The 56,943-nt window shown below is 54.0% G+C and carries 57 protein-coding genes and 1 riboswitch (2 of these 58 cut by a window edge); of the genes, 33 read left to right on the top strand and 24 right to left on the bottom strand.

Going from position 1 to position 56,943, the window contains the following annotated elements; all coding sequences use genetic code 11:
- From ugpE to livK, 8 genes are all read right to left on the bottom strand, one after another.
- On the bottom strand, positions 1-767 hold the 5' portion of the coding sequence (gene ugpE, locus IB196_RS01400) for a sn-glycerol-3-phosphate ABC transporter permease UgpE (protein ID WP_003023450.1). Its footprint begins 79 nt before the window's first position; only the first 767 of its 846 coding nucleotides appear in the window; its start codon is at positions 765-767; its stop codon lies beyond the left edge, outside the window.
- Complete coding sequence (gene ugpA, locus IB196_RS01395) at positions 764-1,651, bottom strand: sn-glycerol-3-phosphate ABC transporter permease UgpA (RefSeq protein WP_188231996.1); 888 nt, start codon at positions 1,649-1,651, stop codon at positions 764-766. The genes ugpE and ugpA overlap by 4 nt, the downstream gene beginning before the upstream one ends.
- A 104-nt stretch (positions 1,652-1,755) precedes the next feature.
- A complete protein-coding gene (ugpB, locus tag IB196_RS01390; protein ID WP_188231995.1) occupies positions 1,756-3,072 on the bottom strand; it encodes a sn-glycerol-3-phosphate ABC transporter substrate-binding protein UgpB in 1,317 nt (438 codons plus the stop codon).
- A gap of 294 nt (positions 3,073-3,366) precedes the next feature.
- Positions 3,367-4,080 carry a high-affinity branched-chain amino acid ABC transporter ATP-binding protein LivF gene (gene livF / locus IB196_RS01385; RefSeq protein WP_137378492.1) on the bottom strand — a complete coding sequence of 238 codons (714 nt, stop codon included), beginning with the start codon at positions 4,078-4,080 and terminating at the stop codon, positions 3,367-3,369.
- A 17-nt stretch (positions 4,081-4,097) separates the two neighbouring features.
- Complete coding sequence (gene livG / locus IB196_RS01380) at positions 4,098-4,865, bottom strand: high-affinity branched-chain amino acid ABC transporter ATP-binding protein LivG (RefSeq protein ID WP_005121592.1); 768 nt, start codon at positions 4,863-4,865, stop codon at positions 4,098-4,100.
- Positions 4,862-6,139, bottom strand: coding sequence for a branched chain amino acid ABC transporter permease LivM (gene livM / locus IB196_RS01375; RefSeq protein ID WP_005121591.1), 1,278 nt, complete (start codon positions 6,137-6,139; stop codon positions 4,862-4,864). Before livM ends, livG begins: the two co-directional genes overlap by 4 nt.
- Positions 6,136-7,062, bottom strand: a complete 927-nt coding sequence (gene livH / locus IB196_RS01370) for a high-affinity branched-chain amino acid ABC transporter permease LivH (RefSeq protein ID WP_003023435.1) — start codon at positions 7,060-7,062, stop codon at positions 6,136-6,138. Before livH ends, livM begins: the two co-directional genes overlap by 4 nt.
- 61 nt (positions 7,063-7,123) lie before the next feature.
- A complete protein-coding gene (gene livK, locus IB196_RS01365; RefSeq protein ID WP_149691838.1) occupies positions 7,124-8,233 on the bottom strand; it encodes a high-affinity branched-chain amino acid ABC transporter substrate-binding protein LivK in 1,110 nt (369 codons plus the stop codon).
- A gap of 546 nt (positions 8,234-8,779) precedes the next feature.
- Here livK and panM point away from each other — a divergent pair.
- Positions 8,780-9,163: an aspartate 1-decarboxylase autocleavage activator PanM gene (gene panM / locus IB196_RS01360; RefSeq protein WP_005121587.1), complete on the top strand. Its 384-nt coding sequence runs from the start codon at positions 8,780-8,782 to the stop codon at positions 9,161-9,163.
- A gap of 83 nt (positions 9,164-9,246) precedes the next feature.
- Here the strand turns inward: panM and IB196_RS01355 are convergent, their stop codons facing one another.
- The 5 genes from IB196_RS01355 to ftsY form a co-directional block, all read right to left on the bottom strand.
- Positions 9,247-10,350 (bottom strand): branched-chain amino acid ABC transporter substrate-binding protein, encoded by a 1,104-nt coding sequence (locus tag IB196_RS01355; RefSeq protein ID WP_005121586.1) that lies wholly within the window; start codon positions 10,348-10,350, stop codon positions 9,247-9,249.
- 325 nt (positions 10,351-10,675) lie between these two features.
- The gene (gene rpoH / locus IB196_RS01350; protein WP_005121585.1) at positions 10,676-11,530 is read right to left on the bottom strand and encodes an RNA polymerase sigma factor RpoH; all 855 of its coding nucleotides are present in this window, start codon (positions 11,528-11,530) and stop codon (positions 10,676-10,678) included.
- Positions 11,531-11,783: 253 nt separating this feature from the next.
- Entirely contained in the window at positions 11,784-12,842 is a 1,059-nt protein-coding gene (gene ftsX, locus IB196_RS01345; protein WP_005121584.1) for a permease-like cell division protein FtsX, read from the bottom strand.
- Complete coding sequence (gene ftsE, locus IB196_RS01340; protein ID WP_005121583.1) at positions 12,835-13,503, bottom strand: cell division ATP-binding protein FtsE; 669 nt, start codon at positions 13,501-13,503, stop codon at positions 12,835-12,837. The genes ftsX and ftsE overlap by 8 nt, the downstream gene beginning before the upstream one ends.
- Before the next feature lie 2 nt (positions 13,504-13,505).
- Complete coding sequence (gene ftsY, locus IB196_RS01335; RefSeq protein ID WP_188231994.1) at positions 13,506-15,026, bottom strand: signal recognition particle-docking protein FtsY; 1,521 nt, start codon at positions 15,024-15,026, stop codon at positions 13,506-13,508.
- A 151-nt stretch (positions 15,027-15,177) separates the two neighbouring features.
- On the opposite strand from ftsY, the gene rsmD reads away from it, so the two are divergent.
- On the top strand, positions 15,178-15,774 hold the full coding sequence (gene rsmD, locus IB196_RS01330; RefSeq protein WP_005121581.1) for a 16S rRNA (guanine(966)-N(2))-methyltransferase: 597 nt from the start codon (positions 15,178-15,180) through the stop codon (positions 15,772-15,774).
- Positions 15,764-16,039 (top strand): DUF1145 family protein, encoded by a 276-nt coding sequence (locus IB196_RS01325; protein WP_005121580.1) that lies wholly within the window; start codon positions 15,764-15,766, stop codon positions 16,037-16,039. Before rsmD ends, IB196_RS01325 begins: the two co-directional genes overlap by 11 nt.
- A gap of 100 nt (positions 16,040-16,139) precedes the next feature.
- On the opposite strand, the gene IB196_RS01320 is transcribed toward IB196_RS01325, so the two are convergent.
- Positions 16,140-16,499 (bottom strand): DUF2500 domain-containing protein, encoded by a 360-nt coding sequence (locus IB196_RS01320; RefSeq protein WP_040231698.1) that lies wholly within the window; start codon positions 16,497-16,499, stop codon positions 16,140-16,142.
- A 141-nt stretch (positions 16,500-16,640) separates the two neighbouring features.
- Between IB196_RS01320 and IB196_RS01315 the strand changes: the two genes are divergently transcribed.
- The gene (locus IB196_RS01315; protein WP_005121578.1) at positions 16,641-17,267 is read left to right on the top strand and encodes a lysoplasmalogenase; all 627 of its coding nucleotides are present in this window, start codon (positions 16,641-16,643) and stop codon (positions 17,265-17,267) included.
- 75 nt (positions 17,268-17,342) lie between these two features.
- Entirely contained in the window at positions 17,343-19,541 is a 2,199-nt protein-coding gene (zntA, locus tag IB196_RS01310) for a Zn(II)/Cd(II)/Pb(II) translocating P-type ATPase ZntA (RefSeq protein WP_188231993.1), read from the top strand.
- 94 nt (positions 19,542-19,635) lie between these two features.
- Here the strand turns inward: zntA and tusA are convergent, their stop codons facing one another.
- The gene (tusA, locus tag IB196_RS01305) at positions 19,636-19,881 is read right to left on the bottom strand and encodes a sulfurtransferase TusA (RefSeq protein ID WP_005121576.1); all 246 of its coding nucleotides are present in this window, start codon (positions 19,879-19,881) and stop codon (positions 19,636-19,638) included.
- A gap of 168 nt (positions 19,882-20,049) precedes the next feature.
- Here tusA and IB196_RS01300 point away from each other — a divergent pair, with 168 nt between their 5' ends.
- Complete coding sequence (locus IB196_RS01300; RefSeq protein WP_005121575.1) at positions 20,050-20,715, top strand: 7-cyano-7-deazaguanine/7-aminomethyl-7-deazaguanine transporter; 666 nt, start codon at positions 20,050-20,052, stop codon at positions 20,713-20,715.
- Positions 20,716-20,787: 72 nt separating this feature from the next.
- Positions 20,788-21,345, top strand: coding sequence for a DcrB family lipoprotein (locus IB196_RS01295; RefSeq protein WP_005121574.1), 558 nt, complete (start codon positions 20,788-20,790; stop codon positions 21,343-21,345).
- A gap of 3 nt (positions 21,346-21,348) precedes the next feature.
- Here IB196_RS01295 and IB196_RS01290 read toward each other — a convergent pair whose 3' ends face one another.
- Positions 21,349-22,566, bottom strand: coding sequence for an MFS transporter (locus IB196_RS01290; protein WP_005121572.1), 1,218 nt, complete (start codon positions 22,564-22,566; stop codon positions 21,349-21,351).
- Between the two features lie 133 nt (positions 22,567-22,699).
- Here IB196_RS01290 and IB196_RS01285 point away from each other — a divergent pair, with 133 nt between their 5' ends.
- The 21 genes from IB196_RS01285 (at position 22,700) to nikR (ending at position 40,322) form a co-directional block, all read left to right on the top strand.
- Entirely contained in the window at positions 22,700-23,746 is a 1,047-nt protein-coding gene (locus tag IB196_RS01285; RefSeq protein WP_005121571.1) for an AI-2E family transporter, read from the top strand.
- Between the two features lie 471 nt (positions 23,747-24,217).
- Positions 24,218-24,595, top strand: coding sequence for a hypothetical protein (locus IB196_RS01280; protein ID WP_188232023.1), 378 nt, complete (start codon positions 24,218-24,220; stop codon positions 24,593-24,595).
- A 68-nt stretch (positions 24,596-24,663) separates the two neighbouring features.
- A complete protein-coding gene (locus tag IB196_RS01275) occupies positions 24,664-25,725 on the top strand; it encodes a class I SAM-dependent methyltransferase (protein WP_040231691.1) in 1,062 nt (353 codons plus the stop codon).
- Positions 25,726-25,765: 40 nt separating this feature from the next.
- Positions 25,766-26,488: a beta-ketoacyl synthase chain length factor gene (locus IB196_RS01270; protein WP_040231689.1), complete on the top strand. Its 723-nt coding sequence runs from the start codon at positions 25,766-25,768 to the stop codon at positions 26,486-26,488.
- Positions 26,485-27,300 carry a lysophospholipid acyltransferase family protein gene (locus IB196_RS01265; protein WP_061068760.1) on the top strand — a complete coding sequence of 272 codons (816 nt, stop codon included), beginning with the start codon at positions 26,485-26,487 and terminating at the stop codon, positions 27,298-27,300. The genes IB196_RS01270 and IB196_RS01265 overlap by 4 nt, the downstream gene beginning before the upstream one ends.
- Positions 27,281-27,538, top strand: coding sequence for a phosphopantetheine-binding protein (locus tag IB196_RS01260; protein WP_040231687.1), 258 nt, complete (start codon positions 27,281-27,283; stop codon positions 27,536-27,538). The genes IB196_RS01265 and IB196_RS01260 overlap by 20 nt, the downstream gene beginning before the upstream one ends.
- A gap of 12 nt (positions 27,539-27,550) precedes the next feature.
- Positions 27,551-27,802: an acyl carrier protein gene (locus IB196_RS01255; protein WP_005121566.1), complete on the top strand. Its 252-nt coding sequence runs from the start codon at positions 27,551-27,553 to the stop codon at positions 27,800-27,802.
- Between the two features lie 6 nt (positions 27,803-27,808).
- A complete protein-coding gene (locus IB196_RS01250; RefSeq protein ID WP_188231992.1) occupies positions 27,809-28,390 on the top strand; it encodes a hypothetical protein in 582 nt (193 codons plus the stop codon).
- Complete coding sequence (locus IB196_RS01245; RefSeq protein ID WP_188231991.1) at positions 28,387-29,748, top strand: AMP-binding protein; 1,362 nt, start codon at positions 28,387-28,389, stop codon at positions 29,746-29,748. Before IB196_RS01250 ends, IB196_RS01245 begins: the two co-directional genes overlap by 4 nt.
- Complete coding sequence (locus IB196_RS01240) at positions 29,735-30,088, top strand: beta-hydroxyacyl-ACP dehydratase (RefSeq protein ID WP_188231990.1); 354 nt, start codon at positions 29,735-29,737, stop codon at positions 30,086-30,088. The genes IB196_RS01245 and IB196_RS01240 overlap by 14 nt, the downstream gene beginning before the upstream one ends.
- Positions 30,079-31,770 carry a glycosyltransferase gene (locus tag IB196_RS01235; protein ID WP_040231685.1) on the top strand — a complete coding sequence of 564 codons (1,692 nt, stop codon included), beginning with the start codon at positions 30,079-30,081 and terminating at the stop codon, positions 31,768-31,770. Before IB196_RS01240 ends, IB196_RS01235 begins: the two co-directional genes overlap by 10 nt.
- Positions 31,771-31,773: 3 nt before the next feature.
- Positions 31,774-32,196 (top strand): thioesterase family protein, encoded by a 423-nt coding sequence (locus tag IB196_RS01230; RefSeq protein ID WP_005121561.1) that lies wholly within the window; start codon positions 31,774-31,776, stop codon positions 32,194-32,196.
- Positions 32,193-32,798, top strand: coding sequence for an outer membrane lipoprotein carrier protein LolA (locus IB196_RS01225; protein WP_005121560.1), 606 nt, complete (start codon positions 32,193-32,195; stop codon positions 32,796-32,798). Before IB196_RS01230 ends, IB196_RS01225 begins: the two co-directional genes overlap by 4 nt.
- Positions 32,767-35,085, top strand: a complete 2,319-nt coding sequence (locus IB196_RS01220) for an MMPL family transporter (protein WP_188231989.1) — start codon at positions 32,767-32,769, stop codon at positions 35,083-35,085. Before IB196_RS01225 ends, IB196_RS01220 begins: the two co-directional genes overlap by 32 nt.
- A 50-nt stretch (positions 35,086-35,135) precedes the next feature.
- Positions 35,136-35,693, top strand: coding sequence for a DUF3261 domain-containing protein (locus tag IB196_RS01215; RefSeq protein ID WP_005121558.1), 558 nt, complete (start codon positions 35,136-35,138; stop codon positions 35,691-35,693).
- Between the two features lies 1 nt (position 35,694).
- Positions 35,695-36,864: a beta-ketoacyl-[acyl-carrier-protein] synthase family protein gene (locus tag IB196_RS01210; RefSeq protein WP_005121557.1), complete on the top strand. Its 1,170-nt coding sequence runs from the start codon at positions 35,695-35,697 to the stop codon at positions 36,862-36,864.
- Positions 36,861-37,337 carry a 3-hydroxy-fatty acyl-ACP dehydratase gene (locus IB196_RS01205; RefSeq protein WP_040231676.1) on the top strand — a complete coding sequence of 159 codons (477 nt, stop codon included), beginning with the start codon at positions 36,861-36,863 and terminating at the stop codon, positions 37,335-37,337. The genes IB196_RS01210 and IB196_RS01205 overlap by 4 nt, the downstream gene beginning before the upstream one ends.
- Entirely contained in the window at positions 37,334-38,065 is a 732-nt protein-coding gene (locus IB196_RS01200) for a 3-ketoacyl-ACP reductase FabG2 (protein ID WP_155021690.1), read from the top strand. The genes IB196_RS01205 and IB196_RS01200 overlap by 4 nt, the downstream gene beginning before the upstream one ends.
- Positions 38,062-39,291 (top strand): beta-ketoacyl-ACP synthase, encoded by a 1,230-nt coding sequence (locus IB196_RS01195; RefSeq protein ID WP_005121552.1) that lies wholly within the window; start codon positions 38,062-38,064, stop codon positions 39,289-39,291. The genes IB196_RS01200 and IB196_RS01195 overlap by 4 nt, the downstream gene beginning before the upstream one ends.
- Before the next feature lies 1 nt (position 39,292).
- Entirely contained in the window at positions 39,293-39,871 is a 579-nt protein-coding gene (gene acpT, locus IB196_RS01190; RefSeq protein WP_040231672.1) for a 4'-phosphopantetheinyl transferase AcpT, read from the top strand.
- 49 nt (positions 39,872-39,920) lie between these two features.
- Positions 39,921-40,322: a nickel-responsive transcriptional regulator NikR gene (gene nikR / locus IB196_RS01185; RefSeq protein WP_005121550.1), complete on the top strand. Its 402-nt coding sequence runs from the start codon at positions 39,921-39,923 to the stop codon at positions 40,320-40,322.
- Between the two features lie 97 nt (positions 40,323-40,419).
- Here nikR and IB196_RS01180 read toward each other — a convergent pair whose 3' ends face one another.
- From IB196_RS01180 to IB196_RS01170, 3 genes are read right to left on the bottom strand one after another with little or no spacing between them, the layout of a single operon-like run.
- The gene (locus IB196_RS01180) at positions 40,420-41,544 is read right to left on the bottom strand and encodes an ABC transporter permease (protein WP_005121549.1); all 1,125 of its coding nucleotides are present in this window, start codon (positions 41,542-41,544) and stop codon (positions 40,420-40,422) included.
- Positions 41,544-44,291: a ribosome-associated ATPase/putative transporter RbbA gene (rbbA, locus tag IB196_RS01175; RefSeq protein WP_005121548.1), complete on the bottom strand. Its 2,748-nt coding sequence runs from the start codon at positions 44,289-44,291 to the stop codon at positions 41,544-41,546. The genes IB196_RS01180 and rbbA overlap by 1 nt, the downstream gene beginning before the upstream one ends.
- Positions 44,288-45,355, bottom strand: a complete 1,068-nt coding sequence (locus tag IB196_RS01170; protein ID WP_005121547.1) for an HlyD family efflux transporter periplasmic adaptor subunit — start codon at positions 45,353-45,355, stop codon at positions 44,288-44,290. The genes rbbA and IB196_RS01170 overlap by 4 nt, the downstream gene beginning before the upstream one ends.
- Before the next feature lie 401 nt (positions 45,356-45,756).
- A riboswitch (M-box (ykoK) riboswitch) is annotated at positions 45,757-45,940 on the top strand.
- A gap of 55 nt (positions 45,941-45,995) precedes the next feature.
- Here IB196_RS01170 and IB196_RS01165 point away from each other — a divergent pair.
- A complete protein-coding gene (locus tag IB196_RS01165; RefSeq protein WP_040231669.1) occupies positions 45,996-47,009 on the top strand; it encodes a magnesium transporter in 1,014 nt (337 codons plus the stop codon).
- 38 nt (positions 47,010-47,047) lie between these two features.
- On the opposite strand, the gene IB196_RS01160 is transcribed toward IB196_RS01165, so the two are convergent.
- Positions 47,048-48,241 carry an NAD(P)/FAD-dependent oxidoreductase gene (locus IB196_RS01160; RefSeq protein WP_182289677.1) on the bottom strand — a complete coding sequence of 398 codons (1,194 nt, stop codon included), beginning with the start codon at positions 48,239-48,241 and terminating at the stop codon, positions 47,048-47,050.
- Positions 48,242-48,470: 229 nt separating this feature from the next.
- Here IB196_RS01160 and pitA point away from each other — a divergent pair, with 229 nt between their 5' ends.
- On the top strand, positions 48,471-49,970 hold the full coding sequence (gene pitA / locus IB196_RS01155; protein WP_005121542.1) for an inorganic phosphate transporter PitA: 1,500 nt from the start codon (positions 48,471-48,473) through the stop codon (positions 49,968-49,970).
- Positions 49,971-50,034: 64 nt separating this feature from the next.
- Here pitA and uspB read toward each other — a convergent pair whose 3' ends face one another.
- Entirely contained in the window at positions 50,035-50,370 is a 336-nt protein-coding gene (gene uspB / locus IB196_RS01150; protein WP_003023371.1) for a universal stress protein UspB, read from the bottom strand.
- 393 nt (positions 50,371-50,763) lie between these two features.
- On the opposite strand from uspB, the gene uspA reads away from it, so the two are divergent.
- Both uspA and dtpB read left to right on the top strand, forming a co-directional pair.
- The gene (uspA, locus tag IB196_RS01145) at positions 50,764-51,201 is read left to right on the top strand and encodes a universal stress protein UspA (protein ID WP_003023368.1); all 438 of its coding nucleotides are present in this window, start codon (positions 50,764-50,766) and stop codon (positions 51,199-51,201) included.
- 281 nt (positions 51,202-51,482) lie between these two features.
- Entirely contained in the window at positions 51,483-52,955 is a 1,473-nt protein-coding gene (dtpB, locus tag IB196_RS01140; protein WP_149691843.1) for a dipeptide/tripeptide permease DtpB, read from the top strand.
- An 86-nt stretch (positions 52,956-53,041) separates the two neighbouring features.
- Here dtpB and IB196_RS01135 read toward each other — a convergent pair whose 3' ends face one another.
- Entirely contained in the window at positions 53,042-53,545 is a 504-nt protein-coding gene (locus IB196_RS01135) for an Rrf2 family transcriptional regulator (protein WP_005122505.1), read from the bottom strand.
- Positions 53,546-53,775: 230 nt separating this feature from the next.
- On the opposite strand from IB196_RS01135, the gene IB196_RS01130 reads away from it, so the two are divergent.
- Entirely contained in the window at positions 53,776-54,975 is a 1,200-nt protein-coding gene (locus IB196_RS01130) for an NAD(P)/FAD-dependent oxidoreductase (RefSeq protein ID WP_005122504.1), read from the top strand.
- 106 nt (positions 54,976-55,081) lie between these two features.
- Here IB196_RS01130 and rsmJ read toward each other — a convergent pair whose 3' ends face one another.
- The gene (gene rsmJ / locus IB196_RS01125) at positions 55,082-55,831 is read right to left on the bottom strand and encodes a 16S rRNA (guanine(1516)-N(2))-methyltransferase RsmJ (RefSeq protein ID WP_005122503.1); all 750 of its coding nucleotides are present in this window, start codon (positions 55,829-55,831) and stop codon (positions 55,082-55,084) included.
- Between the two features lie 8 nt (positions 55,832-55,839).
- Positions 55,840-56,943 carry the 3' portion of an oligopeptidase A gene (gene prlC / locus IB196_RS01120; RefSeq protein WP_149691844.1) on the bottom strand. The gene runs 939 nt beyond the window's last position, so the window shows 1,104 of its 2,043 coding nt (coding positions 940-2,043); its start codon lies beyond the right edge, outside the window; it ends in the stop codon at positions 55,840-55,842.

Raw genomic sequence — 56,943 nt, 5'->3', positions numbered from 1 at the left:
AGCAGCATGGCTGCCATTACCTGGTTCCACTGCGTGGTGCCTTCACCGGTGGCAATCATGCCTTTGATACCCGCCACCGCAGTGCCCAAATTGACGTCGGTAATAATTAACAACGGCCACAGATACTGGTTCCAGCCGTAGATAAAGGTGATCACGAACAACGCCGCCAGATTGGTTTTTGACAGTGGTAGTACGATATCGCGGAAAAAACGCATCGGTGACGCGCCGTCAATACGCGCCGCCTCAACCAGTTCATCCGGCAGGGTCATAAAGAACTGACGGAACAGGAAAGTCGCTGTCGCAGATGCCATCAACGGCAGCGTCAGCCCCGCATAGCTGTCGAGCATCTTCAGGTTGGCGATCACTTCTACCGTCGGGAAAATACGCACCTCAACCGGTAGCATCAGGGTGATAAAAATCATCCAGAAGAACAGGTTGCGCAGCGGAAAGCGAAACCAGACGATGGCGAATGCGGAGAGCATAGAGACGGTAATTTTCCCTACCGTAATGCTGAACGCCATGATGAAACTGTTGAGCATCATCAACCAGAACGGTGCGCTATTCACGCCTACGCCGTTGACCCAGATGTATTTCATGTTTTCCAGCAGCTGTGTGCCGGGAACCAGCGTCATCGGCGTCTCAAACACCGCTTTATTGTCCAGCGTCGCCGCGACAAACGCGACGTACAACGGAAACAGGATCACCATGATTCCCATAATCAACATGGCATGGCTGAATATTGTCAGCCCACGACGGTTCTCAATCATTGGTAACGCACCTTACTTTCCACATAGCGGAACTGCACCACCGTCAAAATAATGACCAGGAACATCAACACCACCGATTGTGCAGCGGAAGAAGCCAGATCCAGTCCGACAAAACCTTCGCGGTAGATCTTATAAATCAGCGTCGTCGTCGCCTGTACCGGCCCGCCCGCAGTGGCAGCATCAATCACCGGGAAGGTGTCAAAGAAGGCATACACCAGGTTCACCACCAGCAGGAAGAAGCTCACCGGGGCAATGAGCGGCAGCGCCAGTTTAAAGAAGCGGCGAACCGGCCCCGCACCATCAATCGCGGCGGCTTCGATCAGCGAGCGAGGAATCGACTGCAGTGCGGCAAAGAAGAACAGGAAGTTGTAACTAATCTGCTTCCAGACCGACGCAAACACCACCAGGAACATCGCCTGACCACTGTTTTGCGCATGGTTCCAGTCATAGCCAAATTCACCGAGAAAATGGGTGATCAGCCCGCGCCCGGGGTTAAACAGGAAGATCCACAATACGGCGGCAACGGCGGGCGCAACGGCGTAAGGCAACAGCATCAGCGTTTGGTAAAAACGGCTGCCGCGCACCACGTAATTCACCAACGCCGCAAAAAATAACGACACCAGCAGACCGCTCACCGTGACTAACGTACTGAACTTAATGGTGGTCCAGAATGAATCCAGGTAGTACGGGTCATGAAACAACGCGACAAAGTTATCCAGCCCCACAAACTGGCTGGAAAGACCAAACGGATCGACGCTTTGTAGCGAATACCACAGCGCTTCACCGGCGGGCCAGATAAAGAAAATAACGGTGATAACCAGCTGCGGGGCCACCAGTAAATAGGGTAGCCAGCGCGAGCGGAACACCGGACGGGATGAGGACATGAAGGTTCTTTTCCTGGAAGGTGCCGGATGGCGGTGCAAGCACCTTATCCGGCCTACAAACGCTGTAGGCCTGATAAGCGCAGCGCCATCAGGCACTTATACACTTAAGACTTGGTCGATTGCTCAAAGCGGCGCAGTAACTGATTGCCGCGCTCAACGGCGGCATCCAGCGCCTGCTGCGGGGTTTTCTTCCCGGTCCAGACGCTTTCCAGCTCTTCATCCACAATGGTACGGATCTGCGGCATATTGCCCAGACGCAGCCCTTTCGTGAACGGCAACGGCGGCTTGTTGAGCATTTGACGCGTAGCGATATCAGCCCCCGGGTTCTTCTCATAGAAACCCTGCTCGCGGGTCAAATCGTAGGCGGCGGTGGTGATCGGCAGATAACCTGTTTTCTGATGCCATTCGGCAGCAATTTCAGGCTTCGCCAGGAAGTTGAGGAACTTCGCCACGCCTTCGTAGGTGGCTTTGTCTTTGCCCTGCATCACCCACAGACTGGCCCCACCGATAATTGCGTTCTGCGGCGCGCCCTTCACATCGGCATCGTACGGCATCATCCCGACGCCATAGTTGAATTTCGCGTAGTGGCGGATGTCAGCCAGAGAACCGGAAGACGCGGTGGTAATGGCGCAATCCCCGTTGTAGAACTTCTCGGTCGACTCATCTTTACGCCCGAAGTAGCTGAAATCGCCCTTTTTATTCAGCTCTTCCAGCAGCGCGATATGCTTCACCTGTTCCGGCTTGTTGAACTCCAGTACTGCATCAGTACCGTCAAAACCGTTATTTTTAGTCGCGACTGGTAATCCGTTCCAGGCGCTGAAGTTTTCAATCTGGATCCAGCCCTGCCAGCCGCTGGCATACCCGCACTTCATACCTGCGGCTTTCAGCTTCGCGGTGTATTCCGCCAGATCCTGCCAGGTTTTCGGCGGTTGCTCAGGGTCTAAACCGGCTTTTTTGAAGGCATCTTTGTTGTAGTACAGCACCGGGGTGGAGCTGTTAAAAGGCTGGGAGAGTAAATGTCCGCTTTTAGAGTCGGTGTAATAACCGGAAACCGTCGGTACAAACTGAGACTCATCGAAGTTAATGCCAGCCTCTTTGAATACTTCATACACCGGTTTAATGGCTTTCGAAGCCATCATCGTTGCCGTACCCACTTCATAAACCTGCAGCAGCGCAGGCGCGTTTCCGGTACGGAAGGCGGCAATACCTGCGCTCAGGCTCTGCTCGTAGTTGCCTTTGTACTGCGGAACAATTTTGTAGTCGGGATTGGCGGCATTAAAACGTTGCGCCAAAGAATCAACCTCTTTACCCAGTTCGCCTTCCATTGAGTGCCAGAATGGGATGGTGGTGACCGCCAGTGCCTGACCTGCAAACGCCAGGCTAAGCGCCAGTCCTAAAGCTGTATGTCGTAACGATATCATCGGTTATCTCTCTTGTTGTGCCGGATGCGCGATATCACGCGTTTTATGCTCGCGGGGGTAACATGACATGCTCGAATGACAGAAAAATAACTTTTTTATTACAAAAAAAAGATAGTAAGGCGACAGAGAGATGGCAAGGCAGTGACGATTGCAAGAAAGGAAAGTGGGAGCTGAGACACGTACAGGCTATTTGGGTGATACGCCGGATAGCGGTGCTCACGCATCGTATCCGGCCTATACATACTGTAGGCCGGATAAGGTGTTTACACCGCCATCCGGCAAGGTGGCTGAGAGTTAACCGCCCAGATACGCACTGCGCACCGCTTCGTTAGCCAGCAATGCATCACCGGTATCTTCCAGCACCACGTGGCCGTTTTCCAGCACGTACCCACGGTCAGCGAGTTTCAGTGCCTGGTTGGCGTTTTGTTCGACGAGGAAAATCGTCATCCCCTGCTCGCGCAATTGCTCAATGGTGTTAAAGATCTGCTGGATAATGATCGGCGCCAGACCCAGCGACGGTTCATCAAGCAGTAGCAGCCTCGGCTGGCTCATCAAAGCCCGGCCAATCGCCAGCATCTGCTGCTCACCACCAGACATGGTTCCCGCACGCTGGATACGACGCTCATGCAGACGTGGAAACAGGTCATACACCCACTTGATGCGTTTCTGAAACTGGTCTTTCTCGGCAAAAAAGCCCCCCATCGCCAGGTTCTCTTCTACCGTCATACGGGAAAACACGCGACGCCCTTCCGGGACAATCGCCACTGCTTCACGCATGATTTTTGCCGTCTGCCAGTCGGTAATATCTTTACCATCAAAGACAATACGCCCACTTGTTGCCCGAGGATCGCCACACAGCGTTCCGAGCAGCGTGGTTTTTCCCGCGCCGTTGGCACCAATAAGCGTCACGATTTCACCCTGGTTGATATACAAGCTGACGTCGTGCAGCGCCTGGATCTTGCCGTAGTGGGCGTTGACGTTGTCAAAAGACAACATGACTTTTTCCATCTTATGCCTCACCACCATTATGCTTCGCCTAAATAGGCGCGGATCACGTCCGGGTTGTTACGAATCTGCTCAGGTGTCCCGTTCGCCAGCGGCGTCCCCTGGTTCACCACGTAAATACGGTCTGAAATGCCCATCACCAGCTTCATGTCGTGCTCAATGAGCAGGATGGTGGTGTCGTGATGGTCGCGCAGCTCAGCAATCAGCTCATCCAGCTCTTTGGTTTCTTTCGGGTTAAGACCCGCAGCAGGTTCATCGAGCATCAGAATTTCCGGCTGAGTGACCATGCAACGGATAATCTCAAGACGGCGCTGGTCACCATAGGCCAGGTTGCTCGCCTGCCGGTTAGCATGCTGCAGCAGGCCGATACGATCAAGCCAGGTGGCGGCGCGGTCCAGCGCGTCATCCTGCGCGCGGCGAAAAGCAGGGGTTTTTAGCAGCCCGGAGAAAACCCCAGCTTTCAGTTGCTGATGCTGCGCCACCAGCAGATTTTCAATCACTGTCATTTCGCGAAACAGACGCACATGCTGGAAGGTACGCACCACGCCCATGCGCGCAATTTGCTGGCCCGGCAGCCCTTCCAGGTGCTGGTCGCGCAGCTTAATCGTCCCGCCGGTCGGCTTATAGAACCCGGTCAGGCAGTTGAAGACCGTGGTTTTCCCCGCGCCGTTCGGGCCAATCAGAGAGACAATCTCTTTTTTATGCAAATCCAGAGACACATTGTTGACTGCCAGCAGGCCGCCAAAACGCATCATCAGGCCGCTAACCGATAATAATGGCTGACTCATGCCTGCTCTCCTTTTGCTTCCCCGTTTTTCAGCTTCAACTGTGGACGGGTCATCGGCAGCAAGCCCTGCGGACGCCAGATCATCATCAGTACCATCAAACCACCCAGCATTAACATGCTGTATTCATTGAAATCACGCATCAGTTCACGTGAGACCACCAGCAGGATGGCCGCCAGGATCACCGCAAACTGCGATCCCATCCCCCCCAGCACGACAATCGCCAGCACAAAGGCCGACTCGGCAAAGGTGAATGATTCCGGACTGACAAAACCCTGGCGCGCGGCAAACAACGTACCGGCAAAACCGGCAAACGCGGCGCTGATGGTAAAGGCGGTCAGCTTGATACGCGTAGGGTTTAAGCCCAGTGAACGGCAGGCAATTTCATCTTCACGCAGCGCTTCCCATGCACGGCCCAGCGGCATACGCAACAGGCGGTTGATGACAAACAGCGAGAACACCACCAGCAGCAGCGCCACCAGATAAAGGAAAATCACACGATCAGAGGGATCGTACTTGACGTTAAAGAAGTTGCTGAAGGTATCCCAGCCGCCTTCACGGGCGCTACGGCTGAATTCCAGACCGAAAAAGGTCGGTTTAGGGATCTGGCTGATACCGTTCGGGCCACCGGTGACTTCTGTATTATTGAGCAACAGGATACGCACGATTTCGCCAAAGCCTAAGGTCACTATTGCCAGGTAGTCGCCGCGCAGACGCAGAACCGGGAAGCCAAGCAGGAAACCTGCCGCCGCCGATACCAGTCCCGCCAACGGCAAACAGGTCCAGAAACCAAGACCGTAATAGTGGTTCAGCAGCGCAAAGGTATACGCACCAATGGCATAGAATCCGCCGTAGCCCAGCACCAGCAAGCCGGAAAGGCCGACCACCACGTTTAAGCCGAGGCCGAGGATGATATAAATCATCGTCAGCGTAGCGATATCCACCGTGCCGCGCGACACCATAAATGGCCATGCGACAGCAATGACCAACAGCGCCACCAGAAACAGCTTCTGTTTGACGGTTGAGCCATCAATCGCCGGCAGAATGAACTTCGGTCCGGAGACGCTCTTCAGGCTCTTCTGGAAAACGGGACGCAGCAGTTGGAAAAGAAAGACCACGCCGGTACCGATAAACACCCACTGCCAGCGGATATCCGCAGCGGTATCCACCACCAGCTTCGTGCCATCCAGTTCCAGTTGAACGCCCATGAAGACGCCCGCCAGGATGAAAAACATAACCGCTGAAAGCAGCGCCATTGCAAAATGCATCGGTTTCATACTTTCTCTACCTCCGGGCGACCCAGAATACCGGTCGGCATTACCAGCAGCACCAGAATCAGCAGTGCGAACGACACCACATCTTTGTATTCCGTACTCAGATAAGCAGAGGAGAGCGCTTCCGCCACGCCCAGAATCAGGCCGCCGATCATCGCCCCTGGAATGCTACCGATACCGCCAAGAACCGCCGCGGTAAAGGCTTTCATCCCGGCCATAAAGCCAATATAGGGGTTAATTACACCGTAGAACTGTCCAAGCAACACACCTGCTACCGCCGCCATTGCTGCGCCAATCACAAAAGTCAGCGCGATCACGCGGTCAGTGTTAATGCCGAGCAGGCTGGCCATTTTCAGGTCTTCCGCGCAGGCACGACAGGCGCGTCCCATACGCGAATAGCGGATAAACAGCGTCAGCGCCAGCATCGCAAGGAAGGTCACAATCCAGATAACCAGCTGCATGGTAGTGATGGACGCAGAGAAGTTTTCACTGCTGCCGACAGTCCACTGACCGTTAAACAGGCTGGGCAGCGCCACGTCGCGCGAGCCTTCCGTCAGGCTGACGTAGTTTTGCAGGAAGATAGACATCCCGATGGCGGAAATCAGCGCGATCAGGCGCTTGGAGCTGCGTACGGGCCGATACGCCACGCGTTCAATGCTCCAGCCGTAGGCGCTGGCAATCACGATAGCACCGACGAAGCCTGCGGCAACCAGCAGCCAGCTGGAATCAATACCCATCATCATTAGCGCAGCGATGATCATAAAGGAGACATAACTGCCGATCATATACACCTCGCCGTGGGCGAAGTTGATCATGCCGATAATGCCGTACACCATCGTGTAGCCAATGGCGATCAGCGCGTAGGTGCTTCCCAGCGTGACGCCGTTAAACATCTGCTGCAAGAAATAGAGGAACTGCTCGGACATAAGGTAACCTTTTTAAACCCGCCCGTTTTGCACGGGCGGTGGGATAACGCGTCTTCAGGTATTACTTCGCGACAGTCGATGAACCATCCGCGTGCCACTGGAAGACACCAAACTCAAATCCCTTCAAATCGCCTTTTTCGTCCCATTTCAGCGGCCCAATCACGGTATCAGCCCCGTGTGCTTTCAGATCTTTCACCAGATCCAACGGCTCTTTGCTGCCGCTACGATCCATCGCTGTCGCCAGTGACTGAACGGCTGCGTAAGTGATCCATACGTAAGGTCCGCTTGGATCTTTCTTGTCAGCGTTGAGCGCATCAACGATAGCTTTGTTAGCCGGATCCTGGTCATAGCGTTTTGGCATGGTAACCAACATCCCTTCAGCGGCATCACCGGCAATGTTAGACAGGGAGGCATTTCCCACGCCCTCTGGTCCCATAAACTGCGTCTTCAGGCCAACTGAACGCGCCTGACGCAGCATTTGCCCCATTTCCGGGTAGTAGCCACCGTAATAAACGAAGTCGATATTTTCTTTTTTCAGGCGGGCGATCAGCGCAGAAAAATCTTTCTCCCCGGCGGTGATCCCATCAAAGAAGACGATGTTGGCTTTACCTGCTTTCAGGCTGTCCTGCACCGAACGCGCCAGGCCTTCACCGTACTGCTGTTTGTCATGAATGATGGCGATACGCTGTGGCTTCACCTTCTCCAGGATGTATTTCGCGGCAGTCGGCCCCTGAGAGGAGTCCAGACCCGCGGTGCGCATGATGTGCGCGTAACCACGCTGCGTCAGTTCCGGGTTGGTCGCGCCCGGGGAAATCATCAGAATGCCTTCATCTTCGTAAATATCTGATGCCGGTTGAGTCGACGATGAGCACAGATGTCCTATCACATACTGAATGCCATCGTTGACGATTTTGTTCGCGACGGCAACGGCCTGTTTCGGATCGCAGGCATCGTCATATTCCACGGCGACCAGCTTGTCGCCTTTGATCCCACCTTTGGCATTGATATCTTTAATCGCCTGACGTGCGCCATTAAATTCCATATCGCCCCACTGCGCGACCGGACCTGACATCGCGCCAACAACAGCGACCTTGATATCTTCCGCCATGACAGCGTGCGACATTGCCAGTGCTATCACCCCTGCGATGATGGTTTTCGCATTCCGTTTCATATTCCTGAATCCCCATTCGTGACGTGTTTACACTTCATCCTTCAAGCTGCCTCTGTGTTGGCTACGTTCGCTCACCCCAGTCACTTACTTATGTAAGCTTCTGGGGATTCACTCTCTTGCCGCCTTAATGCAACTTGAATGATTTTGTGTATATATGTTGTATTTATATGGTCAAAAAGCAGACTGTGCTTTTTTTGAACTGTACTATTTTTACCAGTCTCATTAATGGTTTAGCGCAGTTTTTTATGCAAATTACGGCTAAAAGCTCTATTTTTCAGTCGATTAAGAAAAGATAATATTCTGCTTTTCACTATAGATAAACAAAAAAAAGTGCATTTGTCAGCATAAAATAACGGTACAAAGAGCCGAATAAAATGCTGCATTCCAGGGGATTATCCTGCCTGTTTTTCAATCTCTGATGTTTCAAACTGTCAATATCGTTGTTACAAAACTATTAACCTGGTTAATCGAATAAAAAAGAGAAAGCATCCGGGTGAATTATTTCGGTACACTGATTCCATCTTTTGTGATTTGGACATGCTGTTAATGAAGCTGACCATCGTTCGTTTAGAAAACTTCAGTGCTCAGGATCTCATCGATCTTGGCAAAATCTGGCCGGAATATTCCGCCTCATCATTAAGCGTAGATGAAACGCACCGGATCTATGCCGCACGCTTTAACGAGCGCCTGCTTGGCGCAGTACGCGTCACACTGAGCGGTACGCAAGGTGCACTGGATTCCTTACGTGTACGCGATATCACCCGCCGTCGTGGCGTTGGGCAGTATTTGGTTGAAGAAACTCTCCGCGAAAACCCGGACGTGAGTTCATGGTGGATGGCCGACGTCGGCGTGGAAGACCGCAGCGTGATGGCCGCGTTTATGCAGGCATTAGGTTTTACGGCCCAGGAGAATGGCTGGGAAAAAAGATAAAAAAGCCGGATGGCGCTGACGCTTATCCGGCCTACGAAGTACTCGTTGTAGGCCCGGTAAGCAAAGCGCCACCGGGCAGTTACTCATTTAGCGTCTGTCGCCGTACCATTTGCATGCCAGTCAAACACACCGAATTCGAAGCCTTTCAGGTCGCCTTTCGCATCCCATGACAGTGGCCCCATGACGGTTTCCACCGAGTTTGCTTTCAGGTATTTGGCAATTTCAGCCGGATCGTCAGACTGGTTCAGACCGGCCTGCAAAGATTGCAGCGCGGCGTAGGTCGTCCACACAAATGCACCGCTTGGGTCCTGTTTTTTGGCTTTGATCGCATCCACAATCGGTTTGTTCGCTGGTACCTGGTCGTAGTTCTTCGGTTTCGTTACCAGTAAACCTTCTGCTGATTCACCGGCAATGTTAGACAGCGACACGTTCGCGACCCCTTCAGGTCCCATAAACTGAGTTTTCAGACCCGCGGCGCGAGACTGGCGCAGGATCTGCCCCATTTCCGGGTGGTAACCGCCGTAGTAAACGAAATCGATGTTCTCTTTCTTCAGACGTGCCACCAGCGTAGAGAAATCTTTCTCACCGGCGGTGATCCCGTCGAAGAACACCACGTCAGCGTTGGCTTTCTTGAGGTTGTCCTGCACGGAGCGCGCCAGGCCTTCGCCGTACTGTTGTTTGTCATGCACGATAGCAATGCGCTTCGGCTTCACTTTATCGACAATGTATTTCGCCGCAGTTGGGCCCTGATCGGAATCCAGACCGGTGGTACGTAACACCAGGTTATAGCCGCGTGCGGTCAGTTCCGGTGCCGTTGCCGCTGGAGTGATCATCAGAATACCTTCGTCTTCATAGATATCTGACGCAGGTTGAGTGGAAGAAGAACACAGGTGGCCGATAACGTATTTAATCCCGTCGTTGACCACTTTGTTAGCAACCGCTACCGCTTGTTTCGGGTCACAGGCATCGTCATATTTTACCATGACCAGTTTGTCGCCTTTCACGCCGCCCTTGGCGTTGATATCAGCAATGGCCTGTTCTGCGCCGGTAAACTCCTGATCGCCATACTGCGCCACCGGGCCGGACATCGCGCCGACGACGGCAACTTTAATATCCTTAGCAAAGGCCATATTGCTCAAAGACAGGGCGATACATCCTGCCAATAACGCTTTACCCTTCATATTCATCCTGACAATCCCCATTATTGTGGTTATTACGTGTGTTGTGATGTTGTTATTCAGCACTTTATATCGATTATTGGATAGCCACCCGTGCTTTAGCAGCATACTCTGCTAAAACATACCCGATTTTTATTATTTTGGAATAGCTAAATTTACATCCAGATAACAAATTCGTGTCGGTGGAGGGGAGGAAAGGAAAGGTCGTAGGCCCGATAAGCGAAGCGCCATCGGGCCTACGTGTTCCCGGATGGCAGCGTAAACGCCTTATCCGGCCTACAAAAAACAAAACCCCCGAATTCACATTCGAGGGTTCATTGGCAATGCGCGAAGATTACGCTTCGATCGCCGCACGCAGTTTTTTCATCGCGTTCTTTTCAAGCTGACGAACACGTTCAGCGGAAACGCCGTAGCGATCGGCCAGTTCCTGCAACGTCGACTTGTTGTCTTCGTCCAGCCAGCGGGCACGAATGATGTCCTGGCTACGCTCGTCCAGACCTTCCATTGCGTGAGTCAGCTTGTTTGCGGCCTGATCTTCCCAGTTATCCTCTTCAATGCCATCGGCAAAGTTGGAGGATTTATCCTGCAGATACAGAACCGGAGCCATCGGCTGGCTGTCGGACTCATCGTCCGAAGACATGTCAAACGTCATGTCCTGCGCCGCCATACGGGATTCCATTTCGCGCACGTCTTTGCTGGAAACCCCCAGCTCGCGGGCAACCATTTCCACTTCATCCTGGTTAAACCAGCCCAGACGCTGCTTGGTTTTGCGCAGGTTAAAGAACAGCTTACGCTGTGCTTTGGTGGTCGCGACTTTCACGATACGCCAGTTACGCAGAACGTATTCGTGGATCTCGGCTTTGATCCAATGCACGGCGAAGGAAACCAGGCGCACACCCACTTCCGGGTTGAAACGGCGCACGGCTTTCATCAGGCCGATATTACCTTCCTGAATCAGATCCGCCTGCGGCAGGCCATAGCCCGCATAGTTACGAGCAACATGAACAACAAAGCGCAGGTGAGACAGGATCAGCGTTTTAGCTGCTTCCAGATCGCCCTGGTAATGCAGCTTTTCAGCAAGTAGCCGCTCCTCGTCAGCCGACAACATCGGCCACGCGTTCGCAGCCCGGATGTAAGACTCCAGGTTACCAACAGGGGCTAAAGCTAAATTTTGCATTTCTTTGGTCATTCAAATCCTCTCAATCTTTGTCATCTGGCGTTGGTAAAAACCAATAGCAACAACCATGCCAGAGCTTATGAGCAACGAGAATATCATTCAATCTTTTATCAGACAGTGATTTTATCCACAAGTTCCATGTCGTGATGTGTATAAATTACGCACAAAATGTGACATCACGATGAATGCGCCGGGAAGAGAAAACAGAGCTCTTTCCCTGCAGAGCGAACTACTCAGTGCAGGGAAAGATTATACCAGAGATTTTTTAATCGGGGGTAAAGTGGCGTAAATGTTGAACCGTGGCAAGCCAGGCTGCCACCCAGCCAATCATTGAGCATACCAGCAGTAACAGCAAGCACTCATCGAATGATAAGCCGTTGATATCAAACTTCGTTCCGAAAACTTGCGCCACTTCCGTGACCGCTGACGACAGTCGCATCACCAAAATTTCTGACAAAATCAGTGAAAGAAATGCGCCAGAAAAACCGAGCAGCGCGCCGCCGTAAAGGAACGGACGCAGGATAAATCCATCCGTCGCACCAATCAGTTTCTGTACGTTAATAGTATCGCGACGCGCAAAAATGCTCAGACGCACGCTGTTACCGATGACGAGGAAGACCGCCGCCACCATCAACACGCCAATCATCGCGGAAACGCGTCCGACAAGGCCCGTCAGCGCAGCCAGTCGCGCAAACCAGCTGTCATCCATGCGTACTTCATCGATACCGTTGATTTGTGCAATACGATCACGCAGCGTGTTCAGTGATTCCGTGCCCTGGAAATCCAGTTTCGGGATCACCACCGCCACGGCCGGAAGTGGGTTTTCTTCCAGCATATCCAGCGCACCGCCAAAGCCAGACCAGTTACGGAATTCGCCCAGCGCATCGTCACGGGAGAGGTAATTCACTTTCTCCACGCCCTGCTCGGCCTGTAACTGCCCCACCACACGTGCTGCCGCATCATCATCCAGCGTTTTTTGCAGATATACGGTGATCTGCGGGGACGGGTAATACTGGCTTGCCGCCTGATTCACGTTCTTGTAGACCATGTAACAAACACTTGGCAACGTCAGTGAGATAGCGATAACCATCACCGTCAGGAACGTCGCCAACGGTTTACTTTTCAGGTCCTGCAACGCCCCCTGGAACGCATAGCGCACTTGCTCGTTAAAGACGTTGGTTTTACGCGAGTTCGGTTTTGGCGACGCTTTCGCACGTTTTGGCGCGTTGCGACCGCCCTCTCCTGGCGCACCGCCCGATTTACGGAAACGATCCAGTCGTCCACCGAACTGTTTGATTTGATTAATAGCGTCGCGTCTATTCATTCGCCAGGCCTCCATGCAGGTGTCCATCACTCAGGACAAGCTGGCGATAAGAACGACGGGAGATTAGCCCAATATCGTGCGTCGCCATTAATACCGTTACCCCGACGCGATTAAACTCTTCGAACAGACGTAGGATCCCTTCTGACAGCGCGTCGTCAAGGTTCCCCGTCGGTTCATCCGCCAGCAGTACCGCAGGCTTGTTCACCACCGCACGGGCGATGCCCACACGCTGCTGTTCACCGCCGGAGAGTTGAATCGGGAAGTTCTTCGCTTTGTCCAACAGCCCGACTTTATCCAGCGCCGCTGACACGCGACGACGAATATCGTCCCCGCTGGCACCCGCAATGATCAGTGGGATTGCCACGTTGTCGAAGACGGTTCTGTCCATCAACAGGTGGTGATCCTGAAAGATCATGCCGATCTGGCGACGCAGAAACGGCACTTCACGGTTTTTCAAACGACTGATGTCGTGCCCGCTGAAGTAGATCTTCCCGGCACTGGGCCGTTCAATTCCACAGATCAGCTTCAGCAGGGTACTTTTACCCGCGCCGGAGTGGCCGGTCAGAAACGCCATCTCGCCAGGCTGCATATGGAATGTGACTCCCTGCAGCGCTTGTCTCCCACCGAGATAGGCCTTGCTGACATGTTCAAAGCGAATCATTGTTAATCCTCTCGGGCAAAAAGTGCCTCTATAAAATCGCCCGCTTTAAACGGACGTAAATCCTCGATACGTTCGCCCACACCGATATAACGGATAGGGATGCCAAACTGATCGGCAACCGAGAAGATAACCCCGCCCTTCGCCGTACCATCCAGCTTGGTCAGAGTGATACCGGTTAAACCCACCGCTTCATGGAACAGTTTGGCCTGGCTTATCGCATTCTGCCCGGTGCTGGCGTCGATAGTCAGCATAACTTCATGCGGCGCATCTTCGTCCAGCTTCTTCATGACGCGAACGATTTTTTTCAATTCTTCCATCAGGTGCGATTTATTCTGCAAACGTCCTGCGGTATCAGCGATCAGCACGTCTACGTTACGCGCCTTCGCCGCCTGAATGGCGTCAAAGATAACGGACGCGGAATCCGCGCCGGTATGCTGAGCAATCACCGGGATGTTGTTTCGCTGACCCCAGACCTGCAGTTGCTCCACCGCCGCCGCACGGAAGGTATCGCCCGCCGCCAGCATCACCGATTTACCCTGCTGCTCAAACTGACGCGCCAGCTTACCGATGGTGGTGGTTTTACCCACACCGTTAACGCCAACCATTAAGATAACAAATGGCGTTTTACCCTCAACATTCAGCGGCTCGTCAACCTTTGCCAGAATCTCGCCCATCTCATCTTTCAGCAGGCCGTACAACGCTTCTGCATCTTTGAGCTGCTTGCGGCTGGCGCCTTCTGTCAGATTTGTAATGATCTTGCGGGTTGTTTCTACGCCCACATCGGCAATCAGCAGTTGCTCTTCCAGCTCTTCAAACAGATCATCGTCGATCTTTTTACCACGGAACAGACTGATAAATCCGGAACCGAGGTTTTCTTTGGTTTTCAGCAGACTACGCTTCAGGCGTGCAAAGAAACCTTCTTTCGTCGGTTTTTCCTGCTCCTGCACAGCGTCTTCTACCACAGCCTCTTCTGCTGCAGGCGTGTCTTCAACAGGCTCAACAGTCGCGGCATCTTCAGCAATTTCTGCCACCGCTTCAGCGGCCAACGCCTGTGCTTCCAGCTCTTCATCAGTTAGCTGTGGCTCGTTTTCGGCTTCTTCTTCAACCGCCTCAACGATTTCAACGGTTTCCACTTCAGCCTGCCACTCTTCGGCAGAAACGTCTTCGGCTTTAACCTCTTCCGGCAGCGGTAATTCTTCGCGTTCGGTCACTGCCGCGGGTGCCGGTGTTTCCACTATTGATTCAACGACCGGTTGCTGTTGTTGAGCTACAGGCTCTTCTTCCGGCTGCAGTTTTTCAATTTCCGCAACCTGTTCAGTGACTTCAACAACTTCAGCCGCAAAGGCTTCTGTTTCCGCCTCGCTATGCGTTTCCTGCGCGCGTGACGGCTCATCAACGACGGTAGCTTCTTCAGTAACCGGTTGTTGTTCTTCGTTTTTTAGTTCTGTCTCGTTTTCCGGTGCCTGCTCTTTTTGACCAAAGCCCAGCCAGGAAAAAAAGCCACGTTTTTTCTCTTTCGCCATTTGCGACTACACTCCCCCGCTGTTGCTTCATGGCACAGCGTCAACGCTATGTACATAGCAGCTAAAAAAATGATGAAATAGTCTATCACTTAACTTAACTCACATCACCGCCTGGAATGACACGTCAGCAGCGGATTGAGCAATAATTGAAATGAAAAAACCGAATCACTCTGGTAGCGGCCAGATCCGCATTATTGGCGGGCAATGGCGTGGCCGTAAACTCCCGGTTCCGGACAGCCCCGGCCTGCGTCCGACCACCGACCGTGTGCGCGAAACATTGTTTAACTGGCTGGCCCCGGTAATGGTCGATGCTCACTGTCTGGACTGCTTCGCCGGCAGCGGCGCGCTGGGGCTGGAAGCCCTCTCTCGCTATGCGGCAAATGCGACGCTTCTGGAGATGGATCGCGCGGTGTCTCAGCAGTTGCAAAAGAATCTCGCCACGCTGAAAGCCTCCCATGCCCGCGTCGTCAATACCAATACGCTGACATTTTTGGCCCAAACGGGTACGCCGCATAACGTGGTGTTTGTGGATCCGCCGTTTCGCAAAGGGTTACTGGAAGAAACATTAACGCTTCTGGAAACTCATGGCTGGCTGGCGAACGAAGCGTATATTTACGTGGAAAGCGAAGTAGAAAACGGTTTGCCGCCGGTTCCGGTGAACTGGTCGCTATACCGTGAGAAAGTCGCCGGACAGGTCGCCTATCGCCTTTATCAACGTGAAGCACAAGGAGAGCAACATGCTGATTAATCTGGGACGTCTGTTAATGCTGTGTGTCTGGGCATTCCTGCTACTGAATATTTTTCAACCGTTCCCACGTCCGCTCAATATCTTCGTGAATGTGGCACTGGTGTTTATGGTGCTGATGCACGGCATGCAGTTGGCGCTGCTGAAATCAACCATGCCGAAAGATGGCCCGCAAATGACCAGCGGCGAGAAAATCCGCATTTTCCTGTTTGGCGTATTTGAACTGCTGGTCTGGCAGAAGAAGATTAAAGACCAGTTGAAGAAGTAATGGTGCTCACTTTGCCCGGTATCACGTAGCGAGCCGGGACGGCAAAACCTGTAGGCCGGATAAGGCGTAAGCCGCCATCCGGCATCAGCCAAATGAAACCTTAGCGTTCAGCCGTAAAATCAACAAAACGCGAACCCTTGTAGCTCAGTGTCCCTTTGTCGCCAACCGTTAACGTATGATACTGCTGGGCGTCCAGACGAAACGTCTGCTCCAGGCCGCCGCTTTGCGGTTTGAAGCTGGCTTCATAGCGCATGCTGGTGCCCGCTGGCGTAACATCCTGTTGACGTGAACGCCGGTCATTTAGCGGCTTTTCCCGCTTATTACTCACCACCACCCTTTTTTGTACCAACGGTGCAGCATCATTTTCCGCTTTTTCCCGCCGCTGCTGGACAAAGCGAAACGACGCGGCAATAACGATTAAGGCAATGATCACAATAAAAAAAAGGGGTGGCTTACTCATAGTATTAACCCATCAGAAAATGCGGAAATAAGCATACCTTGCCTGTTATGGTGTTGTCATCCTGCGGTATCGGACTCTACACTGGTCAATAGAGCCGTAAGCACCCCGCTTACGAAAAAATAACGAATTCAAGGAACTAAGATGCTTTGGTCGTTTATCGCTGTTTGTCTTTCCGCATGGTTGTTCGTGGATGCTTCTTATCGTGGGCCCGTCTGGCAACGCTGGGTCTTTAAACCCCTGACGTTATTGCTCCTGCTGCTGCTGGCCTGGCAGGCACCAATGTTTAACGCCATCAGCTACCTGGTACTGGCCGGCTTGCTGGCTTCGCTGCTGGGCGACGCGCTGACGCTATTGCCGCGCCAACGCCTGCTGTACGCAATTGGGGCATTCTTCCTGTCGCATCTGCTGTATACCATTTACTTCGCCAGCCAAATGACGCTGTCGTTCTTCTGGCCTTTGCCGCTGGTACTGGTGGTGCTGGGGGCGTTGCTGATTGCCGTGATCTGGACACGTCTGGAAGAGCTGCGCATCGCTATTTGTACCTTTATCGGCATCACGCTGATGATGGTCTGGATGGCTGGCGAACTGTGGTTCTTCCGCCCGACCGCTCCGGCGCTGTCAGCATTTATGGGCGCATCGCTCCTGTTCATCGGCAATATTGTCTGGCTGGGGAGCCATTACCGTTACCGCTTCCGCGCGGATAATGCGATTGCTGCCGCCTGCTACTTCGCCGGACATTTCCTGATTGTTCGTTCGTTGTATCTTTAAAAACCCTTGACTCTGGAGTCGACTCCAGAGTGTATCCTCCGGTTAATACGAAATGATTATCAATCGGAGGATGCCATGTCGACACCAGAGACCAATGGCAAAAAAGCCCCACAATTCTCTTCTTTCAAGCCAGCGCCTGCGCCACAAAAGGCGGATGACTGCTGCTGCGACGGAACTTGCTCCACTACACCACCCGTATCCGATACCGTTGACGGGACTCGCTATTCCTGGAAAGTGACGGGCATGGACTGCGCGGCCTGTGCGCGTAAAGTCGAGAATGCAGTCCGCCAGGTCAGCGGCGTTAACCAGGTTCAGGTTCTGTTCGCCACCGAAAAGCTGGTGGTAGATGCCGGTTCCGATATCCGCGAGCAAATTGAAAGCGCAGTGCAGAAAGCCGGCTACACCCTGCGTGATGAGCAGGCGCCAGAAGAAGCCCCCGAATCACGGTTTAAAGAAAATCTGCCACTGATTTCATTGATTATAATGATGGCCATCAGTTGGGGACTGGAGCAGTTCAATCACCCCTTCGGCCAGATAGCATTTATCGCCACCACCCTGGTGGGTCTGTATCCCATTGCACGTCAGGCGCTGCGCCTGATGAAAACCGGTAGCTACTTTGCCATTGAAACGCTGATGAGCGTCGCCGCCATCGGCGCACTGTTTATCGGCGCGACAGCGGAAGCCGCTATGGTGCTGCTGCTGTTTTTAATTGGCGAGCGCCTGGAAGGATGGGCTGCCAGCCGAGCCCGTAAAGGGGTCAGTGCGCTAATGGCGCTGAAGCCGGAAACCGCCACGCGTCTGCGTAACGGCGAGCGCGAAGAGGTTGCCATTAACACCCTTCAGCCAGGCGACATCATTGAAGTTGCTGCCGGGGGACGTTTACCCGCCGACGCTAAACTGGTTTCTGGTTTTGCCAGCTTTGATGAAAGTGCATTGACGGGTGAATCTATTCCGGTTGAGCGGACATTGGGCGAGAAAGTCCCGGCAGGCGCCACCAGCGTGGATCGTCTGGTCACGCTGGAAGTGCTCTCCGAACCGGGCGCCAGCGCCATTGACCGTATTTTGAAGTTGATTGAAGAAGCGGATGAACGTCGCGCCCCCATTGAGCGCTTTATTGACCGTTTCAGCCGGATTTACACCCCAGCCATTATGGCGGTTGCGCTGCTGGTCACCCTTGTACCACCGCTGCTGTTTGCCGCATCCTGGCAGGAGTGGATTTATAAAGGGCTGACGCTGCTGCTGATTGGCTGCCCATGTGCACTGGTGATTTCAACCCCCGCAGCTATTACCTCTGGTCTTGCCGCCGCGGCGCGGCGCGGGGCGTTAATCAAAGGCGGTGCCGCACTGGAACAGTTGGGCAGAGTCACACAGGTAGCGTTTGATAAAACCGGCACCCTGACCGTGGGTAAACCGCGCGTCACTGCGATTCACCCGGCGAGCGGTATTGGCGAAGCTGAACTGCTGGCGCTGGCGGCAGCGGTAGAGCAAGGCGCAACGCATCCGCTGGCCCAGGCCATTGTCCGTGAAGCACAGACGCGTGAACTGAGTATTCCGCTGGCGACAGAACAGCGTGCGCTGGTTGGCTCAGGGATTGAAGCACAGGTAAACGGTGAGCGCGTACTGATTTGCGCGGCGGGCAAACATCCTGCTGATGCCTTTGCCGGGCAGATAAGCGAACTGGAAAGCGCAGGCCAAACGGTGGTGCTGGTGCTGCGTAACGATACTGTACTCGGCGTACTGGCCCTACAGGACACGCTGCGCGACGACGCTCACAGCGCTATCGCCGAGCTTGATCAGATTGGCGTGAAAGGGGTGATCCTGACCGGCGACAATCCTCGTGCGGCAGCTGCTATTGCCGCTGAACTGGGGCTTGAATTCAAAGCGGGGCTATTACCGGAAGACAAGGTACAGGCCGTTACCCAGCTCAACCAACGGTCACCGCTGGCGATGGTCGGCGATGGGATCAACGATGCACCAGCGATGAAAGCCGCCACCATCGGCATTGCCATGGGTAGCGGAACCGATGTTGCACTGGAAACCGCCGATGCGGCTCTGACGCATAACCGTCTTCGTGGCCTGGTGCAAATGATTCAGCTGGCGCGCGCCACCCACGCCAATATTCGACAAAATATTGCGATTGCGTTAGGTCTGAAAGGGATTTTCCTTGTTACCACGCTGCTGGGGATAACCGGATTGTGGCTGGCAGTGCTGGCAGATACCGGGGCGACAGTACTGGTGACCGCTAACGCGCTGCGGTTGTTACGTAAAGGATAGTTTTTTGCCGGATGGCGGCCTTGCCTTATCCGGCCTACGGGTTACACGTTCTTTGTAGGCCGGATAAGCGTTAGCGCCATCCGGCATAACATGATTACTGGCCTTTGCGCAGCAGATAGCGGTATGGCAAAGAGTCGGTCTCTTTTGCCACCAGCTCATGTTCCATAAAAGTACAGAAGCCGGGAATATCGCGGGTTGTCGCCGGATCGTCTGCAACAATCAGCAGCGTCTCACCGGCCTGCATGCCGCGCACGGTTTTACGCACCATCATGACGGGTTCCGGACAGCGTAACCCCTGCGCATCAAGGGTATGGTCAGGAGAAGTAAACAGATCGCTCATCGTAGTCTCATTCATACAAAAACGGCGTTATTTTACGCTCTGTTGTGGCGTAAGCCAATCAGGTTAACGATTGCGTGAAAAACAGCCATTGCAATGTGTTTTTAAAGCAGTATCATGCGACGGTTTTTTATTGGGTTCCCTCACCCCATCCAACAAAAAGGTCACAATATGACTCCGTTTACACAAAATCAGCGCGTAAAAGCGTTGTTCTGGCTATCGTTATTTCATCTGCTGGTGATCACCTCCAGCAACTATCTGGTGCAACTTCCGATCTCCATCTTTGGTTTTCATACCACCTGGGGCGCGTTTAGCTTTCCGTTTATTTTCCTCGCCACCGATCTGACAGTGCGTATCTTTGGCGCACCGCTGGCAAGACGCATCATCTTTGCCGTGATGGTTCCGGCGTTGCTGATCTCGTATGGTGTGTCGTCACTGTTCTATATGGGCTCCTGGCAAGGTTTTGATGCGCTGCTGCACTTTAACCTGTTTGTCGCCCGTATCGCCGCCGCCAGCTTTATGGCTTACGCGCTGGGACAAATTCTGGATGTGCATGTCTTCAACCGCCTGCGTCAGAACCGTCGCTGGTGGCTCGCGCCTACGGCTTCCACGCTGTTTGGCAACATCAGCGATACGCTGGCGTTCTTCTTTATCGCCTTCTGGCGCAGCCCGGATGCCTTTATGGCCGAGCACTGGATGGAAATCGCGCTTGTCGATTACTGCTTCAAAGTGCTGATCAGTATTATTTTCTTCCTGCCGATGTACGGCGTGTTGCTGAATATGTTACTGAAAAGGCTGGCAGATAAATCTGAAATCTCTGCATTGCAGACGAGTTAAAGGTTCATTTTCCGAGTTGTGATAAGATGGACGAATGAGCCGTTATGGCCGTTTATCGAAAGGAAGAAGTCAATGCGCAATCTGGTTAAATATGTCGGTATTGGCCTGCTGGTTATGGGGCTTGCGGCCTGTGATAATAGCGATACAAAAGCGCCAGCAGAGGGTGCTGCCGCACAAAGCAGCGCCGCCGGACAACCGGTTAACCTGCTCGATGGCAAACTCAGTTTTTCCCTACCGGCGGATATGACCGATCAGAGCGGTAAGCTGGGTACTCAGGCGAACAATATGCACGTTTATTCTGACGCAACCGGCCAGAAAGCGGTAATTGTGATTGTCGGTGACGATACCAGCGAAGCACTGCCTGTACTGGCAAAACGTCTGGAAGATCAGCAGCGTAGCCGTGACCCGCAGCTGCAGGTGGTCACTAACAAGTCAATTGAGCTGAAAGGCCACACGCTGCAGCAGTTAGATAGCATCATTTCAGCGAAAGGCCAGACTGCTTACTCCTCCGTGGTGTTGGGCAAAGTGGACAACCAACTGCTGACCCTGCAAATCACGCTGCCTGCTGACGATCAACAGAAAGCACAGACCACGGCAGAAAACATCATTAACACGCTGGTTATCCAGTAATCGTTATGACGATGATGCGGCCTCCGGTGACACCACCTGAGGCCGTTTTTTTAGCCGCCATGTCAGCAATAACGCCACCGCCACCAGCCCAGCTGCCGCCAGATAGATAACCGGCACGCCCGCCCATGTCATTACCAGTCCCGCCAAAGGCCCGGTGACACCCAGCGACAAATCCATAAATACCGTATAGGTCGCCAGTGCCGCGCCCTGATTCTGCTGCGGGACCGCTTTTACCGCTACCACACCCAGCGCCGGGAAGACCAACGAGAACCCTGCGCCGGCCAGTAGCACGCCAATTTTCGCCATCCACGGCATGGAAGCCATCCCGACCAACAATAGCCCAACAATTTCGACGCTAAAGCAGATCATCGCGACATTCAGCCCGCCTAACCGGTTGATGCCATTTGGGAATAGCAGACGAGTACCAACAAACGTGCAGCTAAATAGCGTCAGCGCGAAAGCCGCGCCGTCCCAGCCTTTGGCATCATAAAACAGGGTAATAAACGTGGCGATCACCCCAAAGCCGGCAGAGGCCAACGCCAGTGCCATACCGTACGGCCAAACTCGCCCAAGCACCGCGCGAAACGGCAACGGTTTGCCTTTGCTGGCCTTTACCGCCGGACGAGGGAGCGCCAGCAATATTGCCAACAGCGCCACGGCCATCACGGTCAGCGCCAGCCCCTGTAAGCCACCCCAGGCGTAACATAGCACTCCCAACGGCGCACCGATCGCCATCGCCCCATAGGTGACAATACCGTTCCATGAAATCACCCGTCCAATGTGCATTGAGCCAACCACTCCAACGCCCCACAATGTAGAGCCGGTCCCGGCAAAACTTTGCCCGATACCCAGAATCACGCGCCCCAGGCACAGCAGCAATAAACTGGCCAGCGGCCAACCATGAGAGCTCCCTGCCAGCAAATAGCCCAGACCACTTAAAAAACAGCCACACAGCCCAAATACCACAATCTTTTTCGGCCCCAGCAAATCGGCATAGCGACCGGCATGAGGACGGCTCAACAACGTCGCGAAATATTGCAGACTGATAACCAGCCCGGCCCAGAAGGCACTAAACCCCATAACATCATGGACATAACCAGGTAAAACCGCGAGCGGCAGGCCGATGGTCAGATAGCTGGCGAAGTTAAACATCACCACGGAGACAATGCGCAGATTAAGGCGTAAACCGCTCAGCGTCGGTTCAGCGACGGGTTCGGGCATGGAGGGTCACCACATATTCACAACAGTGTTTCATTTCTACCATGTTGCCGCGCAGAAATCAGTAACCAGATTAGGAATATCGGTAGCAAGCCAGCCGCTACACTTAATGCAAAAACGCAAACAGGAAGAAAATATGACAACCGCTCAGCCCGATAAAACGGGTTTGCACATTTTACTCAAACTGGCTGCTTTGGTGGTGATCCTCGCCGGTATTCATGCCGCAGCGGATATCATTGTGCAACTACTGCTGGCCCTGTTTTTCGCCATTGTGTTGAATCCGCTGGTCACCTGGTTTATTCGCCGCGGAGTACGCCGCCCGGTTGCCATTACGCTCGTCGTGGTGGTCATGCTGTTCGTCCTCACGGCACTGGTCGGCGTTCTGGCGTCGTCGATCACGGAATTCATGGCTATGCTACCCAAATACAACAAAGAGCTGACGCGCAAGATCCTGTATCTGCAAGAGATGGTGCCCTTTCTGAATTTGCATATGTCGCCAGAGCGCATCCTGCAACGTATCGATTCCGACAAACTCATGACCTTCACCACCACGCTGATGACCAGCCTTTCCGGTGCGATGGCAAGCGTCGTTCTGCTGGTAATGACGGTGGTCTTTATGCTGTTTGAGGTACGCCACGTCCCCTATAAAATGCGCTTTGCGCTGAACAATCCGCAGATCCATATTGCGGGGCTGCATCGGGCATTAAAGGGCGTATCTCACTATCTGGCACTGAAGACGTTGCTCAGCTTATGGACTGGCGCCATCGTCTGGCTGGGGTTGGCGCTAATGGGCATTCAGTTTGCTCTGATGTGGGGCGTGCTGGCCTTCCTGCTCAATTATGTGCCCAACATTGGCTCAGTCATTTCCGTCGTCCCGCCCATGATTCAGGCGCTGCTGTTCAATGGTCTTTACGAGTGCGTGCTGGTCGGCGCGCTGTTTCTGGTGGTGCATATGGTGATTGGCAATATCCTTGAGCCGCGTATGATGGGGCATCGCCTGGGATTGTCGACACTGATCGTTTTCCTTTCCCTGTTAGTATGGGGATGGCTGCTCGGCCCGGTAGGCATGCTGCTCTCTGTGCCGTTAACCAGTGTGTGTAAAATCTGGATGGAAACCACCACCGGTGGCAGCAAACTGGCCATTTTGCTGGGTCCCGGCAGACCCAAAAGTCGGCTACCCTGAAAAACTACCAACCGAGGTAGTTTTTATCTTTTTATATGCCCGTTAAACTGATATCCATACAGGTATATATCGCAATTTATCTTAAATAAAGAGTGAAAAGGATTTCATTTTTTAATAAAGAAAATACATAAGTCAACGTACGGATATCTTTGCCAAACCACATAAGAATAATGAATCCCCCCACAGCATTTAACTCAAACTATCTGCCTATATTTAAAGGTTATTTTATTTGATACGTTTTATCTAAAAATCTATACTTCTCGCCGATGATTACGCTGAAAAATTTCCGTTGAAGAAAGTCACCGAATATTACCATCCGGCAACCTCATCGCCTTGCTATCGGACACGTGAAATAACATGCTGATTTAGCTTAAATAAAATCACAGGTGCTGCAGGGTGATCATTATTTCGAAGCTTATTATTAAACACGTATAAACAGTACTTTGAGAGGGAGTTTTAATGAAACAGTATATTAAGTGGTTTGCGGCCATTGCCGTTGTCGGTGCGCTGGCGGGATGTGCGCGTACTGCGCCGATCGATCAAGTTCACACCAGCGTAAGCTCGGGGCACACTCAGGATCAGGTTAAAACCGCGATTCTGAAAGCGGGCATTCAACGCCAATGGGTCATGTCTGAAGCCGGTCCTGGTGTCATTAAAGCACGCCAACAAACCCGCGATCATGTGGCTGAAGTCCGTATCACCTATACCGCCACCAGCTATGACATTAAATACGACAGCAGCCTTAACCTGCAGGCTTCTGGTGGAAAAATCCATAAAAACTACAACCGCTGGGTACGCAATCTGGATAAAGACATCCAGCTCAATCTGTCAGCCGGCGCCAATCTGTAATTACGCCTAAAGTCGGGCCGAAAAGGCCCGATACTCTTATTCTCCGTCATTTAACAGGTTGTCCCCACATGTACGAACAGGATTCGCTTAGCGCACTGGATGCCATTACTGAAGCACAACGTATCGCCTTTGCCCCTATGCTTTTTCAAACCGCGTTGTGTCTGCGAAATGCGGGAGTACTCACCTGGCTGGACAAGCAAGGTAAACGCGGCGCCACGCTCGACGAAATTACCGAGAACAGCACCATCAACGAATATGCCGCCAGCATCCTGTTGGATATGGGGTTAAGTGGGCGAATCATTACCCACAAAGAAGGATATTATTACCTCGCAAAAGTCGGCCACTTCCTTTTACATGACACGATGACGCGTGTGAATATGGATTTCACCCAGGATGTTTGTTATCAGGGACTGTTCTATCTGGAGAATGCGCTGAAAGAAGGGAAGCCCGCGGGATTAAAAATTTTTGGCGACTGGCCAACAATCTATCCTGCACTGTCGCAATTACCCCTGGCGGCGCGTGAAAGTTGGTTCGCTTTCGATCATTACTATTCAGATGGCGCATTTGATGCCGCATTGCCATATGTATTCGCCAGCGCCCCTGCAACCCTGTACGATGTCGGCGGAAATACCGGGAAATGGGCATTACGTTGTTGTCAACATGATGACAATATTGCAGTCACTCTATTAGATTTGCCGCAACAAATTGCACTTGCCCGCGAAAATATCGAAAATACGGGATTATCCCATCGCATAAATTTCCATGCTGTGGATATGCTTAGCGACTCGCCTTTACCCGCAGAGGCAGATATCTGGTGGATGAGCCAATTTCTGGACTGTTTTTCCCCGGAACAAATTATCGCCATACTGAGCAACATTGCTCGGGTGATGAAACCGGGCGCGAAGCTGTGCATTATGGAACTGTTTTGGGATGCCCAAAAATTTGAAGCGGCCTCATTTAGCCTGAATGCGTCTTCGCTTTATTTTACCTGTATGGCAAATGGCAACAGCCGTTTCTACAGCGTAGAGAAGTTTTACCACTATCTGAATCAGGCAGGTTTTCAGGTAGATGAACGTCACGACAACTTAGGTGTTGGGCATACTTTATTGATATGTCAGAAGAAAAAATAAGAAACAATCGGAACAACCGATTTACCGCGGATACGCGTTGATGAAATTTGCTTTCAACATTATCGACTGGCAGGCCAAGGCGCCAGGATTAAGCGAAACAGAACAGTGGCATGAATGGTCACGGTTTTCGCACGCCATCGATCCCACCGCGCCATTGGCTAAACTCAGCGAGTTACCGATGATGACGGCTCGCCGCCTCAGCTCCGGTAGCAAACTGGCCGTTGATTGCGGGCTGACGATGCTACGCCGTCATGATATCGATGCCGTGTTGTACACCAGCCGCCATGGTGAACTGGAGCGTAACTACAGGATCCTGCACGCCCTTGCGACTGAGCAGGCACTCTCACCGACCGATTTTGCCCTCTCCGTGCATAATTCTGCTGTGGGAAACCTGACCATCGCCGCGAAAAAGCCGATTGTCTCCTCCTCGCTTTCCGCTGGCAGGGATACGTTCCAGCAGGGGCTATGCGAAGTCATCGGGCTGTTGCAGGCGGGATATCAGCGCGTATTGATGGTCGATTTCGACGGTTTTCTGCCCGAGTTTTATCATCCGCAGTTGCCGCCTGATATGCCGACATGGCCGTTTGCCGTCGCGCTGGTTATTGAATCCGGTGATCGCTGGCAATGCGAAACCCGTCCACACTGCGCGCAAGGTGAGACACCATTGCCACAAAGCCTGTTGTTTTTACAACATTATTTGCAAGATACCGCGGCGTTTACCCTGCCAGGCGAGCGCGTACAGTGGCAGTGGAGTCAGGGATGAACACGATTTTCCTGCGGCTTAATTGGGTATGGCGACTGGTGATGACCGGTTTTTGCTTTGCCCTGTTTGGCCTCGGCGGACTCCTCCTTTCTACTGTCTGGTTTAACGTATTGCTCATCGCAGTATGGGATAAAGCCCGACGTCGGCGTATCGCCAGACGCAGCATTGCTGCCAGTTTTCGCCTCTTTTTAACGGTGGCGAAGCGACTTGGCGTGCTGGATTACCAGATTGCAGGACGAGACATTTTACGCAACGAACAAGGGTGCCTGGTCGTCGCCAATCATCCGACGCTCATTGACTACGTGCTACTGGCCTCGGTCATGCCAGAAACCGACTGTCTGGTGAAAAGCGCATTACTAAAAAACCCGTTTCTTGGCGGCGTGGTCCGGGCAGCAGATTATCTGATTAACAGTCAGGCTGATGCGCTGTTACCCGCGTGCCAGCAACGTCTGGAACAAGGCGATACCATTTTAATTTTCCCCGAGGGAACCCGTACACGCCCCGGAGAGGAAATGACGTTACAGCGTGGTGCGGCGAATATCGCCGTACGCTGCAGCAGCGATTTACGCATCGTAACCATAAGCTGCAGCGAACAAATGCTGGATAAAGAAAGCAAATGGTACGACGTCCCATCGATAAAGCCCATGTTTACCGTTTCAGTACACGAACGGGTTAAGATCGACCAATTTTACGACGCAAATTCACAAGAACCGGCGCTGGCCGCAAGGCAGTTGAACCGGCATCTTTTGCTTCAATTACAACCAGGTACTTTACCTCTTTCAGGAATTAATGATGCAAGCGCTTTATCTTGAAATCAAAAACCTCATTATAACGACATTGAATCTCGACGAACTGACAGCCGACGATATTGATACCGAAGCGGCACTCTTTGGCGATGGATTAGGTCTGGACTCAATCGACGCCCTGGAGCTGGGGCTGGCGGTGAAAAACGAGTATGGCGTGGCCCTCTCAGCAGAGAGCGAAGAAATGCGCCAGCACTTCTTCTCCGTCGCCACGCTGGCATCGTTCATTCACGCGCAACGTGCCTGAGGATAGTCCGTTATGACCGAACAAAAAGCCATTTACGAAGAAGTCTCCTCACTGCTGGTCAAGCTGTTTGAAGTCGACCCGCAGGACATTAAGCCTGAGGCGCGCCTGTACGAAGATCTGGAACTCGACAGCATCGACGCCGTCGACATGATCGTGCATCTGCAAAAGAAAACCGGCAAGAAAATCAAGCCGGAAGAGTTCAAAGCAGTACGCACCGTACAAGATGTCGTCGACGCGGTAGAACGCCTTCTCAAAGAAGCGTAATTCACCGTGTCGGGCACTCGCTCGCTGCCAGTCGTACAACTGCTAACAGGCCTACTGTTGTTGGCCTGGCCGTTTTTGATCTGGTTTGGCCTTGCGCATAACAGTCTGCACTGGTTGCTACCGTTGATGGCGCTACTCCTTTTTTTACGCTTTCGCCAGACCCGGCGACAGGCGGGGCCGTTACGCGTCGTGACACAGGTCGTGGCGGTCGCGGGTATCACGTTGTGCATTGCCAGTTATCTGCTCAAAACGCATCAGTTGCTGCTGTTTTACCCGGTAGTGGTAAACGGCGTCATGCTGTCGGTATTTGGTGGCTCTCTGTGGTCCGCGATGCCCATTGTTGAACGCCTGGCGCGGCTGCGCGACCCAAATCTGCCCGAGGCAGGAGTACGCTACACACGCCGTGTGACACAAATCTGGTGCACCTTTTTCATCATCAACGGCAGCGTTGCGCTCTTTACCGCACTGAATGGCGATATGACCCTGTGGACGACCTGGAACGGTATGGTTTCCTATTTACTGATGGGAACATTGATGGCCGGCGAGTGGTTAGTTCGCCAGCTGGTGATAAAACGAGATACCCAATGAAGCAGCCCCTCACACTTGCGCAATGGCTCTGTGACCCACGCCCGAACGACGTCCCTGTTGCGTGGCAGGAAGAGCATACCTGGACGCTGGGTCATCTGCGCCATGATGTGGCCCAGTTGATAACATACCTGCAGCAGCAGGAAGGCGAGCGCTGGGCATTGTGCTTCGAGAACAGCTATTTATTTATCGTCGCGCTGCTGGCCACACTACATGCTGGCAAAACGCCGGTGATCCCTGGGCATTGTCGCGTTTCGTTGTTAAACGAGCAGCACAGGCTGTTTGACGGCGTACTGAGCGATAAAACGCTGGAGTGGCAGGGAACGCTACGGGTGGTCAGTTCTGCCATGACATCCGTGACCCACGACATCACGTTTCCGGCAATACGCAGCGACGCCTTTGTGGAGTTGTTCACTTCCGGTTCGACCGGCCAGCCGAAACGCGTGATCAAACCGATCGCTCGTCTGGATAGCGAAGCGGCATTGCTCGCGACGCGCTTTGCCGATCGTCTCGCAGGTTGCCGGGTGGTCGCGTCAGTGGTTCCGCAACATCTGTATGGTCTGACGTTTCGTATCTTCTTGCCAATGGCCTTAGGTCTGCCGCTGCACGCGGCAATGCTATGGTATGCCGAACAACTGGCGGCGCTGAGCCATGAGCATCGGTATGCGTTTATCAGCAGTCCGGCGTTTCTGAAACGCCTCGACCACCACCTGGCACCGCCGCCGGTCGAACTGATTCTGTCTGCGGGCGGTATGCTGCCCTGGCAGGACGTCGCACAGGCTGCTGACTGGCTGAATGTCTGGCCCGATGAGATCTACGGCAGCACTGAAACCGGGATCCTTGCGTGGCGTTATCGCCATCAAGATGATGTGGCATGGCGGCCTTTTCCCGGCGTCAGATTTCAGCCAGAAAATGATGCGTTTCGCGTATTTTCACCGCTAATTGCCGCTGATGATGGCCTGTTGCTCGATGATATTCTGCAATTTACCGAAAACGGTCAGTTTCGCCTGATGGGCAGGCGCGGGCGAGTCGTCAAGATTGAAGAGAAACGCATTTCACTCAGCGAAGTGGAGCAACGCTTGCTGGCACTGGACGGTATCCGTGATGTCGCGGCATTGCCGGTCTCACGCGGGGGGCGCCAGGGCGTTGGCGTCCTGCTGGTACTGGATGACAAAGCCCATCAACGCTGGCTCGCGTGCGGAGGAAAACCGCAAGAACTGACCTGGCGACGTTCGCTGTTGCCCTGGCTGGAGCCGGTCGCCGTTCCCCGCTACTGGCGGGTGATTGATGAGATTCCGGTCAACAGTATGAACAAGCGTGTCTATGCGCAATTACAGGAGTTATTTCATGAAACCCCATGAAATCGAGCGCCATCAGGCACAGCCTCAACAGGCTGAGATTGTTTTACATCTCGACCCTTCGCTGTTTTGGTTCAGCGGGCATTTTGCCGTGCAGCCACTACTGCCAGGCGTTGCACAGCTGGATTGGGCGATGCATTACGCCACCACGTTGCTGGTTCCTGGCTGGCGTTTTCACAGTATTCAGAATGTGAAGTTCCAGTCACCGCTATTGCCTGGAACCACCGTCACCCTGAGTCTGGGCTGGCAGGAAGAACGTCAGATGCTCTCTTTTAGTTATCAGCGCCACGACGGTGAAGCGCGCCATACCGCCAGCAGCGGGAAGATTCGGTTATGCCGCTGACGTTTTCCCCCTGCGTGTTGATCCCCTGCTATAACCACGGCGCGATGATGTCGGGCGTTTTGGATCGTCTTCAGCCATTCAATCTCCCCTGCATTGTGGTGGACGATGGCAGCGACAAGGCCACACAAGATCAACTGGCACGCCTGGCGGCAGAATACAGCAATCTGACGTTAATTCGCCTGCCGGTCAACGCAGGCAAAGGCGCGGCGGTGATTAGTGGTATTCAGGCGGCGGCAGATGCCGGTTTCAGTCATGCCGTGCAGGTCGATGCCGACGGTCAGCATGCCATTGAAGATATTCCCAGGCTGCTTGCATTGGCAAAAGAACATCCGGCAGCGCTCATTTCCGGGCAACCGATTTACGATGATTCTGTCCCTCGCTCGCGCCTGTACGGACGCTGGGTAACCCACATCTGGGTGTGGATAGAAACGCTTTCGTTGCAGCTAAAAGACAGCATGTGCGGCTTCCGGGTGTATCCGGTGGCACCAACACGGCAACTGGCACAGCGCGTGACGCTCGGCAAACGAATGGATTTTGATACCGAAGTAATGGTGCGCCTCTACTGGCAAGGCAACCCCAGCTATTTTATCCCCACGCGAGTCATCTATCCGCAGGACGGGCTATCCCATTTCGACGCGCTCAAAGACAATCTGCGCATTTCATTAATGCACACTCGCCTGTTTTTTGGCATGTTGCCGCGCATCCCCGCCCTGCTTTTTCGTCGTTCATCAACACACTGGGCGCAGCAGCAGGAAGTCAAAGGGCTGTGGGGAATGCGTCTGATGCTGCTGGTCTGGCGTTTACTCGGTCACAAAGCCTTCTCCCTGCTACTGTATCCGGTAGTCGGCGTTTACTGGCTCACCGCATCAACTGCCCGAAAAGCCTCTCAGAGCTGGATTCGCCGCGTACGGGCGCAGCTGATCGCACGCCGGATGCCAGTACCGTCAAACCTGACCAGTTATCAGCATTTCCTGCGTTTTGGCAGCGCAATGCTGGATAAGATTGCCAGCTGGCGCGGTGAGCTGCATGTCGGCCGCGATGTTGTTTTTGCACCAGGCGCAGAAGAGACGCTAAATGTCAGCGACCCGCGAGGAAAACTGCTGCTGGCCTCACATTTGGGCGACGTCGAAGCCTGTCGGGCACTGGCCCAGCTACAGGGCAGTAAAACAATCAATGCGCTGGTATTTAGCGATAACGCCCAACGCTTTAAACAAATTATGGAAGAGATGGCCCCGCAGGCTGGGTTAAACCTGCTACCGGTGAACGATATTGGCCCGGATACCGCCATTCTGCTCAAAGAGAAACTGGATCGTGGCGAATGGATAGCCATCGTTGGCGATCGCATCGCAGTCACTACCCAACGTGGCGGCGAATGGCGTGTCTGCTGGAGCCGCTTTATGGGGCAAGTTGCGCCATTCCCACAGGGCCCGTTCATTCTTGCGTCTATTTTACGCTGTCCGGTGGATCTGATTTTCGCCCTGCGCCAGCAGGAGAAACTACGCATCCACTGCGAACCATTTGCTGACCCGCTGCTCTTGCCGCGAGCCACCCGACAACAGGCATTACAGAATACCGTCGATCGCTATGCCGAACGTCTTGAGCACTATGCACTTCAGTCGCCACTCGACTGGTTTAACTTTTTCGATTTCTGGCAGCTGCCGGACACCAAAGACAAGGAGTAAAGGGTGCTTAACGATCCCCGCTTTACGGCTGAAGTCGAGCTGACTATTCCGTTTCACGACGTCGATATGATGGGTGTAGCGTGGCATGGCAACTACTTCCGCTATTTCGAGATTGCCCGCGAGGCACTGCTGAACCAATTCAATTACGGTTATCGGCAGATGAAAGAATCTGGCTATCTGTGGCCCGTGGTCGACACGCGGGTAAAGTATCGCAACACCCTGACTTTCGAGCAGCGTATCCGTGTGCGTGCCCGTATTAAAGAGTTCGAAAATCGCCTGCGTATCGACTACGACATTTTCGATGCTGAAACAGGAAAACGCGCCACAACGGGCTATACCATCCAGGTCGCCGTGGATGAAAAAAGCCGTGAGCTGTGCTTTGTCAGCCCGGACATTTTGTTTGAACGAATGGGAGTGACGCCATGAAATTATGGCCATTGTTGGTGCTGCTCATCAGCCCTTTTGTGAGCGCCCTGACGCTTGATGACCTGCAACAGCGTTTTACCGAACAGCCGGTCGTTCGCGCCCATTTCGATCAAACCCGGACGATAAAAGATCTGCCGCAGCCGCTGCGGTCTCAGGGCAAAATGCTGATCGCCCGTGACCAGGGTCTGTTGTGGGACCAAACCGCGCCGTTCCCGATGCAACTGTTGCTTGATGATAAGCGGATGGTTCAGGTGATTAACGGTCAGCCACCGCAGACCATCACCGCCGAAAACAACCCGCAAATGTTCCAGTTCAATCATCTGCTACGTGCATTATTCCAGGCGGATCGTAAGGTGCTGGAGCAAAACTTCCGCGTGGCCTTTACCGACGTAGGGGAGGGGCGCTGGACGTTACGCCTGACGCCAATCACCACGCCGCTGGATAAGATTTTTGCGACGATTGATTTAGCCGGCAAGACCTACCTGGAGAGCATTCAGCTCAATGATAAGCAGGGCGATCGCACCGATATCGCGCTTTCCCAACACCAACTGACGCCAGCGCAACTGACCGATGATGAACACCAACGCTTTGCCGCCCAGTAAACGTCCCGCGCTGTTATGGGGGATCGCCTGCCTGATTATGCTGGGCGTCTTGTTGACGCTACTCCCGCAGGCCAGGCTCAATAGCAGCGTGCTGGCCATGCTGCCAAAACAGGCAATGGGCGACATTCCACCGAGCCTGAACGAGGGCTTTATGCAGCGCCTCGACCGGCAGCTGGTCTGGCTGGTGAGCCCCGGTAAGCAACCAGACCCGTCGGCGGCTCACGACTGGCTGACGCTACTGCAAAAATCGCACGCGCTGGCCCAGGTGAAAGGCCCGATGGACGCCGACAGCCAGCAGGCATGGGGCGCTTTCTTCTGGAAACACCGTAACGGCCTGATAGATAACGATACCCGCACTCGTCTGCAAAACGGCGGCGAAGCCCAGGCCCAGTGGATCCTGTCCCAGCTCTACTCCGCGTTCTCCGGCGTCAGCGGCAAAGAGTTGCAAAACGATCCCCTCATGCTGATGCGCGGCTCGCAGTTGGCCATGGCTAAAAATGGGCAGCGTTTGCGCCTGATGGACGGTTGGCTGGTCACTCAGGACGAGCAAGGCAACTACTGGTATCTGTTACATGGCGAGCTGACCGGCTCATCGTTTGATATGCAACAGACGCACCAATTGGTCACCACGCTGAATACGCTGGAAGGTGAGTTCAAAGCCCACTATCCGCAGGCACAATTGCTGTCTCGCGGTACGCTGTTCTACAGCGATTACGCCAGCCAGCAGGCGAAACAGGATATCTCGACCCTCGGCATAGCGACCGTAATCGGGGTGATCCTGCTCATCGTGGCCGTGTTTCGTTCACTGCGTCCGCTGCTGCTGTGCCTGATTTCAATTGGTATTGGCGCGCTAGCGGGAACCGTCGTCACGTTGCTGATTTTTGGCGAACTCCATCTGATGACGCTGGTGATGAGCATGAGCATCATCGGTATTTCCGCCGACTATACGCTCTACTATTTAACCGAACGGATGGTGCACGGTGCAGAAACATCACCATGGCAAAGCCTTGCCAAAGTACGCAATGCCCTGCTCCTGGCACTACTCACTACCGTGGCGGCTTATCTGATTATGATGCTGGCCCCCTTCCCCGGTATTCGCCAGATGGCGGTATTCGCGGCGGTGGGTCTGAGTGCCTCGTGCCTGACGGTCATTTTCTGGCATCCATGGTTGTGTCACAGGTTACCGGTGCGCCCGGTTCCGGCAATGGTACTGATGCTACGCTGGCTTGCCGCCTGGCGGCGGAATAAGAAATTATCCGTTGGCCTACCGGTGGCGCTGGCGGTGTTCTCGTTGGCAGGCATGGCGACGCTACGCGTAGACGATGATATCTCACAGTTACAGGCGCTGCCGCAGGGCATTCTCGCGCAGGAAAAAGCGATTACCGCACTGACCGGGCAAAGCGTCGATCAGAAGTGGTTTGTGGTGTACGGCAAGTCCGCTCAACAAACGCTGGAGCGGCTGGAAGCCTTTACTCCCGCGCTGGAACAGGCAAAAAAAGACGGCTTACTCAGCGGTTATCGCACCATTGCGCTAAATTCCCTCGCCCGGCAGCAGCAGGATCTCACCCTGTTAAAAGATGCCGCGCCCGCCGTCACAAAGGCCTTAAACAGCGCCGGACTGGCAACGGTGAAACCCGATCTTAGCGCCATGCCGGTCACCGTCGATGTCTGGCTTTCCAGCCCGGCCAGTGAAGGCTGGCGCTTACTGTGGCTGTCGCTGGCGGATGGTGAAAGCAGCGTGCTGGTTCCCGTTGCAGGAGTGAAACAAAGTGATGCTTTAAACACGCTCAGCACGAAATATTCCGGCGTTGCGTGGGTGGATCGTAAGAGCAGCTTTGACAATCTGTTTGCCCTTTATCGCTATATTCTGACGGGCTTGCTATGCGTTGCGCTGGCGGTAATTGCCTGTGGCGCCGTCATTCGACTTGGCTGGCGTAAGGGCTTTATTAGCCTGGTCCCCTCGGTGCTGTCTTTAGGTTGTGGTCTGGCGGTACTGGCTCTGAGTGGTCATGCGCTCAACCTGTTCTCGCTGCTGGCACTGGTGCTGGTGCTGGGGATTGGCATTAACTATACGCTGTTTTTCAGTAATCCACGCGGTACGCCACTGACGTCGCTACTGGCTATCACACTGGCGATGATGACCACGCTCCTGACGCTCGGCATGCTGGTCTTTAGCGCCACTCAGGCAATCAGCAGTTTTGGCATTGTATTGGTGAGCGGTATTTTCACTGCATTTTTGCTGTCACCCCTGGCGATGCCAACGAAAAGAGAGAAGAAGAAAAGATGATGTTATCGACATTTTTTGCCGGGTGGCGGATTCGCCTTATCAGGCCGTTAATGATGGCGCTCGCCGCACTGGTTCTTGCCGGTTGCAGCCACACACAGCCGGAACAGCAAGGCCGCCCGCAAGCCTGGCTCGCACCGGGCAGCCGTGTGACGCTACCTGCTCCGGGGATTTCTCCCGCGGTGAATTCACAACAGCTGCTGACCGGAAGTTTTAACGGCAAAACTCAGTCGCTGTTGGTCATGCTTAATGCTGATGATAAGAAAATCACACTGGCCGGGCTGTCATCAGTTGGCATTCGCCTGTTCCTCGTGACTTACGATGAAAAAGGATTGCACACCGAACAATCGATCATCGTTCCGCAACTGCCGCCCGCCAGTCAGGTGCTGGCTGACGTGATGCTCAGTCATTGGCCAATTAGCGCCTGGCAACCGCAATTACCTCAAGGCTGGACGCTCGTCGATACGGGCGATACACGTGAACTGCGCAATAGCAGTGGCAAACTGGTCACGGAAATCACGTATCTGAATCGCAAAGGAAAACGCGAACCGATCAGCATTGAACAGCACGTATTTAAATACCACATCACCATTCAATACCTGGGTGACTGAGATGATCTACATTTCTGCCGTTGGCATGATTAACGCGTTAGGCAATAACACCGATGAAATCGCCGCCAACCTCACACGTGGCATCGCGCCGGGAATGCGTCCGCGCGCGAACTGGCTGCAAGGACACCCACCCGCCGTATTAGCAGGCGTTGACGGTGATCTACCCGCGATCCCTCAGCAATTTAGCGCACATCGTTCGCGCAATAACCAGCTACTGCTGGCAGCACTGGCACAAATCCAGCCACAGGTGGATGACGCTATCGCCCGGTTTGGTCGCGATCGTATTGCTGTCGTTCTCGGCACCAGCACCTCCGGTCTGGATGAAGGTGACGTTCACGTTGATCTGATGCTCAACGACAAAGAGAGCACCGACTGGCGCTACCCGCAGCAGGAACTGGGCGATCCGTCGCGTTTTCTTAGCCACTGGCTGGCGCTGGATGGCCCGGCCTTTACGCTCTCAACCGCCTGCTCGTCCAGTGCACGGGCTATCATGAGCGGGCGTCGCTTAATCGAATCTGGTCTGGTGGATATTGCCATTGTCGGCGGTGCCGATACGCTAAGTCGGATGCCCATCAACGGTTTCCACAGTCTGGAATCGCTCTCCCCAACGCGATGTCAGCCGTTTGGCCGCGACCGCAATGGGATCACCATCGGCGAAGGCGCCGCATTGATGGTATTAACCCGCGAGCCACAGCCCATTGCGCTGCTGGGCGTCGGCGAATCCAGCGATGCATACCATATTTCGGCTCCCCATCCGCAGGGAGAAGGTGCCATTCGCGCCATAGGCCAGGCGCTTAACGACGCAGGAATGACACCGGAACACGTGGGCTATATCAATCTGCACGGAACGGCCACTCCGCTAAACGATCAGATTGAGTCCAACGTCGTAAGCACGCTATTTGGCGACACGGTCCCATGCAGTTCAACCAAACACCTGACCGGGCACACGCTGGGCGCGGCGGGGATCACCGAAGCAGCAATCAGTATGCTGATTCTGCAACGCAACCTGCCCCTGCCACCGCAGGATTTTAGCCAGTCGCCGCGCGATGAAACATTGCCACCCTGCGGCATCATTGAACAGCCGCAGCCGCTGACTCGCCCGGTAATCTTATCTAACTCGTTCGCCTTCGGAGGTAATAATGCCAGCATCCTGCTCGGGAGAATCTCATGAGCCACTATTTATCACCGGGCGACTATTTACCGCATGACGCGCCGATGCTACTCCTTGAAGAGGTCGTCAGTGTGGCGGACGAAACCGCCACCTGCCACGTAACAGTATCGGCAAACAGCGTACTGGCTCCTTTCCTCGACCCCGATGGCAATCTGCCCGGCTGGTTCGCACTGGAATTAATGGCGCAGACCATTGGCGTCTGGTCTGGTTGGCACCGCCAGCAACAAGGTCAGGCGAGTATTGCATTAGGTATGGTGCTGGGCGCACGCGAGTTAGTCTGTGCTGCGGGTGTTCTGCCTGCCGGGAAGAGGCTGAGCATTCATGTCAAATTGCTGATGCAGGATGCACGATTCGGTAGCTTTGAATGCGTCATTCAGGCAGACAACACGACGCTGGCAACCGGTCGCGTCAACACCTTCCAGCCGACAACAGAAGAAATTAACACGCTATTTCAACAAGGAGCGTCCACATGAGTCGTTCAGTTTTAGTTACGGGTGCCAGCAAAGGTATCGGTCGCGCCATCGCCAGACAACTGGCGGCAGATGGCTTTGTGGTCGGCGTGCACTATCATCGCGATACGCAAGGTGCACAAGACACGCTGGAGGCTATCCTCGCCGCTGGCGGCGCAGGGCGTCTGTTGACATTTGACGTTGCCAATCGCGAGCAATGCCGTGAAGTACTGGAGCACGATATTGAGATTAACGGCGCATGGTACGGCATTGTCAGCAACGCCGGAGTGACGCGTGATGCCGCCTTCCCTGCGCTCAGCGATAACGACTGGGATGCGGTGATCCACACTAACCTCGACAGCTTTTACAACGTCATTCATCCGTGCATTATGCCGATGATTAGCGCACGCCAGGGGGGGCGTATCATCACACTGTCTTCAGTATCCGGCGTGATGGGCAACCGCGGTCAGGTTAATTACAGTGCAGCAAAAGCCGGTATTATTGGTGCCACCAAAGCGCTGGCCATCGAACTGGCAAAACGCAAAATTACCGTAAACTGCATTGCACCAGGGCTGATTGATACCGGGATGATCGAGATGGAAGAAGCCGCATTGAAAGAGGCGATGTCGATGATCCCCATGAAACGGATAGGTCAGGCTGAAGAAGTGGCCGGGCTTGCCAGTTATTTAATGTCGGATGTGGCGGGCTATGTCACTCGCCAGGTGATTTCCATCAATGGAGGGATGTTATGACACGTCGTGTCGTGATTACAGGCATGGGCGGCGTCACCGCCTTTGGGGAAAACTGGCAGGATGTCTCCGCCAGGCTATTGGCGTATGAAAATGCGGTACGCAAAATGCCGGAGTGGCAGGTTTATGACGGACTGCACACGCTGTTGGGTGCGCCGATCGACAACTTCACTCTGCCGGAACACTATACCCGCAAGCGCATTCGCGCCATGGGTCGCGTGTCGCTGATGTCCACTCGCGCATCGGAACTGGCGTTAGAACAGGCCGGACTGATTGGCGATCGGGTACTGACCAACGGTGAAACCGGAATAGCATACGGTTCCTCCACAGGCAGCACCGGGCCGGTGAGTGAGTTCGCGACCATGCTGACCGAGAAGCACACCAATAACATCACCGGCACGACCTACGTGCAAATGATGCCGCACACCACGGCTGTTAACACCGGATTGTTTTTCGGCCTGCGTGGGCGAGTCATCCCGACATCCAGCGCCTGCACCTCCGGTAGCCAGGCAATTGGTTACGCATGGGAAGCCATCCGACACGGTTATCAAACGGTGATGGTTGCCGGCGGTGCAGAAGAACTGTGCCCTTCCGAAGCCGCCGTATTTGATACGCTGTTCGCCACCAGCCAGCGCAACGACGAACCGAAAACCACCCCCTCCCCATTCGATGAAAAACGCGATGGTCTGGTCATCGGGGAAGGTGCTGGTACGCTGGTGCTGGAAGAGTTGGAACACGCTAAAGCGCGCGGAGCAACGATTTACGGTGAAATCGTCGGCTTTGCCACTAACTGCGATGCTGCCCATATCACCCAGCCACAGCGTGAGACAATGCAGATTTGCATGGAAAAATCGCTGAGCATGGCCGGTATTAGCAGCCGGGATATCGGCTATATTTCAGCGCACGGTACCGCAACCGATCGTGGCGATATTGCAGAAAGTCAGGCGACTGCCGCAATTTATGGTGATAATGTGCCGCTATCCTCGCTTAAAAGCTATTTTGGGCATACCCTTGGCGCTTGTGGCGCACTTGAGGCCTGGATGAGTCTGCAAATGATGCGTGAAGGCTGGTTTGCGCCTACGCTGAATTTGAGTCAGCCAGATGCCAATTGTGGCGCGCTGGATTACATTATGGGTGAAGCCCGCAAGATTGATTGCGAGTTTTTGCAGAGCAATAACTTTGCGTTTGGCGGCATCAATACTTCTATCATCATCAAACGTTGGCCGTGATATGTACCGGATCGTTCTAGGGAAAGTTTCTGATTTAAGCACCGGCGTGCTGCCTGATGCGCTCTATGAGCAGGCACCGCAGGGCGCACGCCGCGCACGCTGGCTGGCGGGCCGCGTGCTGCTTTCCCATGTCCTTTCGCCATTGCCTGATATCGTCTACGGCGAGCAAGGAAAACCGGCCTTTTCGGCCGACACGCCGCTGTGGTTCAATCTTAGCCACAGCGGTGATGACATTGCTCTGCTGCTTAGCGACGAAGGGGAAGTGGGCTGCGATATTGAAGTCGTGCGCCCGCGCGAAAACTGGAAGACGCTGGCGAATACGGTGTTCAGTCTTAGGGAGCATGCCGAAATCGAAGCAGAACATCCGGACCACCAACTGGCGGCTTTCTGGCGCATCTGGACGCGCAAAGAAGCCATCGTTAAGCAGCGTGGCGGCAGCGCCTGGCAAATTGTCAGCATCGATAGCACTACGCTGACATCCTCGCTCTCCGTTAGCCAGTGCCAGCTCGAAACCCTGAGTCTGGCCGTGTGCACGCCAACGCCATTTACCCTGACAGCCGACGCCGTGCAGAGGCTGTAACTCCCGCATTCCCTGTGCGCCGACGCGCGACATGAAAGGTTAACTGCAGATGCAACGAGTCACCATTACTCTCGATGACGATTTACTGGAAACGCTGGATAGCCTGAGCCAGCGCCGTGGTTACAACAATCGTTCTGAAGCGATTCGCGATATTTTGCGTGGTGCGCTGGCGCAGGAAACGACCCAGGAACATGGCACTCAGGGCTTCGCGGTACTCTCATATGTTTATGAACATGAGAAGCGTGATTTGGCCAGTCGCATTGTTTCGACGCAGCACCATCACCATGATTTGTCGGTCGCTACGCTACACGTTCACATCAACCATGACGACTGCCTGGAAATCGCCGTTCTGAAAGGCGATATGGGCGATGTTCAGCATTTTGCCGATGATGTGATTTCCCAGCGCGGGGTGCGCCACGGTCATTTGCAGTGCCTGCCAAAAGAAGAGTAATTACCTTATTCGTTGCCGGGGGCGCTTCGCTTGCCCGGCCTACACCCGTTCTCGTTTGTAGGCCGGATAAGGCGCCGCCGCCATCCGGCAATAATATTCACGCCATCGTGCCAATCGTCTTGCGAAAGCGTAACAGCGCTATCAGGAAAAACGCACCGCCAATCGCCAGTAGCGTCAGGAACTGCGGCCAGACGATACTGAACCCAGCCCCACGATAAAGAATCGCCTGCGCCAGGCTGACAAAGTGGGTGGTCGGCATGGTTAGCATGATGTCCTGCACCGCCTGCGGCATACTTTCACGCGGCGTAGAGCCGCCGGAGAGCATCTGTAACGGCAGCAACACCAGAATCATCAGCAGTCCCAACTGCGGCATGGAGCGCGCCAGCGTGCCCATAAAAATACCGATCGAGGTGGTCGCGAACAAGCTCAGCGCCACGCCCAGCATAAACAGCGGTATCGAACCTTCAATGGGTACGCCGAGCACGCCTTTTACCATCAACATCAACGACAGGCCAGAAACCACCAGCACCACCAGCCCCATCGACCAGATTTTTGCCATCATGATCTCAAATGGCGTTACCGGCATGACCAGCAGATGTTCTATCGTCCCGTGCTCACGCTCGCGGATCAGCGCCGAGCCGGTGAGCACAATCGCCAGCATGGTGATGTTGTTGATAATCGCCATCACCGCGCCAAAGCGGGCGGGTTCCAGATTGGGGTTAAAACGCATGCGCATTTCCAGCGCCACCGGCGGCTCGCTGTTGTCACGGTAACGCGCCACAAAGCTGTTCACCTCGCCGCTGATGATATTCTGAATATAGCTGTTGCCGGTAAAGGCCTGGCTCATCCGCGTGGCATCGACGTTAACCTGAATATCCGGCTGCCGCCCGGCCAGCACATCACGCTGAAAATCAGGCGGAATATTCACAGCAAAGGTATAGCGTCCGGCATCCAGCCCGGCATCCATCTCATCGGCGGTGATCATCTCCGGCGGTAAAAACCACGGGCGATAAAAGCTGTTCACAATGCGATTCGACAACTGCGACTGATCCATATCGGCGATGGCTATCGGTGCCAGGTGCAGCGAACCTGGGAGCACGGTGGCGGAAGAGTAAACCGAAATCGTGAAGGCGAAGACGATCAGCGTCAGCATCGCTTTATCACCCAGCAGGCTGCGTAGCTCTTTGATGCCGAGGTTATAAATATTACGTAGTCGGCGCATCACCCCTCCTGTTTTTTCAGCAGTAATACGCTCAGACCAATCACCACCGGAATGGCTACCGCCAGCGGCATAAACAGCTGCCAGAGATCCGTCAGATCCAGCGCTTTAGAGAACGTCCCGCGCGCAATGGTCAGAAAATGGCTGGTCGGGTAAATTTCGCCAATCCAGCGTCCAGGCCCTTCGAGCGAGGCGACCGGGTCGATCATCCCGGAAAACTGCGTTGCCGGGATCAGCGTGATAATCGCGGTACCAAAAATGGCGGCGATCTGGCTTTTCATAAACGTGGAGATTAACAACCCCAGTCCGGTGGCAATGGTGACGTACAGCAGCGCGGCCAGCGTCAGAGTCATAAAGCTGCCCTTATGCGGGACGCCGAACACAAACACCGACAGCGCGCACAGCAGCAGGAAGTTCAGCATGCCCAGTACGATATAAGGCAACTGTTTGCCGAGCAAAAACTCACTGCGGGTGGTGGGTGTAACGTACAGGTTGATAATCGATCCCAGCTCTTTTTCGCGCACCACGCTGAGGGCACTGAGCATGGAAGGGATCATCATCAGCAGCAGCGGGATCACTGCCGGAACAATCGCCGGCAGGCTCTTCACATCCGGGTTGTAACGATAGCGAGTTTCAATGGTCATCAGCCCGTTTTGCCCACTGGCATTGGGTTGATGCGCCATCACGTCCTGTAGCCAGGTCTGGTGCATCGCCTGTACGTAACCCCTTACCGTTTCGGCCCGGCTCGGCATTGCGCCATCGACCCAGACGCCAATCTTCACCGGCGTGCCACGCGCGATATCGCGGCCAAAGTTTGGCGGGATCTCTATTGCTACCGCCACTTCGCCCGAACGCATCCGTTTGTCCAGCTCGTCATAACTGGTGAGCGGCGGCTGTTCGATAAAATAGCGCGATCCCGCCAGATTCAGCGTCCACGCCTGGCTACTGACGGTCTGGTCACGATCGAGCACCGAAAAACGCAGGTTTTCCACATCCATGCTGATGCCATAACCCATGATCAGCATCAGGATCACTGTGCCCATCAGCGCCAGCGTTGAACGAACCGGGTCACGTCGCAGCTCCAGCGCTTCACGGCGGCTGTAGCTGAACAAGCGCCGCAGGCTAAAGCCCTGCCGCGGCGGCTGACTGTTTTCATGCACTGCCGGGACATTGGCTGGCGCTAACTGAGCTTCCGGCGCCGGGCCTGCCGCTTCCTGTAACCAGGAGATAAACGCCTCTTCCAGACTGGCGGCACCACGCTGTTTCACCAGCTCCTGCGGTGTGCCGCTGGCGAGTACTTTTCCGGCGTGCATCAGCGACATCCGGTCGCAGCGCTCCGCTTCGTTCATAAAGTGGGTAGAGATAAAAATGGTCACTTTGTCCTGCCGCGACAGATCGACCATCAGTTGCCAGAACATGTCCCTCGCCACCGGATCGACCCCGGAGGTCGGCTCATCAAGAATCAACATTTCCGGGCGATGGATCACTGCCACCGCCAGCGACAGGCGTTGACGGATCCCCAACGGCAGCGCGCCGGGCAACGCGTCTTCGACATCGGTCAGCGAAAAGCGCTCGCTCATCTCTTGTACCCGCCCTGAGATTTCTGCCTCGGGGATATGAAACAGTCGCGCGTGTAGCTCAAGGTTTTGCCGCACGGTCAACTCGCTATAGAGCGAAAACGCCTGCGACATATAGCCTACCCGACGGCGGGTATCGATATTCTTCGGGTCAACCGCTTGCCCAAACAGCCACGCCTCACCTTCGCTTGCGGGCAGCAGCCCGGTGAGCATCTTCATGGTGGTGGATTTACCGCAGCCGTTGGAGCCGAGAAAACCGAAGATTTCCCCGCGCGGAATACGAAAGTTAACGTGGTCAACGGCGACAAACTTGCCGAAGCGCATGGTCAGATCTTTCGCTTCAATAGCAATTTCTTCCTGCTCAGCGTGATACGGCGGGATCACCACCGGCTTATGCGCCTGACGCTGCGCTTCAGGTAGCAGCGCGATAAACGCCTGCTCCAGCGTGGCGCTGTTGGTTTGTTCGCGTAGCTGCTGGGCGCTCCCAGTGGCTAACACCTCCCCGGCGTTCATCGCTACCAGCCAGTCAAAGCGCTCGGCTTCTTCCATGTAGGCGGTGGCGACCAGCACGCTCATATTGGTCTGACGCTGGCGAATGCTGTTAATCAGATCCCAGAACTGGGCACGTGACAGCGGGTCTACCCCGGTGGTGGGTTCATCGAGAATTAACAGTTCCGGGTCGTGGATTAACGCGCAGCACAGCCCCAGCTTTTGCTTCATCCCACCCGAGAGTTTCCCGGCAGGACGATCGCGAAACGGCGCCAGTCCGGTGCTGTTCAGCAGCTCGGTAATCCGCGCTTCACGCTCCGCTTTGTCATGGCCAAACAACCGGGCAAAGAAATCGACGTTCTCATACACCGACAGCGTATGGTACAGGTTTTTCCCTAACCCCTGCGGCATCCAGGCAATGCGTGGACAGACATCCCGGCGATGTTTCGGGTCGCGCATATCGCCACCCAGCACCATCACGTTGCCGTGTTCAATGACTCGCGCGCCGGAGATGAGCGACAGCAGGCTCGATTTTCCGACGCCATCCGGACCAATCAGCCCCACCATGCAGCGGGCGGGGATATCCAGCGTGATATTGTTCAGCGCGACCGTTGTCCCGTAATGCTGACTCACGCCGTCAAGGTGCGCCACGGGAGGAACGGGAACCAGCGCCAGATGCGTCATTGCGGCAACCTCACCACCAGGTCGTCAGGCCAGGGGCGATTTTCATCAACACGCACCCAGGCCATGCCCGGCAGACCGGTTTTCACGTACTCCAGGTGCTGCTGTAACAGCTCCGGCGGGATACGCGCTTTCACGCGGAACATCAGTTTTAGCCGCTCATCACTGGTTTCAACCGTTTTCGGCGTGAACTGCGCCACGCTGGCGACAAAGCTGATGGTCGCAGGAATACGCAGATCCGGCGCGGCATCCAGCACCAGTCGCGCTTCACCGCCAATCTTCAGCAGGCCAGCCTGTTCGGTCGGCAAGAAGAATGTCATGTAGACATCGCTGAGATCGACCATATTCAGCACGCGCCCGCCTGCTGACAGCACTTCGCCCGGTTCAGCCACGCGGTACTGCACGCGACCATCGCGCGGGGCTTTAAGCTCGCTGTCATCGATATCTGCCGCAATGCGTCGTTCGGTAGCCTGTGCGGCTTCGACCCGGGTTTGCGCCTGAATGATGCTGGTACGGGCGGCTTCAATCGCCGCTTTCGCGGCAGAGACCTGCGCCTTTGCCGATTCCAGCGCAGCACGCGCACTTTCAGCGGCGGCCCTGTCGTCATCCAGTTGTTGCTCAGATACCGCACCACGCAGGGACAGTGAACGGGAGCGTACGTGGCGTTTAGAGACCGACTGCAACTCTGCTTCACGCTGTTTTACCACCGACTGTGCGGCGCGCATTTCGCTTTGCCGTTGTTCCAGCAACGCCCGTGCCGCCGCAACCGCACTTTCCGCTTCTTTGATTTGCGCGACCGCTTCCAGCCGCTGCTCGTGCAGCACGCGGGTATCCATTTTCGCCAGCACCTCGCCCTGACGAACGAACTGCCCTTCCGACACGAGGATCGTATCAATACGTCCGGCAATTTTGGTGGCAATATCCACTTCAGTGGCTTCAATTCTGCCGTTGCTGGCGGCAAACCCTTCCGGTATCCCCGCAGGACGCAACATCCACCATGCTATTGCAGCAACCACCACCACAATACCCGCGCCCCACCACACCAGATGACGCTTAATCTTATCCATATTCGACCCGCCGTAATCCCTGTTATCAAACGATGCGTGTCACAAAACCCACTGAACTGCTATTCAGTGAGAGATTCCATCCGGGATGAGAAGGAATGAGAAATAATGGCCAAAGAGCGGACAAGCGTTAAGGCAACGCATACCGCGAAGGAAGTGAGTGACGAAAATGCTGTGAAATCGGGTAGTAATGTTGTCATCATCAGCGTTCCTGGCCGGAAATGAAACACGCATACTCATAACTGCTGTCTATTGAATACTAACACCTGGTTTCGATATGTCTATTCGGTTGTCGTTTCCAGTTCAGCCCTGGCACAAGAAATATTTCGTATATCAACGATTGATAAACAATCGCAACTATAAACATAATCAATGATTAGGCATCCCTATAATAGCGGCTCATTTACCGATCTCGTTATGGCGAGGCTCCTGTACAAATACAAGTTACCGCCCTGCTGGTATCGAGAGAGACCACTCAGGGAAATACAGGCATCCATCGAATCAAGGTGTTGCCAAGGTAACTTCTGACGATTTCACCATCGGACAGATACGTTGTTCAGTGCTAAAACCAGGACGTAGGGATCTGCCTGTGCTAACCCTGTCTTGTTCGCCCCTATGAGAGATTTTTATAGGGAATTACACCATGTCATCTATGCCACTCTGCGCCGCTCATCATCCTATGCCGGATTTCAATGGCGACGCTATCGCCCAATATATGCGCACCGATTTTATTACTCTGCCGGACCATCTCAGCGTTAACGGCGCTCGCGAGTACTTTGTCTCCCAACTCAAAACGGATGACATCCCAGGCCAGGTCTTTGTTGTGGCTGGAAAAGCGCTGCGCGGGGTGTTATCCATCAAGCGCTTATTGCAGGAAAAAGATACGTCGCTGAACATCAACCATCTTACGGACAGCTGTTTATTTCATGTAAAGCCTGATGATGAACGGGCGCAGGTCGTTGCCGAGTTAGCCGAACGCGAAGTCGATCTGGTTGCTGTCGTTGAGAGAGGTGAGCTGGTCGGTTGTCTGATGGAAAAAGAGATCGCTCATCTACAGGAAGATGATGTTACCGAAGACGTTCAGCTTCAGGGCGCCACGCTACCGCTGGAAAAACCCTATCTGGAAATTAGTCCGTGGACATTGTGGAAAAAGCGTTCGGTCTGGCTCCTGCTGCTGTTTGTCGCAGAAGCCTATACCAGCAGCGTGCTTCAGCATTTTGAAGAGGCGCTGGAATCCGCAATTGCCCTGGCCTTTTTTATTCCGCTATTAATTGGTACTGGCGGCAACAGCGGTACGCAGATCACTTCGACGCTGGTACGTTCAATGGCGCTGGGAGAAGTGCGGCTGCGCGATATGGGCCGGGTGATCCGCAAAGAAGTTTCAACTTCGCTGCTGATCGCTCTGACGCTGGGCCTGGCAGGGTGCTTGCGCGCGTGGATGATGGGCATCGGCATGGAAATCACGCTGATCGTCAGCCTGACGCTGGTTTGCATTACATTGTGGAGCGCCGTGGTGTCATCAGTGATCCCCATGGTGCTTAAGCGTATCGGCATTGATCCCGCCGTGGTTTCAGCCCCGTTTATCGCCACGCTTATCGACGGTACCGGGTTAATTATCTACTTTAAAATCGCCCAGCACTTTCTTGGTCTGAACTAATGATAACGCCCGGCAGCTCAGGTTGTCGGGCGTCACAGTCAGGCTGGCGCTAAATCTTGCGCACACGCCCAGGCGCTCGACCACGCCCACTGGAAGTTATACCCACCCAACCAGCCGGTGACATCCATCACTTCACCAATAAAGTACAGCCCTGGCACTTTGCGGGCTTCCATCGTGCGCGAAGACAGTTCGTTGGTATCCACGCCACCCAGCGTGACTTCCGCTGTGCGATACCCTTCGGTACCGTTCGGCTGCACCCGCCATTCAGTGAGCGTCTCCACCAGCGTTTGCTGATCGCGCACGTTAAGTTGTTTCAGCGTCGCATCCGGGATTTGCCCTAATTGCTGCAGGCATTCCACCAGACGTTTCGGTAACTGCATCGCTAACGTGTTCTTTAAGCTCTGATTTGGATGTGCGCTTCGTTGTTCGTCGAGAAAGCTCGCAAGGTCAACATCCGGCAACAAATTAATGCTGACAAATTCGCCGGGCTGCCAAAAACTGGAAATTTGCAAAACGGCCGGGCCTGAAAGCCCACGGTGCGTAAAGAGCAGGTTTTCACGAAATACGGTGCCGTCTTCAGCGGTGATAACGGAAGGAACAGACACGCCTGAGAGCACCTGAAGCTGCTCCAGCAATGGCTTATGCAACGTAAAGGGCACCAGGCCTGCGCGCGTCGGCAACACCTTCAGTCCAAACTGTTCGGCAATTTTATAACCAAACGGCGTTGCCCCCAGACCCGGCATGGAAAGCCCACCGGAGGCAATAACCAATTTTTTCGCACCGACCGTCATCCCGTTCAGTTCCAGAATGAAGCCATCATCATCCTGTGCGACGCTCAGGACTTCGCTACGTAACCGCATCGTAACGTTACCTTTTTCGCACTCGGCAACCAGCATATCGACGATTTGTTGGGCCGAATCATCGCAGAACAGCTGACCGAGCGTTTTTTCGTGCCAGGCAATGCCGTGTTTACCCACCAGATCAATAAAGTCCCACTGCGTATAGCGAGCCAGCGCCGATTTGCAAAAATGCGGGTTTTGACTCAAATATGCAGCCGGTTCCACATAAAGATTGGTAAAGTTACAACGACCTCCGCCGGACATGAGGATCTTACGTCCAGGCTTTTTACCATTATCAATCAGCAGTACTTGACTGCCTGCTTGCCCTGCCTGCGCGGCGCAGAACATACCCGCTGCGCCAGCGCCTATAATAACGGTATCAAACCTTTCCACGTTGCGATCCTCTCTAAAAAGCGGGCGTGAATTGTAAAGATTCCTCAGTGGTCGCACCAGCACCAAACTATCAATAATAGGTATTTATATGAATTCTATAGGATAATTCTTTAGTGGTGTAAAACAAAGCAGGAGACAAATCAAAAAAACTCTATATTTCACTTTGCCCGCGCCGCCAAAGTCACTGATAATGCGCCGCGTTCATGTCCTCAAAATGGCGTAACGTCCTATGCTACATTTGTTTGCTGGCCTGGATTTACATACCGGGCTTTTATTATTGCTTGCTCTGGCTTTTGTGCTGTTCTACGAAGCAATTAACGGCTTCCACGATACAGCCAATGCTGTCGCAACCGTGATCTATACCCGTGCAATGCGTTCGCAATTGGCGGTGGTCATGGCTGCGTTGTTCAACTTCTTTGGTGTTTTGCTGGGTGGTCTCAGCGTAGCTTATGCCATCGTGCATATGCTACCAACGGATCTGCTGCTCAACATGGGTTCTTCACATGGCCTCGCCATGGTGTTCTCTATGCTTCTGGCGGCAATTATCTGGAACCTCGGTACCTGGTACTTTGGTCTGCCTGCATCCAGCTCCCACACGCTGATTGGCGCGATCATCGGTATTGGTTTAACCAATGCGTTGATGAACGGGACTTCAGTGGTGGATGCACTTAACATCCCGAAAGTGCTCAATATTTTCGGTTCGCTGATCATTTCCCCTATTGTCGGTCTGGTGTTCGCTGGCGGTCTGATCTTCTTGCTGCGTCGTTACTGGAACGGCACCAAGAAGCGGGCGCGTATTCACCTGACTCCTGCAGAGCGTGAAAAGAAAGACGGTAAGAAAAAGCCGCCGTTCTGGACGCGTATCGCACTGATCCTCTCCGCTATCGGTGTGGCGTTCTCTCATGGCGCTAACGATGGGCAGAAAGGTATTGGTCTGGTAATGCTGGTACTGATTGGCGTAGCGCCTGCAGGCTTCGTGGTGAATATGAATGCTTCTGGTTACGAAATTACGCGTACCCGTGATGCTATCAATAACGTCGAAACCTACTTCCAGCAGCGTCCTGATTTGCTCAAACAGGCGACCGGCGTTGATCAGTTGGTTCCGTCTCCGACGGAAACGGCGACAACGACCCCAGCAGAGTTCCATTGTCACCCGGCAAATACCATCAACGCGCTTGAGCGTGCAAAAGGTATGCTGGCGAACCTGGAAACCTACGACAAGTTAAGCGTTGATCAGCGTAGCCAGCTGCGTCGCATTATGCTGTGCATTTCTGATACGACCGATAAAGTCGTGAAACTGCCTGGCGTAAGCAGCGACGATCAGCGACTGCTGAAGAAACTGAAAACCGACATGCTGAGCACCATTGAGTATGCACCCGTCTGGATTATCATGGCTGTTGCTCTGGCTCTGGGCTGCGGTACGATGATTGGCTGGCGTCGCGTGGCGACCACTATCGGTGAGAAAATCGGTAAGAAAGGCATGACCTATGCTCAGGGGATGTCGGCACAGATGACTGCCGCAGTCTCTATCGGTCTCGCCAGTTACACCGGTATGCCTGTTTCCACCACGCACGTTCTCTCCTCTTCTGTTGCAGGGACGATGGTTGTTGACGGTGGCGGTTTGCAGCGTAAAACGGTAACCAGCATTCTGATGGCCTGGGTCTTCACCCTGCCAGCAGCGATTATCCTTTCCGGGGTGCTGTACTGGCTATCCCTGAAGCTAATCTAAGCGCATGCACAGTAAAAAAGCGGGTCAGCAAACTGACCCGCTTTTTTTGTATCTGTCGTTGACATCAGTGCCAGATAATCAGCGCGACCATACTGATTAACACCAGCCCACATAACGCGCTGGTAAGGATGAACTGACCGCGAACCCGCTCACAGCGGCGAATAAACTCATCGTCATGATGATCACGGTAACGCTGAGCGTAGATATACCACACCAGACGCATCTGCTTGTTAGGTTGCCCATGCGAGGTAAAAAAGCCGCCCCCATCAACATACTGGTAAAGTAATGGATCGCAACCACGAAGTACCACTAACAGTGCGCGTAGCGAAGAAAAATAACGCGCCATATTAACAATGCAAACGACACATAAAGCCCAGAATAACGCAATGGTGCTTATCATATCTCCTCCCCGGCGACCCGCCCACGGAACTCCTTTCCGGGACTACCGCTCCCCGATACCCTGCCAAACCATTCAGTGAAGAGCACAACCGAAACCGCTCGTGTTAGTGTCACGCATCCGAGCGCCTCTCTAAATAGTGTAGGAGATTAGTTAATTTTTTTGCCAGAAGGTTAATCACTATCAATGCAATTAACTAAAAAATTTGTTTAACTACTTGGCAAGCAAGGCGGATTGACGGATTATCCCGGTCGCTATAATGTAAGGATAGTCCTTAAAAGGTACGTTTTTACGACTGGGCTAGCCCCGCGCATAAAGTTCGCAGGACGCGGATGACGCGGCGGCAAATGAACGCCAGCAGGCTAGTCATCGACAACTTATGGAAGGAGTAACACTATGGCTTATAAACACATTCTTATCGCGGTTGATCTTTCTCCAGAAAGCAAAGTTCTGGTTGAAAAAGCGGTCTCTATGGCGCGGCCTTACAATGCGAAAGTCTCCCTTATCCACGTTGACGTAAACTATTCTGACCTGTACACCGGGCTAATCGACGTGAACCTGGGCGATATGCAGAAACGCATTTCTGAAGAAACCCACCACGCGTTAACCGAGCTGTCCACCAATGCAGGCTACCCAATCACCGAAACCCTGAGCGGTAGCGGCGACCTGGGTCAGGTTCTGGTTGATGCCATCAAAAAATACGACATGGATCTGGTTGTTTGTGGCCACCACCAGGATTTCTGGAGCAAGCTGATGTCCTCCGCGCGCCAACTGATCAACACCGTCCACGTCGACATGTTGATTGTTCCGCTGCGTGACGACGAAGAAGCATAAAACGCTGGCCGTCGGGAGATAACCCGGCGCGCTGCAAGTCGTTAAGCCTGTAAACGCCCGCCTGTGCGGGCGTTTTTGTTTTTATCATTCAGACACAATTAGTACATCAATCCAACAAACAAATCATAATTAGTGTGATCAACTAATTGGATCGAAATCTATCTCTATAATACTCTACGACTGCGGCCAATCACCGCAGTCTATAACAAAATAAGACTTTTTCGGCGCGTTTAAGCATACGCGTTCATACTTTTCGGGATGGCTTTGAAAGGCGAAGGAATATGAATACTACTGCACCTACGGGCTTGCTGCAGCAACCTCGTCCGTTCTTCATGATCTTCTTTGTGGAATTATGGGAACGATTTGGCTATTACGGCGTTCAGGGCATCCTGGCGGTATTTTTTGTTAAGCAACTCGGATTTTCTCAGGAACAGGCATTTGTCACCTTTGGCGCGTTTGCGGCATTGGTATACGGCCTGATCTCCATCGGCGGCTATGTCGGCGACCATCTTTTAGGTACCAAACGCACGCTGGTGCTCGGCGCTATCGTGCTGGCACTTGGTTACTTCATGACCGGGATGTCACTGCTCAAGCCCGACCTGATTTTTATTGCTTTGGGTACCATTGCCGTCGGTAACGGGCTGTTTAAAGCCAACCCGGCAAGCCTGCTGTCAAAATGCTATCCGCCGAAAGACGCCCGTCTGGACGGTGCTTTCACCCTGTTTTATATGTCGATTAACATCGGCTCGCTGCTGTCGCTATCGCTGGCGCCGGTGATTGCCGATAAGTTTGGCTACGCGGTGACCTACAACCTGTGTGGAGCCGGGCTTATTGTCGCGCTGCTGGTCTACTTTGCCTGTCGTGGCATGGTGAAGAATATCGGTTCAGAGCCGGACCATAAGCCGCTGAATTTCCGGAATCTGCTGTACGTGCTGGCCGGTACGGTTGTGATGGTATTTATCTGTGCCTGGCTGATGCACAACGTGCAGATTGCCAACCTGGTACTGATCGTCCTGTCGATTGCCGTGACTATCATCTTCTTCCGCCAGGCATTCAAACTGGATAAAACCGGACGCAATAAGATGTTCGTGGCCTTTATCCTGATGCTGGAAGCGGTGGTGTTCTACGTGCTGTACGCGCAGATGCCAACTTCGCTGAACTTCTTTGCTATCAATAACGTGCACCATGAAATTCTTGGTTTCGCCATCAACCCGGTAAGCTTCCAGGCCCTGAACCCGTTCTGGGTGGTACTGGCGAGTCCGGTGCTGGCCGCAATCTATACCCGTCTGGGAAACAAAGGCAAAGATCTGACCATGCCGATGAAGTTTACGCTTGGCATGTTCCTGTGCTCGCTGGGCTTCCTGACGGCCGCCGCTGCCGGAATGTGGTTTGCTGATGCGCAAGGGCTGACGTCGCCGTGGTTTATCGTGCTGGTTTATCTGTTCCAGAGCCTGGGTGAACTGCTGATTAGCGCCCTGGGACTGGCGATGGTCGCCGCTCTCGTGCCGCAGCACCTGATGGGCTTCATTCTCGGGATGTGGTTCCTGACGCAGGCCGCCGCCTTCCTGATGGGGGGTTATGTCGCCACGTTCACCGCCGTACCAGAGAACATCACCGACCCGCTGCAAACGCTGCCTATCTACACCAACGTCTTCAGTAAGATAGGCCTGGTCACCCTGGCGGTAACGGTGGTGATGGCGATTATGGTGCCATGGCTGAACCGCATGATTAATACGCCGAACACCGAGCAATAACCTTCAGTGCCGGATGGCGGCTATTGCCCAATCCGGCCTACATTCAACATGCCCGGTCGCCTTGCGCTATCGGGCATTTTCACTCACTACCCTTTACGCGCGTCTATCCACTCCTGCACTTCCACCACAAAGGTGTCCGGCGCTTTGCGGTACATTTTGCGCGCCAGATCGAGAATCGTATGCTGGCCGAGCGCTTCTTCCATGCGTTGCTGGGCCATATCCATTACCGAGCGTACACCACAAATGCCTTCACAGGCCCATTGGGGCGGATGTTCCTCAAATACCGCCAGCCGCTGGCGAATTTCACGACATTCAAAGATGCGTTTATCGCCATCAATAGCATTCACCACGTCCAGCACCGTGATGTGTTCAGCGGGTTTAGCCAACTGGAAACCACCCCCCTTCCCCTCAATGCTGCGCACCAGACCCGCTTTCGACAGACGGGTGAAAATTTTCGCCAGATAGTCATACGGTACGCTTTGCAGTTCGGCAATTTCCCGCACGCTCATATCCCGCGCGTCGCCTTTGCTATCGACCATACACATCAGGCTATGGATGCCGTACTCAACCCCGGAACTGTAAAATGCCATTTTTATCTCAGCCAAAATGAATCTGAGTTTATTGTAGCTTTTTCATCTAAGGCATTCCAGAGAACAGAGTAACTCCTTATGAGAATAAAAAGATAAATAGATAATTATCAGATAGATAACAAAATACCCTGGCGCAATACAGAAAAAAGGATCAGGATCGCATTGCAATCCATAACTACGACCAATAAAATCCGAGTAAATAAATCGTAGTCACCAGTGAGATAAAACCAATGCAAAAACAAATTCTGATCGTGGGCGCCGGTTTTGCCGGTATGTGGGCAGCATTGAGCGCCGCACGCCTGGCGGATAAATACCAGCAAACCATTGATATTACGGTGATTGCGCCTCAGCCAGAGCTGCGTGTACGCCCGCGTTTTTATGAAAGCGCGGTCCACACGCTGGTCGCCCCGCTGCAACCGTTATTCGACGCCACCGGCGTTAACTTCCTGCAAGGTCACGTCGAGCAGATCCTCCCGGCCTCTAAAGAAGTCAGTTGGAAAGATGCCAACGGTGATATTCATCTACGCCGCTACGACCGCCTGGTACTCGCCAGCGGCAGTCACGTAAACCGCGACGCCGTTGCCGGTGCTGCAGAACACGCCTTCGACCTCGACCAGCTCGAAAGTGCCGCCGTACTGGAACAACACATTAAGGATCTGGCGCAGCAGCCAGAGAGCGAGGCTCGTAATACCGTGGTAGTCTGCGGCGGCGGCTTTACCGGGATTGAGATGGCGCTGGAATTACCGGGCCGTCTGCGCGAGATTTTGGGTGCCAATGCTAAGACCAGAGTTGTCGTAGTTGAACGCGGTGCACAGCCGGGCGCACGCTGGAGTCAGGAGCTGCGGGATGTCATCGCACAGGCATCAGCCGAACTGGGCGTTGAATGGCGGGTGAATACGGAAGTAGAGTGCGTGGATGCGTCCGGCGTAACGCTGAAAAATGGGCAGACCATCGCCTCACAGACCATTATCTGGACGGTTGGCGTGCAGGCAAACGGGCTAACGGCGCAAATTGACGCACCGCGCGATCGTCAGGGCCGCCTGCATGTGGACGCAAACCTTCAGGTCATCGGCCATGATGATATCTATGCCACCGGCGATGTGGCTTACGCCGCCACCGGTGACAAAGGTAATCACGCGCTAATGACCTGCCAGCACGCTATTTTACTGGGCAAATTTGCCGGTAACAACGCCGCCGCCAGCTTGCTGAACGTTGCGCCATTGCCGTATCGTCAGGAAAACTACGTCACCTGCCTGGATCTTGGTGCCTGGGGTGCGGTGTATAGCGAAGGATGGGATCAGCAGGTGAAACTGACGCGCGCAGAAGCGAAAAAGCTGAAGGTGTCGATTGTCAGCGAGCTGATTTACCCGCCGAAAGCAGACCGTGCGGTAGCATTTGAGATTGCCGACCCTTATGCTCCGTTTGTTTAACCCGTGATGCCGGATGGCGGCTAACGCCTTATCCGGCCTACTAACGGCGCCGAACTGTAGGCCCGATAAGCGTAGCGCCATCGGGCACTATAGCTGACCATCTGGCCTATGCCGTTCCCGCATAAATATCGAACCGATGCCCTTTTGTAACTACTGCGTTCGGCGTGGCGACATCCGCCAGCGGCGGCGCGTAGTCCGGGCGCTTCACTACCACACGTTTAGTGGCCAATTGGCGTGCCGGCTCCAGCAGCCCATCGGCATCTAAGTCTGGCCCCACCAGCGACTGAAACACGCGCATCTCTTTTTTCACCAGCGCGCTTTTCTGCTTATGCGGGAACATCGGATCGAGGTACACCACCTGCGGGCGCGGCGTGATATCGGTCAACGCCGTCAGACTGGACGCATGGATCAGTTGTAATCGCTCCTGCAGCCACAGCCCGATTTCCGGATCTGCATAACCACGGGCCAGGCCATCGTCGAGCAGCGCCGCCACCACCGGATTACGTTCCAGCATCCGTACATGGCAGCCAACGGAGGCCAGCACAAACGCATCACGCCCCAGTCCTGCGGTAGCATCTACCACATCCGGCAGATAATCGCCTTTAATGCCGACAGCCTTCGCCACCGCTTCGCCACGACCACCGCCAAACTTGCGCCGGTGGGCCATCGCCCCACCGACAAAATCAACGAAGATACCGCCGAGTTTAGGTTCATCGCGTTTGCGCAGTTCCAGATGCTCCGCTGTCATCACCAACGCCATCAGGTTGTCTTCATCGTGCTCCAGTCCCCAGCGGGCGGCAAGAACAGATAAGGCGCCGTCTCCGGCGCCTGTTTCATCAAGTAAGCAGATTTTCACGCGAATAATCAGCCTTTAATCCCGTAATGCTCCAGCATTGCATCCAGCTGTGGCTCGCGGCCACGGAAGCGCTTGAACAGTTCCATAGGCTCTTCAGAACCGCCACGGGTGAGGATATTATCGAGGAACGATTGTCCGGTTTGACGGTTGAAAATCCCTTCATCTTCGAAGCGAGAGAAGGCATCTGCCGCCAGTACGTCGGCCCACAGATAGCTGTAGTAACCCGCCGCGTAGCCACCAGCAAAAATGTGGCTGAAGGCATGCGGGAAGCGGCCCCAGGTTGGGCCCGGCACCACAGCAACCTGCTTTTTAATCTCTGCCAGGGTTTCAAGGATTTTCGCCCCCTGCTGCGGGTTAAATTCCGCGTGCAGACGGAAATCAAACAGACCGAACTCCAGTTGACGCAGAATAAACAGTGCAGCCTGGTAGTTTTTCGCCGCCAGCATTTTATCCAGCAGTTCCTTCGGCAGCGGTTCACCGGTCTCAAAGTGACCAGAAATAAACGCCAATGCTTCCGGCTCCCAGCACCAGTTTTCCATAAACTGGCTCGGCAGTTCGACCGCATCCCATGGCACACCGTTGATACCGGAAACACCGGCGGTTTCGATACGGGTCAGCATATGGTGCAGACCGTGGCCGAACTCGTGGAACAGGGTGATCACTTCATCGTGGGTAAACAGCGCCGGTTTACCGTTCACCGGACGGTTGAAGTTACAGGTCAGATAAGCGACCGGTTTTTGCAACGTACCGTCGGTTTTACGCATCTGGCCGACACAGTCGTCCATCCACGCTCCGCCACGTTTGTGTTCCCGCGCGTACAGATCCAGATAGAAGCTGCCGCGCAGCTCGTTGTTTTCGTCATACAGCTCGAAGAAGCGAACTTCCGGGTGCCAGACGTCAACATCGGTGCGCTCTTTGGCGGTGATGCCGTAAATACGTTTCACCACTTCAAACAGACCGTTAACGGCTTTGTTCTCCGGGAAATAAGGACGCAGCTGCTCGTCGCTGATACTGTAGAGATGCTGTTTTTGTTTCTCGCTGTAGTAAGCGATATCCCACGGCTGCAGCTCATCAACGCCAAATTCCGCTTTCGCGAAGGCGCGCAACTGGGC

This window comes from Citrobacter sp. C6_1 (assembly GCF_014596835.2).
Lineage (GTDB): Bacteria > Pseudomonadota > Gammaproteobacteria > Enterobacterales > Enterobacteriaceae > Citrobacter > Citrobacter pasteurii.
The sequence above is the reverse complement of the archived record's forward strand: the minus strand, read 5'-3'. Positions and strand labels throughout refer to the sequence as shown.

Excerpts from the sequence above, each read along its gene's own strand:
- IB196_RS01170 (WP_005121547.1), bottom strand. The coding sequence starts at position 45,355 with ATGGATAAGATTAAGCGTCATCTGGTGTGGTGGGGCGCGGGTATTGTG.
- IB196_RS01210 (WP_005121557.1), top strand. The coding sequence starts at position 35,695 with ATGATCTACATTTCTGCCGTTGGCATGATTAACGCGTTAGGCAATAAC.
- IB196_RS01315 (WP_005121578.1), top strand. The coding sequence starts at position 16,641 with ATGCTTTGGTCGTTTATCGCTGTTTGTCTTTCCGCATGGTTGTTCGTG.
- livG (WP_005121592.1), bottom strand. The coding sequence starts at position 4,865 with ATGAGTCAGCCATTATTATCGGTTAGCGGCCTGATGATGCGTTTTGGC.
- panM (WP_005121587.1), top strand. The coding sequence starts at position 8,780 with ATGAAGCTGACCATCGTTCGTTTAGAAAACTTCAGTGCTCAGGATCTC.
- IB196_RS01265 (WP_061068760.1), top strand. The coding sequence starts at position 26,485 with ATGAACACGATTTTCCTGCGGCTTAATTGGGTATGGCGACTGGTGATG.
- IB196_RS01255 (WP_005121566.1), top strand. The coding sequence starts at position 27,551 with ATGACCGAACAAAAAGCCATTTACGAAGAAGTCTCCTCACTGCTGGTC.
- IB196_RS01325 (WP_005121580.1), top strand. The coding sequence starts at position 15,764 with ATGCTGATTAATCTGGGACGTCTGTTAATGCTGTGTGTCTGGGCATTC.
- IB196_RS01275 (WP_040231691.1), top strand. The coding sequence starts at position 24,664 with ATGTACGAACAGGATTCGCTTAGCGCACTGGATGCCATTACTGAAGCA.
- IB196_RS01195 (WP_005121552.1), top strand. The coding sequence starts at position 38,062 with ATGACACGTCGTGTCGTGATTACAGGCATGGGCGGCGTCACCGCCTTT.
- IB196_RS01295 (WP_005121574.1), top strand. The coding sequence starts at position 20,788 with ATGCGCAATCTGGTTAAATATGTCGGTATTGGCCTGCTGGTTATGGGG.
- nikR (WP_005121550.1), top strand. The coding sequence starts at position 39,921 with ATGCAACGAGTCACCATTACTCTCGATGACGATTTACTGGAAACGCTG.
- IB196_RS01260 (WP_040231687.1), top strand. The coding sequence starts at position 27,281 with ATGCAAGCGCTTTATCTTGAAATCAAAAACCTCATTATAACGACATTG.
- livF (WP_137378492.1), bottom strand. The coding sequence starts at position 4,080 with ATGGAAAAAGTCATGTTGTCTTTTGACAACGTCAACGCCCACTACGGC.
- ugpB (WP_188231995.1), bottom strand. The coding sequence starts at position 3,072 with ATGATATCGTTACGACATACAGCTTTAGGACTGGCGCTTAGCCTGGCG.
- livK (WP_149691838.1), bottom strand. The coding sequence starts at position 8,233 with ATGAAACGGAATGCGAAAACCATCATCGCAGGGGTGATAGCACTGGCA.
- IB196_RS01235 (WP_040231685.1), top strand. The coding sequence starts at position 30,079 with ATGCCGCTGACGTTTTCCCCCTGCGTGTTGATCCCCTGCTATAACCAC.
- IB196_RS01240 (WP_188231990.1), top strand. The coding sequence starts at position 29,735 with ATGAAACCCCATGAAATCGAGCGCCATCAGGCACAGCCTCAACAGGCT.
- IB196_RS01290 (WP_005121572.1), bottom strand. The coding sequence starts at position 22,566 with ATGCCCGAACCCGTCGCTGAACCGACGCTGAGCGGTTTACGCCTTAAT.
- rsmD (WP_005121581.1), top strand. The coding sequence starts at position 15,178 with ATGAAAAAACCGAATCACTCTGGTAGCGGCCAGATCCGCATTATTGGC.
- IB196_RS01200 (WP_155021690.1), top strand. The coding sequence starts at position 37,334 with ATGAGTCGTTCAGTTTTAGTTACGGGTGCCAGCAAAGGTATCGGTCGC.
- IB196_RS01285 (WP_005121571.1), top strand. The coding sequence starts at position 22,700 with ATGACAACCGCTCAGCCCGATAAAACGGGTTTGCACATTTTACTCAAA.
- acpT (WP_040231672.1), top strand. The coding sequence starts at position 39,293 with ATGTACCGGATCGTTCTAGGGAAAGTTTCTGATTTAAGCACCGGCGTG.
- ftsX (WP_005121584.1), bottom strand. The coding sequence starts at position 12,842 with ATGAATAGACGCGACGCTATTAATCAAATCAAACAGTTCGGTGGACGA.
- IB196_RS01215 (WP_005121558.1), top strand. The coding sequence starts at position 35,136 with ATGATGGCGCTCGCCGCACTGGTTCTTGCCGGTTGCAGCCACACACAG.
- livH (WP_003023435.1), bottom strand. The coding sequence starts at position 7,062 with ATGTCCGAGCAGTTCCTCTATTTCTTGCAGCAGATGTTTAACGGCGTC.
- uspA (WP_003023368.1), top strand. The coding sequence starts at position 50,764 with ATGGCTTATAAACACATTCTTATCGCGGTTGATCTTTCTCCAGAAAGC.
- ftsE (WP_005121583.1), bottom strand. The coding sequence starts at position 13,503 with ATGATTCGCTTTGAACATGTCAGCAAGGCCTATCTCGGTGGGAGACAA.
- ftsY (WP_188231994.1), bottom strand. The coding sequence starts at position 15,026 with ATGGCGAAAGAGAAAAAACGTGGCTTTTTTTCCTGGCTGGGCTTTGGT.
- IB196_RS01130 (WP_005122504.1), top strand. The coding sequence starts at position 53,776 with ATGCAAAAACAAATTCTGATCGTGGGCGCCGGTTTTGCCGGTATGTGG.
- IB196_RS01165 (WP_040231669.1), top strand. The coding sequence starts at position 45,996 with ATGTCATCTATGCCACTCTGCGCCGCTCATCATCCTATGCCGGATTTC.
- rpoH (WP_005121585.1), bottom strand. The coding sequence starts at position 11,530 with ATGACCAAAGAAATGCAAAATTTAGCTTTAGCCCCTGTTGGTAACCTG.
- IB196_RS01205 (WP_040231676.1), top strand. The coding sequence starts at position 36,861 with ATGAGCCACTATTTATCACCGGGCGACTATTTACCGCATGACGCGCCG.
- zntA (WP_188231993.1), top strand. The coding sequence starts at position 17,343 with ATGTCGACACCAGAGACCAATGGCAAAAAAGCCCCACAATTCTCTTCT.
- tusA (WP_005121576.1), bottom strand. The coding sequence starts at position 19,881 with ATGAGCGATCTGTTTACTTCTCCTGACCATACCCTTGATGCGCAGGGG.
- ugpA (WP_188231996.1), bottom strand. The coding sequence starts at position 1,651 with ATGTCCTCATCCCGTCCGGTGTTCCGCTCGCGCTGGCTACCCTATTTA.
- livM (WP_005121591.1), bottom strand. The coding sequence starts at position 6,139 with ATGAAACCGATGCATTTTGCAATGGCGCTGCTTTCAGCGGTTATGTTT.
- IB196_RS01300 (WP_005121575.1), top strand. The coding sequence starts at position 20,050 with ATGACTCCGTTTACACAAAATCAGCGCGTAAAAGCGTTGTTCTGGCTA.
- uspB (WP_003023371.1), bottom strand. The coding sequence starts at position 50,370 with ATGATAAGCACCATTGCGTTATTCTGGGCTTTATGTGTCGTTTGCATT.
- IB196_RS01135 (WP_005122505.1), bottom strand. The coding sequence starts at position 53,545 with ATGGCATTTTACAGTTCCGGGGTTGAGTACGGCATCCATAGCCTGATG.
- IB196_RS01220 (WP_188231989.1), top strand. The coding sequence starts at position 32,767 with ATGATGAACACCAACGCTTTGCCGCCCAGTAAACGTCCCGCGCTGTTA.
- rbbA (WP_005121548.1), bottom strand. The coding sequence starts at position 44,291 with ATGACGCATCTGGCGCTGGTTCCCGTTCCTCCCGTGGCGCACCTTGAC.
- IB196_RS01225 (WP_005121560.1), top strand. The coding sequence starts at position 32,193 with ATGAAATTATGGCCATTGTTGGTGCTGCTCATCAGCCCTTTTGTGAGC.
- pitA (WP_005121542.1), top strand. The coding sequence starts at position 48,471 with ATGCTACATTTGTTTGCTGGCCTGGATTTACATACCGGGCTTTTATTA.
- IB196_RS01270 (WP_040231689.1), top strand. The coding sequence starts at position 25,766 with ATGAAATTTGCTTTCAACATTATCGACTGGCAGGCCAAGGCGCCAGGA.
- IB196_RS01355 (WP_005121586.1), bottom strand. The coding sequence starts at position 10,350 with ATGAATATGAAGGGTAAAGCGTTATTGGCAGGATGTATCGCCCTGTCT.
- IB196_RS01245 (WP_188231991.1), top strand. The coding sequence starts at position 28,387 with ATGAAGCAGCCCCTCACACTTGCGCAATGGCTCTGTGACCCACGCCCG.
- IB196_RS01320 (WP_040231698.1), bottom strand. The coding sequence starts at position 16,499 with ATGAGTAAGCCACCCCTTTTTTTTATTGTGATCATTGCCTTAATCGTT.
- IB196_RS01180 (WP_005121549.1), bottom strand. The coding sequence starts at position 41,544 with ATGCGCCGACTACGTAATATTTATAACCTCGGCATCAAAGAGCTACGC.
- dtpB (WP_149691843.1), top strand. The coding sequence starts at position 51,483 with ATGAATACTACTGCACCTACGGGCTTGCTGCAGCAACCTCGTCCGTTC.